Origin of the sequence: Actinosynnema sp. NPDC049800 (assembly GCF_040656635.1) — a bacterium.
In the GTDB taxonomy this organism is placed as follows: domain Bacteria; phylum Actinomycetota; class Actinomycetes; order Mycobacteriales; family Pseudonocardiaceae; genus Actinosynnema.
The window spans coordinates 1-57,671 of sequence record NZ_JBFAMT010000037.1; the positions used below are offsets into that span (position 1 = coordinate 1).

38 protein-coding genes (1 of these 38 running past the window's edge) are annotated in these 57,671 nt (G+C 73.3%); 20 read left to right on the plus strand and 18 right to left on the minus strand.

The window, feature by feature from the left end; all coding sequences use genetic code 11:
- Positions 1 to 339 precede the first annotated feature (339 nt).
- From AB0I91_RS31055 to AB0I91_RS31075, 5 genes are all read right to left on the minus strand, one after another.
- Positions 340 to 2,484 (minus strand): serine/threonine-protein kinase, encoded by a 2,145-nt coding sequence (locus AB0I91_RS31055; RefSeq protein ID WP_499640147.1) that lies wholly within the window; start codon positions 2,482 to 2,484, stop codon positions 340 to 342.
- Positions 2,447 to 3,232: a protein phosphatase 2C domain-containing protein gene (locus AB0I91_RS31060; protein ID WP_499640149.1), complete on the minus strand. Its 786-nt coding sequence runs from the start codon at positions 3,230 to 3,232 to the stop codon at positions 2,447 to 2,449. The genes AB0I91_RS31055 and AB0I91_RS31060 overlap by 38 nt, the downstream gene beginning before the upstream one ends.
- Positions 3,233 to 3,240: 8 nt before the next feature.
- Complete coding sequence (locus AB0I91_RS31065) at positions 3,241 to 4,074, minus strand: vWA domain-containing protein (RefSeq protein ID WP_498780127.1); 834 nt, start codon at positions 4,072 to 4,074, stop codon at positions 3,241 to 3,243.
- An 88-nt stretch (positions 4,075 to 4,162) separates the two neighbouring features.
- The gene (locus AB0I91_RS31070) at positions 4,163 to 4,600 is read right to left on the minus strand and encodes a PPOX class F420-dependent oxidoreductase (protein WP_498780126.1); all 438 of its coding nucleotides are present in this window, start codon (positions 4,598 to 4,600) and stop codon (positions 4,163 to 4,165) included.
- Entirely contained in the window at positions 4,588 to 5,385 is a 798-nt protein-coding gene (locus tag AB0I91_RS31075) for a hypothetical protein (RefSeq protein ID WP_499640151.1), read from the minus strand. Before AB0I91_RS31075 ends, AB0I91_RS31070 begins: the two co-directional genes overlap by 13 nt.
- Positions 5,386 to 5,505: 120 nt before the next feature.
- On the opposite strand from AB0I91_RS31075, the gene AB0I91_RS31080 reads away from it, so the two are divergent.
- Together AB0I91_RS31080 and AB0I91_RS31085 are read left to right on the plus strand one after the other, a co-directional pair.
- Positions 5,506 to 6,069 (plus strand): PadR family transcriptional regulator, encoded by a 564-nt coding sequence (locus AB0I91_RS31080; protein WP_499640153.1) that lies wholly within the window; start codon positions 5,506 to 5,508, stop codon positions 6,067 to 6,069.
- Entirely contained in the window at positions 6,066 to 6,686 is a 621-nt protein-coding gene (locus tag AB0I91_RS31085) for a GyrI-like domain-containing protein (RefSeq protein WP_499640155.1), read from the plus strand. Before AB0I91_RS31080 ends, AB0I91_RS31085 begins: the two co-directional genes overlap by 4 nt.
- Here the strand turns inward: AB0I91_RS31085 and AB0I91_RS31090 are convergent.
- A complete protein-coding gene (locus AB0I91_RS31090) occupies positions 6,683 to 7,582 on the minus strand; it encodes an oxidoreductase (RefSeq protein WP_499640157.1) in 900 nt (299 codons plus the stop codon). The genes AB0I91_RS31085 and AB0I91_RS31090 overlap by 4 nt on opposite strands.
- Positions 7,583 to 7,646: 64 nt before the next feature.
- On the opposite strand from AB0I91_RS31090, the gene AB0I91_RS31095 reads away from it, so the two are divergent.
- Both AB0I91_RS31095 and AB0I91_RS31100 read left to right on the plus strand, forming a co-directional pair.
- Entirely contained in the window at positions 7,647 to 8,252 is a 606-nt protein-coding gene (locus AB0I91_RS31095; RefSeq protein WP_499640159.1) for a TetR/AcrR family transcriptional regulator, read from the plus strand.
- Positions 8,253 to 8,517: 265 nt separating this feature from the next.
- On the plus strand, positions 8,518 to 9,021 hold the full coding sequence (locus AB0I91_RS31100; RefSeq protein WP_498780117.1) for an inclusion body family protein: 504 nt from the start codon (positions 8,518 to 8,520) through the stop codon (positions 9,019 to 9,021).
- Between the two features lie 6 nt (positions 9,022 to 9,027).
- Here AB0I91_RS31100 and AB0I91_RS31105 read toward each other — a convergent pair whose 3' ends face one another.
- Complete coding sequence (locus AB0I91_RS31105) at positions 9,028 to 10,128, minus strand: hypothetical protein (RefSeq protein ID WP_499640161.1); 1,101 nt, start codon at positions 10,126 to 10,128, stop codon at positions 9,028 to 9,030.
- Between the two features lie 35 nt (positions 10,129 to 10,163).
- Positions 10,164 to 11,264 carry a serine/threonine-protein kinase gene (locus AB0I91_RS31110; protein WP_499640163.1) on the minus strand — a complete coding sequence of 367 codons (1,101 nt, stop codon included), beginning with the start codon at positions 11,262 to 11,264 and terminating at the stop codon, positions 10,164 to 10,166.
- A gap of 266 nt (positions 11,265 to 11,530) precedes the next feature.
- On the opposite strand from AB0I91_RS31110, the gene AB0I91_RS31115 reads away from it, so the two are divergent.
- The 4 genes from AB0I91_RS31115 to AB0I91_RS31130 are packed head-to-tail and all read left to right on the plus strand — an operon-like array spanning position 11,531 to position 16,711.
- Positions 11,531 to 12,517: a gluconate 2-dehydrogenase subunit 3 family protein gene (locus tag AB0I91_RS31115; RefSeq protein WP_499615395.1), complete on the plus strand. Its 987-nt coding sequence runs from the start codon at positions 11,531 to 11,533 to the stop codon at positions 12,515 to 12,517.
- A gap of 4 nt (positions 12,518 to 12,521) precedes the next feature.
- Positions 12,522 to 14,315, plus strand: a complete 1,794-nt coding sequence (locus AB0I91_RS31120) for a GMC family oxidoreductase (RefSeq protein WP_499640165.1) — start codon at positions 12,522 to 12,524, stop codon at positions 14,313 to 14,315.
- A 5-nt stretch (positions 14,316 to 14,320) separates the two neighbouring features.
- A complete protein-coding gene (locus AB0I91_RS31125) occupies positions 14,321 to 15,457 on the plus strand; it encodes a cupin domain-containing protein (protein ID WP_498780107.1) in 1,137 nt (378 codons plus the stop codon).
- Between the two features lie 24 nt (positions 15,458 to 15,481).
- Positions 15,482 to 16,711, plus strand: coding sequence for a cupin domain-containing protein (locus AB0I91_RS31130; RefSeq protein ID WP_499640167.1), 1,230 nt, complete (start codon positions 15,482 to 15,484; stop codon positions 16,709 to 16,711).
- On the opposite strand, the gene AB0I91_RS31135 is transcribed toward AB0I91_RS31130, so the two are convergent.
- A complete protein-coding gene (locus AB0I91_RS31135; RefSeq protein ID WP_499640169.1) occupies positions 16,702 to 21,939 on the minus strand; it encodes an NACHT domain-containing protein in 5,238 nt (1,745 codons plus the stop codon). The genes AB0I91_RS31130 and AB0I91_RS31135 overlap by 10 nt on opposite strands.
- Positions 21,940 to 22,095: 156 nt before the next feature.
- Here AB0I91_RS31135 and AB0I91_RS31140 point away from each other — a divergent pair, with 156 nt between their 5' ends.
- The 5 genes from AB0I91_RS31140 (at position 22,096) to AB0I91_RS31160 (ending at position 32,021) form a co-directional block, all read left to right on the plus strand.
- A complete protein-coding gene (locus AB0I91_RS31140) occupies positions 22,096 to 22,464 on the plus strand; it encodes a hypothetical protein (RefSeq protein WP_499640171.1) in 369 nt (122 codons plus the stop codon).
- A 165-nt stretch (positions 22,465 to 22,629) separates the two neighbouring features.
- Entirely contained in the window at positions 22,630 to 24,600 is a 1,971-nt protein-coding gene (locus AB0I91_RS31145; protein ID WP_499640173.1) for a CHAT domain-containing protein, read from the plus strand.
- Complete coding sequence (locus tag AB0I91_RS31150) at positions 24,597 to 29,741, plus strand: peptidoglycan-binding protein (RefSeq protein WP_499640175.1); 5,145 nt, start codon at positions 24,597 to 24,599, stop codon at positions 29,739 to 29,741. Before AB0I91_RS31145 ends, AB0I91_RS31150 begins: the two co-directional genes overlap by 4 nt.
- Positions 29,738 to 31,063 carry a hypothetical protein gene (locus AB0I91_RS31155; RefSeq protein ID WP_499640177.1) on the plus strand — a complete coding sequence of 442 codons (1,326 nt, stop codon included), beginning with the start codon at positions 29,738 to 29,740 and terminating at the stop codon, positions 31,061 to 31,063. Before AB0I91_RS31150 ends, AB0I91_RS31155 begins: the two co-directional genes overlap by 4 nt.
- Entirely contained in the window at positions 31,047 to 32,021 is a 975-nt protein-coding gene (locus AB0I91_RS31160; protein WP_499640179.1) for a S1 family peptidase, read from the plus strand. Before AB0I91_RS31155 ends, AB0I91_RS31160 begins: the two co-directional genes overlap by 17 nt.
- 172 nt (positions 32,022 to 32,193) lie before the next feature.
- Here the strand turns inward: AB0I91_RS31160 and AB0I91_RS31165 are convergent, their stop codons facing one another.
- The 5 genes from AB0I91_RS31165 to AB0I91_RS31185 form a co-directional block, all read right to left on the minus strand.
- The gene (locus AB0I91_RS31165) at positions 32,194 to 32,910 is read right to left on the minus strand and encodes a gamma carbonic anhydrase family protein (RefSeq protein ID WP_499640181.1); all 717 of its coding nucleotides are present in this window, start codon (positions 32,908 to 32,910) and stop codon (positions 32,194 to 32,196) included.
- A 47-nt stretch (positions 32,911 to 32,957) separates the two neighbouring features.
- Complete coding sequence (locus tag AB0I91_RS31170; RefSeq protein WP_499615417.1) at positions 32,958 to 34,163, minus strand: hypothetical protein; 1,206 nt, start codon at positions 34,161 to 34,163, stop codon at positions 32,958 to 32,960.
- An 82-nt stretch (positions 34,164 to 34,245) separates the two neighbouring features.
- Positions 34,246 to 35,007 carry an SGNH/GDSL hydrolase family protein gene (locus tag AB0I91_RS31175; protein WP_498780092.1) on the minus strand — a complete coding sequence of 254 codons (762 nt, stop codon included), beginning with the start codon at positions 35,005 to 35,007 and terminating at the stop codon, positions 34,246 to 34,248.
- A gap of 59 nt (positions 35,008 to 35,066) precedes the next feature.
- Entirely contained in the window at positions 35,067 to 36,227 is a 1,161-nt protein-coding gene (locus AB0I91_RS31180) for a glycoside hydrolase family 3 N-terminal domain-containing protein (protein WP_499640201.1), read from the minus strand.
- Positions 36,228 to 36,598: 371 nt separating this feature from the next.
- Positions 36,599 to 37,720, minus strand: a complete 1,122-nt coding sequence (locus tag AB0I91_RS31185) for a hypothetical protein (RefSeq protein WP_499640183.1) — start codon at positions 37,718 to 37,720, stop codon at positions 36,599 to 36,601.
- Positions 37,721 to 37,969: 249 nt separating this feature from the next.
- Between AB0I91_RS31185 and AB0I91_RS31190 the strand changes: the two genes are divergently transcribed.
- The 6 genes from AB0I91_RS31190 to AB0I91_RS31215 all read left to right on the plus strand — a co-directional run bounded on the left by AB0I91_RS31190 (position 37,970) and on the right by AB0I91_RS31215 (position 43,952).
- Positions 37,970 to 38,545 carry a TetR/AcrR family transcriptional regulator gene (locus AB0I91_RS31190; RefSeq protein WP_498780088.1) on the plus strand — a complete coding sequence of 192 codons (576 nt, stop codon included), beginning with the start codon at positions 37,970 to 37,972 and terminating at the stop codon, positions 38,543 to 38,545.
- Between the two features lie 116 nt (positions 38,546 to 38,661).
- On the plus strand, positions 38,662 to 39,681 hold the full coding sequence (locus AB0I91_RS31195; protein WP_499640185.1) for a S66 peptidase family protein: 1,020 nt from the start codon (positions 38,662 to 38,664) through the stop codon (positions 39,679 to 39,681).
- A gap of 111 nt (positions 39,682 to 39,792) precedes the next feature.
- Entirely contained in the window at positions 39,793 to 40,254 is a 462-nt protein-coding gene (locus AB0I91_RS31200; protein WP_499615427.1) for an LIC_13387 family protein, read from the plus strand.
- A gap of 84 nt (positions 40,255 to 40,338) precedes the next feature.
- Positions 40,339 to 41,490 carry an NAD(P)/FAD-dependent oxidoreductase gene (locus AB0I91_RS31205; protein WP_499640187.1) on the plus strand — a complete coding sequence of 384 codons (1,152 nt, stop codon included), beginning with the start codon at positions 40,339 to 40,341 and terminating at the stop codon, positions 41,488 to 41,490.
- A gap of 32 nt (positions 41,491 to 41,522) precedes the next feature.
- Positions 41,523 to 42,443, plus strand: a complete 921-nt coding sequence (locus tag AB0I91_RS31210) for a hypothetical protein (protein WP_499640189.1) — start codon at positions 41,523 to 41,525, stop codon at positions 42,441 to 42,443.
- 105 nt (positions 42,444 to 42,548) lie between these two features.
- A complete protein-coding gene (locus tag AB0I91_RS31215; RefSeq protein ID WP_499640191.1) occupies positions 42,549 to 43,952 on the plus strand; it encodes an amino acid permease in 1,404 nt (467 codons plus the stop codon).
- Here AB0I91_RS31215 and AB0I91_RS31220 read toward each other — a convergent pair.
- The 4 genes from AB0I91_RS31220 to AB0I91_RS31235 form a co-directional block, all read right to left on the minus strand.
- Entirely contained in the window at positions 43,934 to 44,482 is a 549-nt protein-coding gene (locus AB0I91_RS31220) for a carboxymuconolactone decarboxylase family protein (RefSeq protein ID WP_499640193.1), read from the minus strand. The two genes, AB0I91_RS31215 and AB0I91_RS31220, sit on opposite strands and share 19 nt — an antisense overlap.
- Positions 44,483 to 44,607: 125 nt before the next feature.
- Complete coding sequence (locus tag AB0I91_RS31225) at positions 44,608 to 45,009, minus strand: hypothetical protein (RefSeq protein ID WP_498780078.1); 402 nt, start codon at positions 45,007 to 45,009, stop codon at positions 44,608 to 44,610.
- A 78-nt stretch (positions 45,010 to 45,087) separates the two neighbouring features.
- Positions 45,088 to 45,996 (minus strand): hypothetical protein, encoded by a 909-nt coding sequence (locus tag AB0I91_RS31230; protein ID WP_498780076.1) that lies wholly within the window; start codon positions 45,994 to 45,996, stop codon positions 45,088 to 45,090.
- A 43-nt stretch (positions 45,997 to 46,039) separates the two neighbouring features.
- Positions 46,040 to 46,273 carry a hypothetical protein gene (locus AB0I91_RS31235; protein WP_499640195.1) on the minus strand — a complete coding sequence of 78 codons (234 nt, stop codon included), beginning with the start codon at positions 46,271 to 46,273 and terminating at the stop codon, positions 46,040 to 46,042.
- 203 nt (positions 46,274 to 46,476) lie between these two features.
- On the opposite strand from AB0I91_RS31235, the gene AB0I91_RS31240 reads away from it, so the two are divergent.
- Positions 46,477 to 57,671, plus strand: partial view of an SDR family NAD(P)-dependent oxidoreductase gene (locus tag AB0I91_RS31240; protein ID WP_499640197.1) — the 5' portion only. Its footprint extends 11,068 nt past the window's final position; 11,195 of the gene's 22,263 nt are visible here — the first part of the coding sequence; it begins with the start codon at positions 46,477 to 46,479; its stop codon lies beyond the right edge, outside the window.

Here is a 57,671-nt window from a genome sequence, read left to right on the forward strand (position 1 = left end):
CGCCACCACATCACCCGACGCCGCCGCGGTCGCGGTCGTCGACCGCGCCACCGCCGTCAACGTCCCGGCCAGCGCCAACGTCGCTATCGCCAACACGAGCACCGCCGCGCGGACTCTCAAGCGGCCTGAACTGATGATCACCAGGGCTCTCCTTTGAGACGAGGTGTGGAGACGAGAACACCGAACGACGATCGGTGCGGTCTTCCTAAAGTTTCGAGCAGACCGCCGAAACGTGTCAATGAATCTCGGCGTCTCGGTTCAGTTCGCGGTCTCACTTGGCGCTCGCCGGACGCGCGCGGCGGTCACGGGTCGCCGAGCCGTGACGCGGTGGCGGAGGCGTCAGTTCCGGCCGGTGAGGAGGAAGCGGAGGTACCGGCGGTAGGTGATGGGCCGGAACGCGTCGGCGCGCGTGACGCCCTCGGCGGCGGCCCGCTCGGCACGTTCGAGGCGCACGGCGGCTTCGGCCACCGACCGGTCGTGGTCCACGCGGGTGTGCGCGGTCGTCGTGTTGGCGGTCCTCATCTCGTCGGCGAGGGCGACCTGTCCGGCGCGCAGCTCGGCCCGCAGCTCGGCGACCCTCGTCTCGGCCTCGGCCAGCACCTGCCGGTGCTCGGTGTCGAGCCGGGCCCGTTCCGCGGCGAACCGGATCCGCAGCGCCCGCTGCTCCACCGGGGTCAGCGTGGTGGGTCGATCGGCCTCGGCCTCGGCGGTCCGCCGTTCCCGCCACTGGTCGATGAGCACCGCGGACACCTCGCCGACCCGCGCGGCGCTCACGGCGCGACCGTCGACCAGGACGAAGATCGCCACCCGGTCGAGGCCGTCCGACTCGTAGCGGACGCCGACGAAATCGGCCGCGGTGCGGATGCCGACCGCTTCGAGGTTGGCGATCTGCTGGGGCCCGACGCCCTCGACGCCGGCGGTCGCGAGGCGGAACTTCGCCAGCTCCGCGCGCAGGTGCGCCTTCTGCCGCCGGACCAGCAACCGCTGCTCCTCCAGGTGCATCCGGGCCGCCGATCCCTGCCGGTCGCGGTCGATCCGGTCCAGGTGCTCCTTCACGGTCCGCTGGTGCGCGCGGAGGCGTTCGTCGTGCCACTGCTGCAGGTCCCGGCGCCGCCGGTCCTGCTCCGCCTTGGCCCGCTCACTCGCCTCGGCGACCTGCCGGGCCTCCCGATCGACCCGCGTGGCGTGGGCGGCGGCGGCCAGGCGGGCGTCGGCGAGCCGGTTGCGCTCGGCCCGCGCGGCACGGGCGCGGGTGGACTCGGGCTGACGCCGGTAACCCGCCGCGGTGGCCGCCGCCCACGCCAGCACCGCGGACACGTCCGCGACCGCGAGCGCCTCGTCCACCAGGATCGCCGCCGCCCCGCCGAACGGCAGCAGCACCGCGAGCACCCACGTCAGTGCGGCCAGCGAGGACGGGCGACGGCCGAACCGCACCGCGGGTGGCGGCGCGGGCAGGTGCGGTTCGAGGCGTTCCGCCAGCCACGAGGGCAGGCCGGGGCCGACTGGCTCCACGGCTGCGAAATTCCCGCGGCCCGATGGCTCCACGTCGCCGAGCCGTTCGAGCGGCGGGGGAGCGGCGCGGTGGTGGAGCAGGATCTCCTGGAAGCGTTCGGCGAGCCCGCGCAAGCGCGCGTCGGGGTGACCGGTCAGCGTGGCGAGCCGGAACGAGCCCGCCGGGTCGACGAAGTCGGACTCGGCGAGCAGCAGGTGCTCGGCGTCCTCGTCGCGCAGCTGCCGCCACAGCGAGGGGTCGGTCGCCAGGGCCACCAGCGACAGGTAGACCACCCAGGACGAGAACCGGTCGACCTCCGGGCCGAACTCGGCCGCGGTGCGGTCGGGCGACTGGTAGTTGCGGTGCCCGGTCTCGGCGGCGGGCAGCCCGGCGAGCGCGGGCACGTACACGCCGTCGTAGTCGACCAGCTTGATCGAGCCGTCGGCGGTGATCAGGAGGTTGCCGTGCTGGAGGTCGCCGTGCCCGACGCCCGCCGCGGCGAGCCGGTCGACCAGGTCGGCGAACCGCTCGGCGACGCGCGAGACGGCCGCGGAGTCCTCGACGTGCCGGTCGATCCAGCGCAGGAGGTTGACCGCCTCCACCCACTCCATCCGCAGCACGGGGCGCCAGACGCCCTCCACGAGGATGCCCGGGTCGAGGTAGTCGAAGCCGACCGCCCAGTCGTCGTCCAGGCGCGCCAGGTGCTCGCCGACGGCGCGGTAGCGGGCCGCCTGCTCCGGCGCCTCGCGGGTGAAGCACTTGATCGCGTACCGGGTGCCGTCGGTGGCCGTGACCGAGAAGACGCCGGCGAAGTTGCCGGAGATCGCGCGCGGGCGGCCCAACGCGTCGACCCGCACGTCGGCCCCGGCGAGGTCCGTGCCGCGGAAGCACAACGCGGTGTCCTGCAACGCCTCGACGTAGGTCGCGCCCGACGGCCACGCGCGGGCGGGCCCGTCACCCGAGGTCGACGTGGACGACGGTGACGTCGTCATTGCGCATCAACCCCTCCGCCCGTGCGGTCGCCAACCAGGCCGTGAGCCCGTCGAGATCACTGGATCGCGTGAACTTCGCCAGCAGCTGCCACGGTCGGTCACCTCGGTCCGCCGCCCGCAGGAACCAGGCCGCGAGCGCGTCCGTGCAGAGGAAGAACCCGTCGCCGCGTTCCGCCGTGCCCGACGCCGTCCGCACGTGCCGGGCCAGCAGCTCGTGGTCGCGCTGGAACGCGTTGACCAGGCCCGGCGCGTTGTCGAACGCCTCCGCCGACTCGATCGGGAACGCGCGCAGCAGCCGGTCGTCGCGGGTGTGGAACAGGCAGCTGTCACCCAACGCGGCGACATCCCACCGGGTCGACCCGGACGGCTCGGTGTCGAACCGCGCGGCGAGCACCGCGGCGTGCGGGCCGCGGTCCAGCTTGGGCTGCTCGTACCAGGCGATCGGGCGGTCGTCGGCCTCGCGCGCGGCCACGTAGTCCGCGAGCCACTCGCCCCACGCCTCCCCGGCGCGCACCAGCGCCGCGGCGAACCGGTCCACGTCCCGCAGCGCGCAGTCGTCGTCCCGCGCGGCGTCGGTGGTGGTCCGCGTCAGCAGGTCGGCCCACTCGCCCGCGAGCAGGCTCTCCGACGCGCCGTCGGCCACGGCCGCCAGCACGGGTCCGTCCGGCGCCGCCTCGACGTGAGCGGCGTCCTCGCATTCCCGCACTGTGTTGCCCTGCTTGGGCACGCGGAGGGAAGAGGTGACCATGCCGCTGCTCAGCGCAGGTCCGTCGCACGGGTCCCGATGTCCAGGAACTGCACGAGCGAGGTGATGTCGGCGTTGTAGACGAACCCGCGCGCCAGGTCGCCGGCCGGCACGCCCTGCTGGAGCGCGTAGAAGCGCATGTGGGGCGGCAGCAGGCTGGACATGCCGAACAGGGTGCGCGCGTAGGCGTCCGGCAGCGCGCCGTCGGTGTCGGGGAACGTCACCGGCACCGCGTCGGCGGCGGAGACGTGCAGGTTGAACAGCAGTGCCGCGCCGTCCGCGGTGACGTGCGTCTGCACGCCCCACGCGGCGCCGGCCGGGTCGCCGTCGGTGGACTCGCCGTCGGTCAGGTTGAGCACGATCGGCGGGAAGCCGTCCGGGTGCCGGGACACCCAGTCCGACACCAGCGACTCGGCCGAGGCCAGCGCGCGGCACATCGGCGTGGCGCCGTGGGCGACCGGGTCGACCCAGACCGGGAAGCGGGTCGTCGTCTCGACCAGGCCGCCCGCGCCGTCCGGCACCTTCTTGGTCCGCTTCTCCACCCGCGCGGGCTTCTCCGCGACCTGGCTGAGCGGCACGAGGTCGCGCCCGGCGAGCGGGCCGGTGAACGCGGAGCCGACCGCGTGCCCGTAGCCGATGACGGCGACGTGGAAGTAGTCGCGGACGCCTTCCTCCTTGGCGCACTTCACGCTCAGCTCGGCGAGCAGCCGGTTGAGCGCGTCGGCGACCACGTCGGCCTTGCGCTGCCTCCCGCCGCCGATCGGGTCGTTCATCGACGCCGACTGGTCGACCAGGAACACGAAGCAGGACGGGTTGGCGCGGCTGATCTCGGCTGTGTAGGTCACGAAGGGTGTCCAGCTCTCCCACGGCACGGTGTGCGGATCACCCGAAAGGCTAGCGCTATCGAAGGCGGGCGCGTCCGGGTGTCACCACTCAGCCCTCCGGCAGGATGCCGCGCCGGAACGGTTCGACGCCGACGGTGTGCCGCACGCGGGTGGGCTCGACCAGCACCATCACCCGCCGTTCGCCGGGGATCCGCCACTCGAACCGCTCGGTCCCGAGGTACTTGCGCGCCAACAGGTCCATGCCGCGCTCGGCCTCGTCGCCCACGACGAACCGGACCGCGCGACCCCGGATCTCCATCCGGTCGTACGGGTTCTCGGTGCTCACGCAGGACAGGGACAGCCGCGGGTCGCGGCGCAGGTTCTCCTCCTTCACGCGGCCGAGCGCGGTGTTGAACACGACGTGGTCGCCGACGAGGTCGACCCACATGGGCGTCACCTGCGGCGAGCCGTCCGGGTTCAGCGTGGCCACGTGCCAGAAGGTCGGCGCCAGCAGCCGTGCCTTGACCTGCTCGTTCAGCTCGTGCACGCGGGCTCCTGGTTCGGGCCCGGATCGGTCACCGCCGGGCAGTCGGTCCGGGTGCGGGTGGGGCTCATCGTCCACGTGGTCGTCGCGGGCCGGTACCCCATGCCGCCGCCGTCCTCGGTCGCGAAGAACACGTCGTCGCCGCCGTTGACCGGGACCATGCGGAACTCGCCGCCCTCGGCGACGCCGACCTCGACGCGGTAGGCGAACGGGCCGGTCGTGCCGGTCAGGTCGAGCACGACGTCGAACCCGGCGTCGGCGCCCGGCTCGACCTGGTGCCGTTCCTCGAAGGTCACCGGCCCGGAGCCGCTGTCGACGCGGAAGCGCGCCTCGGCCGGTTCCGGGAACGGGGGCGTGGCGCCGGGGCGGGGCAGGCACACGAGCCGGACCACGGGCGCGTGCTCACCGGGGTAGGGCGTCGGGTCCGGCACGACCCGCATGTAGGTGCTCTCGATCGTGGTGCGGCGGTCCGCCGAGAAGGTGACGGTGTGCGCGGCGTCGCCGACGGGGAGCGCGCCCTCCCGCAACGCCCAGGCGTGCAAGGCGCGGCAGTCCGAGACGTCCTCGGGCGGCGTCCGCCGGGCCACGTCCTGCGACGCCATCAGGAACCACCCCTGCTCGGCCTCGCGATCGCTGATCCGGACGCCGACCCGCACGTCCGCCCCGGTCGTCGGCGTGCCGGACGAGGACGACGGCGCGTCCGGGCCGGACCGCCGCAGGAGCATCAGGCTCGCGACGAGACCGGCGGCGACGCACACGGCGAGCACGGCGGTCGTTCGGGTCTTCACCGGGGCATCCCTCCCGTGCCACGAGGTCGTCCGTCCAGTTTGTCTCCGGGGCCGGCGGTGGTGCTCGGTGAACGCGACCGTCGGGTTCCGCAGACCTTATTCTAGTACTAGAATAGGTGGGTGCCCTCGGAGCTGACCCCCGCCGAACTGACCCTGCTGGGTCTGCTGGTCGAACGACCCCGGCACGGCTACGAGCTGGAAGAGGTGATCACCGCCCGCGGCATGAGGGAGTGGACCGAGATCGGGTTCAGCTCCATCTACTACCTGCTGGGCAAGCTGCGCGACCGCGGCCTGGTGGCGGAGGTCGACCCGCAGGGGTCCGGCCGGGGCAAGGCCCGCAAGGTCTTCGGCCCGACCGAGGAGGGGCGCCGGGCGTGCGCGCGGGCGGCCGAAGCGGCGGTGGCCGAGCTGCGGCCGGTGTTCCCGCGCGTCCTCGTCGGGCTGGCGAACCAGCCCGTCATCCCGCCCGAACGGCTCCGCGCGGCCCTGGCCCGCCGTGCCGCCTCGGTGGCGGAGAAGATCGCCGAGCTCCGCGCGGCCGTCGCCGCCCAGCCGCACGCGCCCCGCTTCGCCCGCGCGATCTTCGACTACTCGCTGGCCCAGTTGACGGCCGAACAGCACTGGCTGGCCGCCTACCAGGCCGAACTGACCGATTCACCCGACCAGGAGGACGGCGGACGATGAGCCCGGACCGCTACGACGTCAAGCGGGAGCTCAAGCAGCTCTACGCGCCCAAGAACACCGACTGGGCGCTCGTCGACGTGCCCGAGCAGCAGTTCATCGCCGTCGACGGTCGCGGCGACCCCAACACCAGCGCCGAGTACGCCGACGCCGTCCAAGCGCTCTACTCCGTCGCCTACACGATCAAGTTCGCGAGCAAGCGCGAGGGCCGCGACCTCGTCGTCGCGCCGCTGGAAGGGCTGTGGTGGGCGGACGACCCGGCGGTCTTCACCGCGCGCGCCAAGGACTCCTGGCACTGGCGGATGCTCATCAGCCAACCGGACTGGATCACCGAGGAGGCGATCGAGGACGCCAAGCGGGTCGGGTCGGCGAAGAAGGAGCTCCCCGCCGTCGACGGTCTGCGCCGGGAGGTCCTGCACGAGGGGACCAGCGCCCAGGTCCTGCACATCGGGTCCTACGACGACGAAGGGCCGGTGTTGGCCAGGCTCCACGACGAGTGGCTCCAGGCCAACGGGCTGCGGATGACCGGGCTGCACCACGAGGTCTACGTTGGCGACCCCCGCAAGACCGCGCCCGAGAAGCTCAGGACGGTGCTGCGCCAACCCGTTCGACCCGGCTAGGCGGGGTGCTCGGAGGGTCGGGGGAAGACGGCTCCGGTCAGCTTCTCGGAGACCTCCCACAGGCGGCGTGCCGTCCCGGCGTCCCGCGCCCTCGCCGAGCGGCCGACCAGCTTCGGTGCGCCGCGTCCCTCCAGGAAACCGCTCGGGCCCGCGTAGCTGTCGCCCGGGATGGCGGCCACGGCCGCGTAGAGCGTCGGCAGGGCGCCGTCGTCCTCGCTCTGGGCGAGCAGGCCGGTCGCGCCCCTCTGCGCCAGTTCGCGCACGCGTCGCCGACCGTCGGGCTTCAGCAGGTTCGTGGTCGCCAGGCCGGGGTGCGCGGCGGTCGCGATCACCGGTGAGCCGGCCGCGGTGAGCCGCCGTTGCAGCTCCGAGGTGAACAGCAGGTTCGCGAGCTTGGACTGCGCGTAGGCGGACATCGCCCGGTACGGCTTGCGTTCCCGGTTCAGGTCGTCGAAGTCGATCGAGCCCACCTTGTGGGCGTTGGACGAGACGGTGACGACGCGGCCCCGGATCCGCGGCAGCAGCAGGTTCGTGAGCGCGAAGTGGCCGAGGTGGTTGGTCCCGAACTGCAGCTCGAAACCGTCGGCCGTGCGGGTGAGCGGCGGGATCATCACGCCCGCGTTGTTGATCAGCAGGTCGACGGGGTCGGTGAGGTCGTCGGCGAACGCGCGGACCGAGGAGAGGTCGGCGAGGTCGAGCCGCCGGACCTCCACCCGCCCGGCCATGGTGGCGGCGGCCTCCCGGCCCTTCTCGGGGTCGCGCACGGCCAGCACGACCCGTGCCCCTTTGGCGGCGAGCACGCGGGCGGCGACGCGACCGATCCCGCTGTTCGCTCCGGTGACGACGGCGGTGCGGCCGGGCAGGGGAGGGACGTCCGAGGCGCTGAATGTTGTCATGAGCTACAAAGTAGGCACTGACAACTATGTTGTCAACGGAAACACCGTTCGCTAGGGTGGCCCGGTGCCCGAAGCGACCCCGGAGCGGCCCTACCACCACGGGAACCTGCGCACCGCGCTGCTCGACGCGGCCGAGCGCGGCTTGCGCGAGCACGGCGCGGACCAGCTGTCGCTGCGCGACCTGGCCAGGGAGATCGGCGTCAGCCACGCCGCACCGCGTCGCCACTTCCCGGACCGCCAGGCGCTGCTCGACGCCTTGGCCGTGTCCGGGTTCGCCCGCTTGGACGCCGTGTTGCGCACCGCGTTGGCGGAGGCGGGCGAGGAGTTCCCGGCCCGCGTGCGGGCGACGATGACGGCCTACACCCGGTTCGCCACCGAGAACGCCGCGCTCCTCGAACTGATGTACAGCAGCAAGCACCGGCCGGGTGCGGAGCGGATCGTCGAGGCGGCCGAGGCGCCGTTCCGGCTGATGGACGACCTGATCCGACAAGGGCAGGCACAGGGCGCGCTCGAAGCGGGCGACCCCGAGCGGATCGGGATCGTGCTGTTCGCGACCCTCCAGGGCATCGCCACGATCATCAACGGCAACATCGTCAAGCCCGAGCTGCTCGACGGCCTCGTGGAGACCGCCGTCGACCAATTCCTGCGGGGCGCCCGCCCGCTCGGGTAACGCCCGCCCGTCGCGCGTGCGGTCGAGTCGTCCAATGCTCCTTTTTCCGGCTTCACGTGCGGGTGGCTCTACTTTCCGTAGCATTTCCCTGGCGCAACGGGGTGACGCGCGCAGTCCACGGCGTCGAGAATTCGAATATTCCGGTTGGTCGGGCGCGGGCGGCGCGAGTCGAATGGCATCACTGGTACGGACGATTGACGCCCGAGGCGCGGGTGCGGAACTGTTGGCAACGGATCTACCGGTGGGCGACAGGAGGAACTGGGGTATGTCGGATTTCATCAACGTGCTCATCGTCATCGACGCCGAAACCATTATCGAGAATTACGGCAAGAACTCCGACCCGGACCGGCCGACGGCGATTCCCGACAGCAGCGACCTGATCTACATGACCGCGCGGCAGGACCACATCATCGGCTCTCCGGGCAGCGAGTTGACCGTCAAGGCGTCGCCGGACGACATCATCAGGTGGCGTGAGACGACGTTGTCCCTGAACTCCAAGTACACGAGCGTCCTCTACAAGTTCGACGCCTCGTCGGGGGCGAACCTGATCGACACGCCCGAGCCGAAATCGGTGGTCGTCAACGAGCCGTTGCCGAACAGCCACGACCCGTTGGACCCGACCACCCAGAAAATCAACAGCTTCTACTGGCAGTGCACCGTCCTGGAAACGGGGTCGGTCACCTACCACTTCAGCTTCATGATCCTCGACCACACGGGTGCGAAGCTGGGTTACTACTACTGGGACCCGTTCATCAGCATTCAGGACTGACGCACGTCACGAAATGGCGGGGAAGGCCTCGCGGAGTTCCCGCAACAGCACGTCGTACCGGCCGGGTCCGTAGGTGGCCACACTCGACCAGACCGCGTCGAAAGCGGCCACCATCGGGTCCGACTCCTGTTCGGCGAAGATCGCGGGCAGGGCCATCGCCTGTTGGCTGAAGTTGTCGTGGCGGCCGTCCAGCGTGGTCACCACCGTCTGGGGGACCCGCGGGTCGGCCATCATGCGGTCCCACGGCTGGAAGGTGTCCACGAACGGCGGTGGCAAGGGCTCGCCGCGGTCCATCGCGGCCAGGGCGGGTGCGATCCAGTCGACCTCGGCGAGCCCCGCTTCGGCGAACGCACGCCCGATCGCCCAGCGGGCCACCTGCCGCTGGACCGCCGGCTCCGCCCCGGCGAGCGCGTCCACCAGGGACCGATCGACCGACGCGAGGCTCAGCGCCGTGCCACGCAGTCGTCTCAACCGCTCGCCGGGCAGCCGCCCGCCCCACTCGCGTTCCTCCGCCTCCAGACGTGCCCGTGCGGAGGCCCGTTCGCGTTCTTCCCGCGCCCTGCGCTCGCTTTCGGCCTTCTCCTCGGGGGTCGGGGGAGGCGGCTGTTCACGGGCGTGCTGGTGCCGGTAGGCGGCTTGGGCGCTGGTCTGCTTGACGATCCGGTCCGGCTCGGGCGGGGCGGGCCAGAACTGGAGCACGTAGCGCTCGGTCGACGGCTCGTCGTCCTCCCGGTAGATCATGAGGTGGCCCTCGTCCATCCCGGTCGCGCAGTACCGGACCCGGTAGTCGGTCTCGACCAGCCCTTCCAACGGCCACCACTGCTCGCCGCCCAAGGCGACCAGGTTCGCGGGCCCGGCGGGGCGGAACGACACCTCGACCACGTCCTCCCAGTCGTCGTCCAGCGGCGGTGGCCGGTCGTGCAGCTCCACGGTGAAGTCGACGTCACCGGTGTGCAGGCCGGTGACCACGGCCAGCGCACCGGGGATGGCGGCGCCGCACAACCCGTTGACCTGGCCGCCGAAGCCCGCCGGGCTGTCCGTCACGTCGCCGCTCTCGACGAAGACCTGGCTGTAGTGCACCCAAGCGCCGCTCACCAGCGTCCGCACCGGTGAACTCCTTTCCTCGAAGTGGTCGGTCCGGTTCAGGCGAGGTCGGGGAAGGACTCGCGCAGCTCGGCGAACAGGGCGCCGTGGCGACCGTGGCCGAACGTCAGGACGCCCGCCCACAGCGCCTCCAGCGCGGCCCGCAACGGATCTTCCCCGTGCGCGGCGAAGAGCGCGGGCAGGGCCATCGCCTGTTGCAGGACGTCGCGCTTGCCGTCCAACGAGGTCGTCACCTCCGGCGTGATCCGCCCGTCGGCGAGCAGGGAGTCCACGAGCTCGGCGGGCGCCCCGTCGGCGAACGGTGGCGGCAAGGGCTCGCCCCGGTCCATCGCGGCCAGGGCGGGCGCGATCCAGTCGACCTCGGCCAGCCGGGCCTCGGTGAACGCACGCCGGGCCGCCCAGCGGGCCACGTCCCGCTGGACCGCCGGACCGGCCTCGGCGATCGCCTCGCCCAACGGGCGGTCCAGCCCCACCACCAGCAGCGGGATCCCGCGCAGCCGGCGCAGCCCTTCCGGGGGCAGCCGCCCGCCCCACCGCCGTTCCTCCGCCTCCAGTCGTGCCCGCGCGGCGGCGCGGTCCTGTTCCTCGCGCGCCCGGCGCAACGCCTCGGCCTTCTCCTCGGCGGTCGGTGGCGGTGGCTGCCGGGCGGCGTAGCGGTGCCAGTAGGCGGCGTGCTCGCTGGTCCGCCGGACGACCCGGTCCGGCTCGGGCGGCGCCGGCCAGAACTGGAGCAGGTAGCGCTCGCGCGACGGGCTCGGCGGATCCGCGGCGCGCGCGTCGTCCATCCCCACCGCGCAGTAGCGGACGCGGTAGTCGCCCGGCGTCAACCCGTCCAACGGCCAGGAGTTCTCGTACGCCCAGCTGTAGAGCGCCGTGGCCTCAGAGGGGCGGAAGGACACCTCGACCACGTCCTCCCACTCCTCGCCCACCGGCGGCGCCTGGTCGTGCGACTCCACGGTGAAGTCCACCTCGCCGACGTTCGTGCCGGTCATCAGGAACAACGTGCCGGGGACCGCGCCACCGCACAACCCGTTGGCCTGGCCGCCGAAGCACTCGTCCATCCCGAACGAACCCTCGCCGCCCGCCACGTAGAGCTGCCCGTAGTCCGCCCAGGCCGTGCCGCTCATCAGCGTCCGCACCGCGACTCCCTCCCCGAAGATCCGATCGACCGACATCATGGCGGAGCCCACCGACAAAACCGGGCGACCCGGACGAGTCGTGAAAGTGATTCGTTACGGCGGAGCCGGGGTTTTCACCCGGAGCGCTGAATCCGAGGGCTCCCGGCTAACCGCGGCCCGGCCCGGCGCGACGTCCCCAGTGCGCGCCGCGTTCTGCTCCGCGCCGTCCGATCGCGACCGGGCCAGGGGCCCGTGTGCTCATCAGGTGGGTGAAGACCATGCCCGTCGTGCGGGTTGCCCGAGACGACCAGTACGTGCTCAACCACACCACGCGCTTCCTCGCCCGCGACGCGGGCGACGTGGCCGAGCCGTTCCACCTCCCGGTGGTCGACACGCACTGGGACGGTTCGTCGGCGGAGACGTCCTACCGCTTCAACGACGTCACCTTCGCGCACCGCGACGACCAGGCGCGCGAGGTCGGCGTGGTGGGCACGTTCGGCGACCTGCACACGCCCGTGCCGCTGCGCCCGGTCCGGTTCCTGGACGAGCCGACGGGCCTGTGGGCGGTCACCGTGCGCGTGGGCAAGGGACAGGTGCACCGCTACCGGTTCGCCGTGGACGGTCGGTCCGTGCTCGACCCCGTGAACCCGCAGCGGCAGCGCACTGACGACGGCCGGGAGTGGTCGCGGTTCTTCACCCACGGCTGCGCCGTGCCGATCAGCTTCGACCGCTGGGAACTGCGCCTGCTGGAACGCCTGGTCACGCAGGTGCTGCCGTTCCAGCTCGCCGAGAACCGGCGGTTCCTGGGCGACTTCTACCACCGGCTCAGCCGCTCCGAGCGCGACCGGCAGTTCCCGCTGGCGTTCCTGCTGGACGAGTCGGTCGGCGTGGTCAACTTCATCGACAAGCTGCTGGCCCGCGAGGAGCGGCACAACCTCGACGACTACAAGACGTGCCTGCGGCTGGTCGACGGCGTGCTGCGCGCCCGCTTCCCCGGCCGCGAGCCCGCCGAGCTGGGCAGGCAGGCGTTCATGGACCTCTACGACGAGCTGGCCGCGAACGCCGTCCCCGGCTGGGACACCGGGCGGTACGGCGAGCCGCGCCACTTCCTGGTCCTGCTCCGCCGCCACGCGATGACCGGCGCCTTCGCGCACCCCAAGCACGGCGGCAACAACGGCGCGGCGGCGTGGGCCTACCTCGCCGAGCGCTTCGAGTTCGACTGGCGCTCGGCGCTCGAAGCGCCGCTGGGCCGCAACACCGACTACCGGGGATGAGACCATGGCCGACGAGACGTTCGACGCGGTGATCATCGGCAGCGGCGCGGGAGGCGCGCCGATCGCCCACACGCTGGTGCGGGCCGGCAAGCGCGTGCTGGTGCTGGAGAAGGGGCCGCTGTTCCACGCCCAGCACACCAGCCCCGACGGCCTGTCGGACTTCAAGCGGGACGAGGAGTTCGCCACCGGCGCGGAGAAGGTGCTCCGCGTCCAGGGCGTGGCGAACACCGGCGCGTCGTTCTACTCCAGCCACGTCGAGCCGGACCTGAACGACGAGCCGCACGTCTACCGCGACGTCGACGGCCGGGACAAGGTCACCATCGAGGGGTACACGGCGCAGGTCGTGGGCGGCGGCACGCAGCTGTACGGCGGTGTGTCGCTGCGCTTCGCGCCCGACGACTTCCGGCTGCGCACGGTGAACCAGGGGCGTTCGGACCTGCGCGACGACGGGAACGGCGACGTCGCCAGGGAGGCGCGCGACTGGCCGTTCGGCTACGACGAGCTGGAGCCGTGGTACTGCCGCGCCGAGGACCTGGTCGGCATCAACGGCACGCGCGACGGTCAGCTCAAGCCCGTGAGCGTGGACCACTACCAGAAACCGCTGGAGCCCAACAGCATCAGCTCGCACGTCGCCATCGGGATGGACGCGCTCGGCTACCGCCGCTACCGCACGCCGTTGGCGGTCATCACGGAGGACCACGTGCCGAGCGGGCGCACGGTGCCGCTGGACCGCGAGTCGATCAAGACCGCGTTCGTGAACCGCTACGGCGACCCGCTGGGCCTGAAGTCCAACACGTGGGTCTCGCTGCTGCACCCGATCTCGACCGAGCCGGGGTTCTCGTTGCGCGCGAACTGCGCCGTGACGCACCTGTCCGCGACGGGCTCGCGGGTGACCGCCGTGCACTACCGCGACCCGCTCGGCCGCGAGCGCACGGTGAGCGGCGCGGTCGTGGTGGTGGCGTGCAGCGCGATCGAGTCGGTGCGGCTGTTGCAGCTGTCCGCCGCGCTGGACGCCGGTTTCGCCGCCCGGATCAACGGCAACGACCTGCTCGGCCGCTACTTCCTGACGCACTGCTTCGGCGGCGCGTCGGCCCGCGTGCCCGGCCGCCACGACAAGTCCCGCACGCTCGACTCGGACTGGGCCACCGACGCGTGCGCCGCGCCGGAGTTCGTGCGCGCCAACAACCTGTGGGCGGGCGGCGCGATCTACAACAACACGTCGGACTCGGCGCTGCCGATCAGCATGGCGCGCACGTGGGCCGCCAACGACATGGACACGATGTGGAAGGGCTACCTGTACGACCTGGACATGCGCGGTGACGCGTTCGACGGCTACCTGACCGAGAACTTCGGCCGGCAGCTGTCGGTGGCGTTCATGGCCAACCAGCTGCCGCTGCCCACCAACCGGATCACGCTGCACCCGACCGTGCGCGACAAGTGGAACCGGCCCGTCGCCCACATCGACAAGGGCTGGCACGCCCACGACCGGGCGGTGATGGACGTGCTGGCCGAGCAGTGCCGCCGCATCCTCGCCGCCGGCGGCGACGGCGTGCAGGTGATCGGGCACGGCCACGTCGGCAACGACGTGCGGCGCATCGCCAACCACGTGCTGGGTGGCGCGCGGTTCGGCACGGACCCGGCCGACTCGGTGCTCGACCCGGACTGCCGCGCGTGGCGGTTCGACAACCTCTACGTCACCGACGGGTCGTTCATGCCGACCTCCGGCGGCGCGAACCCCACCCTGACGATCCAGGCCAACGCCTTCCGCGTCGGCGACCTGCTCACCACGAGGGTGTGACGGCCATGGACCCCGCGTTCGACGACATCTTCACCCAGCCGGAGAACGAGATCTTCCGGGTCGTGTTCTTCCCCGACCGGATCTACCACTCGCGCTACCTGCACGCCTCGCGCAGTCCCCGGTACCGCTACGACGTGGACGAGGTCCGCAACGGCCCGGACATCACCGCCATGAAGGGCAGCGTCTACCTCGACGGCACGCGGCTGTGCAGCGTGCTGCGCCTGGAGTACCGCGCCGGACGGCTCACCGAACTGGTGCGGGAACGCGGACGCCGCCTCGGCGCCTCGGTGAACGCGTGGGTGCGCCTGCTGCCGGACGACGCCGCGCTCACGGCGGACGCGACGGTGACGTTGCGCTACGACAAGGCGGTGGACGCGTACGCGGTGGAGATGTGGGACACGCTGGAGCCGCCCGAGCACACCCACCACGACTACCGGGTGCTGCCGCTGATGGGCGCGAACGCCCCGATCACGCGTCCGCCGTCGCTGTCGTCGGCGTTGGTCGACATCAAGGCGCTGCGCCGGCTGGAGGTGGCGTTCAGCGAGGTGGCGATGACCACGCCCACCGGCCACCCCGTGCCGGACGTCCAGTGGGACAACAACTTCCTGCGCTCGCACCAGGAGCCGCGCGACCCGTCGCCCTCCTCGGACCGGAACACCGTGCGCGACCTGAACTACCTGCTCGACTACCAGCGCGCGTGGTTCATCCCCGACTCGGCGCAGGTGCCACCGGTGCGCTACCGCAACGCGATGATGGACGCGGACAACCCGGAGGCGGGCGACGGCAACGTGCTGGACATGCGCTGGCTCGTGCAACGCGAGCTGGGCGGCGACCTGGTGTTCTTCCACGAGGTGACGATCCCGCCGGGAGTGGTGGAGGGCACGCACCGCCACATCGGCTCCGAGGAGCTGTACTACGTCGTGTCCGGCCGCGGTCGGGCCTACCTGGGGGTGGACGACGACCCGGCCGCGGCGGGCCAGCCGGTCGTCGAGCGGCACGTGTACGGCATCGGCCGCAAGCAGTGCCGCGAGGTGGCCGTGGGTCCGGGCAGCACGCTGTTCACCAAGAGCGGCGGCATCCACGGCATCCGCGCGGACGGCGACGAGCCGTTGAAGTTCGTGGCGTTCCTCTACCAGCCCTGAACCCCTGAATGGGAGGTGACCCCCGTGCGGATTCCCCAAGGTGACGCCGTGCGCCGCGTCGAGCCCGGTGCGACGCCGGACTACTCGTCGGACAACCCGCTGGAACGGCTGCTCACGGTGGTGCAGGAGACCCGGCTCGCCGCCGAGCTGGAGTGCTACGCCACGCCGTCGTTGCAGTACGTGCTGCCGCACGAGTGGCTGGAGCTGTACGGGCCGAGCAGCCCGAACACCGACGTCCTCGACCCTGCGGCGCAGGACTTCAAGACCGACTTCCAGAAGCAGAACGTCGCCGACTTCCGGTTGGGCGACACCAGGGCGGTGCGCGGGTGGGCGTTGGCCGGCGACTGGACCGGGCCGTTCCTGCACCTGTCCTACCGGGCCGGGCCGGACAGCGCGCTGGCTCGGGCGCACGGCGGTTCGCTCGGCGACCGGGTGCTGGTGGAGGTGGAGGTCGAGGGCGGTGGCCGGGCCGAGGTGGAAGCCCCTTACGACCCGGACAGCGGGCGTTACGCCGTGGAGCTGTGGGGCTACCGCGGTGACGACCTGGAGTCGCGGGTCGGCACGCGCGGCAGGCAGTCGCTCAAGCTGGGGATCCTGCAAGCACGCCCGGACCTCGCGCGTGGCGCGCCGGACGCGTTCGGCCGTGCCGGGTTGGACGGCCGGGACGTCCGCGAGGTCGCGCCCGACCACCTGCTGCACCCCGTCCGCCCGCTGCGGGTCGTGCTGCGGTGGCGCAGCGCGGACCGTTCGGCCGAGGTCGGGCCCGTGACGCTCGCGTTCCAGATGGTGGTGCGCGGGTGGGACGCGTTCCTGGAGGTGGGCCGGAGCCCGAACCCGCACGGCGGCATCGGGTTCCTGGAGTACCGCAACCTGCTGTCGAACTACTTCCGGTTCACCGGCTCGGGCGAGCTGGGGCGGAAGCTGGAGCCGTACAACCTGGACGGCTTCGGCCGCAAGGGCGCGGGCGAGGAGCCGTTCCTGGCCGTCGAGTACATGGACCTGCACGTGCTGGACGCCGGGTGCGGCATCGGCCTGCACCGGCACCGGGACAACTCCGAAGCGTTCCTGATGCTGGAGGGCGAGGGCTGGATGGTGATCGGCGACTGGGCCGAGCCCGACACCCGCGACCGGTGCTTCGAGGTGCGCCTGCTGCGGGCGGGCCACCTGGCGCTGCTGAAGGGCGGCAACCTGCACGGCCTGGCCAACCCGTCGGACCACCAGATCTCGCTGTTCATGTTCGGCGGCTACGACTGACCACCGGCCACCGGGTTCGTGACGCCGAGCTCCACCAACAACGCCCGCGCCTCGGGACGGCACAGCTCGCTCCACCGCGCCAACGCCCGTGCCGCTTTCACCCGGAGGTGGCGCGGGACGGCCGGGTCGTGCGCGATCTCGCGGGCGACTACGGCGGCGGACTCGCGGTGGTCACGGCGCAGCTCGGCGGAGGCCGCGGCGGCCCGCAGCCGGGCACCGGGACGGAGCGCGCGGTCCCGCGCCATGTCGCGCAACGCGATCGCGCCCTCGGCCGGGTCGAACACGCCGATGGCCTCGAACACCTGGATGCGGACCAACGGGTTCTCGGCGGAGCGGAGCTGCCTCAGCAGTGGCACGACCTGTGCCCGCAGGTCCGGCCGTGCCTTGCCGAGCACACGGGCGGCGTCGACGCGAGGGAGAGTCGGCAGCGCATCGTCCGTGGCGATCTCCCACAGGCACACGGCGCCGAGTTCGCGGCCCCGTTCACCGAACCTCAGGAGGTCGTCGGCCGCCTGCCACCGCAGGGTGGGCCGACAGGCGGGATCGGTGGCGATGCCGTGCAGGACGCGAACAGCGGCGGCGCGGTCGTCCACGGAGTGGTGCCGGATCAGCATCGCGGCCTGCCACCGGATCGCGGGCGACATCCGCTCGTCGTCCCGCACGGCTCGCAACCGCCGCAGACCACCTGACCGCCTCAACGCGTAGAGCGCGTGCAGGCGGTCGGAGTCCGACAGCCTGCCGTCCTCCGCGAAGTCGTGGAGCACCGGGACCAGCCGTTCGGGGGTGTCGCCGGTCAGGACATTGATCCGGCGGGCGGCGCCGGCCCGCTCGCGCGCGGCTTCGGCAGTGTCGCGGGCCGCGGTGTCGTCCTCGGCCAGCAGGTGCTGGCGTCCTGCCCCCTTCAAGCGCATGAGTGCTTGACGAACGTTGAAGCGAACGTTCCGGGGCCACGTCGTCTGTTCGAGCACCCGGACCGCTTCGGGAACCATGCGGGGTGAGAGCCCGGCGAGCGCCGCGGCGGCTCTGATCCGGTCCGCCGGCATCGTCTCCACCGCGGTGATCACGTCGCGGAGCACCGCCGCCGCCTCGGTGGCGAGCGCGGGCCCGGTCCACTCGCTGAGGTCACCGGCCCGCTGGGCCGGCGACGCGGTGTGGTCGGCCAGGAGGTCGCGTTCGGCGCGGAGTTGGTCCCTGCCCGACAGCGCGGGGATCAACTGACGTCGTTGCTTCGGGCGGGCCGACGGATCGTCGACGACCGCCTGTGCGAACCTGGCCACTTCACGATCGTGCGGTACGCGGTGCACGAGCCATTCGAGGGCGTCAGCACGTTCCTCGACGGTGAACTCCGGGCTCGTGGCCAACCTCCGCAACGAGGAGAAGGCCACCTGGGCCCGCGCCGGTGCCAGCACCATCAGCTGCCACGCGGCCTCGGCGCGGTCGCGCACCGGTTGCGCCTCGTCGTCGAGCACCCAGGCGTGGAAGGCGACCGCGGCGTCGAGCGTGGTCGGGTCGTGTTCGGCGAGCAGCCGCACCGCATCCGTGCGCCACTGGAACTCCAGGCAGGCGTCGGCGGCTTGCTCGCGGATCTCCGCGAGCGCCTCGTCGCGCGAGCCGGGGTGCAGGTCGGCCAGCAGGTCGGCGGCGGACAGCCGCCGGTGGCGGTCGGAGTCCACATCGGCCAGGCGGGCCCGGAGGGCGGGCGCGAGGTCGGCGCCGAGCTCGGCCAGGGCTCTCACGCGGGATGTCCACGTCGTCGCCGCTGTGTCGGCGTTCTCCCTCATCACCACGGCGACCGCGGTGTCGATCGCGGCCGGCTCGGCACGGGCCAGGGCCACCGCTGCCTCACCGCGGTCCGACAGGGGCAGCAGGTCGTCGGCGACGACTCGGCGCAAGCCGTCCACGACGACCGGGTCGGACCGGTGGTCCAACACCTCCATGGCGTTCGCCACCTGGCACAGGGTGGCGGCGTTCGTATCGGGTTCGTGCGCCAGAGCGCGCAGATCGGCTGCCACCTCGGCGCGCAGGCCGGCGCCGAACTTGCGGGCGTCCCTGGTCATCAGGTGCAACCACGAGTTCGGCACGATCCGCCCCTCGATCATGCGCACGATCCCGTCGACGACCTGGCGGCGGAAGGGACGTCCCAGCATGATCAGGGCGGAGGCCGCGCTGTGCCGTGCCCGGCCGTCCCACACCGGGTCACGCAGCACGGCGATCATCGCGGCGGCGTACGCGTCGCGGTCGGTGACGTCTACGTGGTTGAAGGTCGGGTAGTCGCGGTACGAGGCCCAGAGCGCCGCCTGCTCCGGCGCGACCAGCGACAGCACGGCAGCGGATGTCCGCTCGTGGAACCCGGTGCCCAGGCGTCGCAGCGTGCGCCACGCCATCAGTTGTGCGTCGGGGTCTTCCTGGCTGGTGGCGATCTCCGACAGGTGGCGGGCCACCTCGTCGTGGAACTCCGGACCCAGGCCGATCAAGTGCGAGCCGGCCTGGATGCGGATCCGGGCGTCGGTGGCGCGGTCCGTCAGCGTCGCGCGCAGGGAGGCCACCGCCGGCGCCCGATGGGGCTCGCCCAACGCCGCCAGCTTGGCGCCCGCCGACAACCTGTCGTAGAAGGAGGCCGTGGGGTGGGTGGTGACGGCGCGCAGCGTGGCCGCGGCCTCCTCTCGGTGCTCCGGGCCCAGGTCGGCGAGCTCCTGCGCGGCCCACAACCTGCCGTTGGCGTCGGTGGTCCAGTCGGCGAGGATCGCTTGCAGGAGGTCCAGCGCCTCACCCTGCGCCCCCATGTCGGCGAGCGAACGGGCGATGGTCGACCGCGTGTAGACCTCGACGCCGACGGTCCTGGACAACGCCAGCAGGTGGTCGACGGCCGCCACGCGGTGGTGTGGACCCAGTTCGGCGAGCGCCTCGGCGGCGGGGACCCGCCCGCCGCGTCGATCGGAGATCAGCCTGGTCAAGGCGGCGACGGCTTCGTCGGAGCGCTGCGGGCCCAGGGACGCCAGGCCCACCGCCGCGTCGCGCAAACCGGCGCTGAAGTCGCTGCGGGTGCGCAGGACCTCGCGGAACACGTCGGCGGCGCGCTCGTGGTGCTCGACGTCGATCTCGACCAACCCCGTCGCGGCGTGGACGCGGGCTTGATCGGGGGCGTCGGGGTCGTCCAGCAGGTCGGTCAGGGCGGCGACGGCGTGCTCGCGCGACTCGCCGTCGAAGCCGGCCAGGACCACGGCGGCGTTGCGCAGTTGCTCGGCCGTGGCCGAAGGGGAGGCGAGGATGGCGCGCAGGCCCTGGTCGGAGGCGCGGTGGCCGTCCGGGCCGCACTCGGTCAGCGCCTCGGCCGCGGCGAGCCGGTGCTCCACCGGGATCGCGGAGTCGTCCACGACGCGGCGGAGCAGGCGGGCGGCGTCGGCGGACTCGGCGCCGCGGAGCCTGGTCGCGAGCGCCGCCGCCGCCTCGACCCGTGACGGCCAGGGCGCGTCGTCCGAGTCCATCAGGTCGCGCAGCCACGAGGCGGTGCCGGGGTGGTGGGCGGCACGGCTGGTCTGCGACAGGATCTTCAGCGCCGGGTGCTGGGTGGTCATCGCCCACGCCCGCACGGTGCCCAGGAAGCCGTCGACCGCGGCCGGGCCCGCGGGCAGGTGCCGGGCGAGCAGGCGGGCGGCCAGGAGGTGCTGGTCGGAGCCGCCCGCGTGCAGGTGCTCGAGGAGGCGTTCGGCTTCCGCCGGGTGCAGGCGGGTGTGGTGCAGCAGCACGGCCCTGGCGTGGCGTCCCCGGTCCTCGGCGCGGGCGGCGTGCAGGAGGCTCGCGAAGTCGGCGTGCGCGGGGTCGAAGCGGTCCGGGAGCAGCCTGGCCCTGGCGGTGGCGGCGAGGTGCTCGGCGAAGCTGTGGTGCAGGAACCGGAGGTCCTCGCCGCGGCGGCTGAGCGGACCCACGGCGGCGAGGTAGGTGATCAGGTCGTCCTGCCACGCGCCCGCGAGGTCGGGCAGGTGGCGTGCGGCCCAGTCGTGCGCGGCGACGACGAGGGAGGTGTCGGCCTCCAGCCGCACGCGGCCGAGGTGCTCCAGCAGCGCGTCGCGCACCGGGTCGAACGGGCCGGGCTCGGCCGTGTGCGCGGTGCGCAGGTGCTTCAGGTACGCCTCGTACAGCTCGTACTGGTTGTCCGGCAACGGGCGGTTGCCCGGCTGCTCGAAGATGATCGCGGCGATCGTCGCCAGCAGCGGCACGCGCGCCAGCTCGTCCAGGTGGGCGGCGCGGATCTGGCGCACGAACCGGTAGGCGCGGTCCCGGTCGCCGAACCAGTTGCGGGCGAACTGCCGCAGCGCGCGTTCGTCGAACGGTTGCAGCTCGTAGCGGGCGGCGCCGATGCGCTGCAGCGGCGCCAGGGCCGCGCCCTCGATCGGCCGGGTGGTGACCACGACCCGGTAGGGCGAGGAGGGCTCGGCGGTCCACGCGGCCAGCACGGTGACCAGGCGGTCCCGTTCTGTGGTGTCGGCGACCTCGTCCAAGCCGTCCACCAGCAGCAGCCAGCGGCAGCCCGCGATCCGCCCCTCCAGGGCGCGCGGGTCCAGGGGAGAGGCGAGCAGGGCGCCGTACTCCACGCCGGCGCTCTCCGCGACCGCCTCCGGGAACGGTCGGCCGAGCCGGCCGGCCAGCTCCCGGGCCGTCAACCGCAGGGGCATCACCCGTTCCGCCATCGGCGCGGGTTCGCCGTCGTGGGAGAGCCACTGCTCGGCGACGTCGGCGGCCAGCCGCAGCGACAGCGTGGACTTGCCTTGCCCGGGACCACCGGTGATCACCACGTGGTCGTCGCGGTCCAACGCCTCCCAGACGGTCCGGGTCGGCGCGCGCACGGCCAGGCGGGTGATCGGAGGGCTCGGCGGCTCGACGACCTGCCCGCGGCCGTCCACGATCGGCGCCGGTCGCGGTGGCTCCGGCGCGAGCTCGTCCACGCCGCTGCCCAGGTCCTGGCGCACGTGCACCGTCACCAGCGACGACCGGCGCGGGCCGGGTAATCGGTACGGCATCTCCCGGGCGGTGTCGACCTGCGCCCGCAGCAGGAACCGGACCGGTGCGGGCAGTCCCGACGACGCCGGCTCGGCCGACGACCCCGGCCCGACCTCCGCGCCGGTCACGGTGATGTGCACGCCGCCGTGGATCGTGCCGGCCAGCACGGCGGGTCCCCGCACGTCGCCGCCGATCCGGTTGACATCGGTGGACCGAGCGCGCTCCTCCAACCCCGACCCCTTCCCGCCCGCGGTGAACGCATGGTCCCACGGGTTCCGAGGTCCGCGGATACCGTCCGCCGGGGTAGCCTTGCCGCCGCCGTCTGCGCTGGTCGCACCCGCTCCGCCCAACGGCACGACCAGCCGGACCGCACCTCGGGGTGAACCATGGAGTTCGACCGCAACGCCGCCTTCCCGACCTCGCCGCAGGAACCCGTTCGCGCGCCCGCCCCTCCCGCGCCCGCTCGTCCGGCGCCTTCTGGCACGTCGTTCGGCCGCAGCCTGCTCGCGTCCCTGGTCTGGGTGGTCGCCGTGCTGGTCGCGGTGGTCGTGCTCGAGGGACTGCCCGCGTCCGGGTACGGGCTCGGGATGGTGGTCGGCCGACTGGTGGTGCCCTGCCTGGTCTCGGCCTGGCTGGTCCGCCGGTTCTTCGGGCACAAGTGGTTGGCGTTCGGCTGGTTGGTGCTGGCCTCGCTGCCGACGTTCTTCGTCAGCTTCGTCGTGTTCGGCGCGATCCTCCTGGCCAGGCAGGCCTGAGCCGTCCAGCGAGGTCGTGCGCGCTCGGCTACCCGGTGCGCTCGACGGCGGTACGCATTAGCGCTATCGGGTGACAGCTCGTAACCCCACCTGGTCCGGGGCCGACTCCAGGTATAGGCGGCCGGTGGGGAGGACGCCGTGTCCGGAACGAGTGGGTGAGCCCCTGTGGACGCGTTGATCGAGATCACGCAGCCCGGCCAGGGAGCCGATTACCGGGTGGACCTCTACCTCGGTGACGACGGAGTGTGGCCGGCGGAGCCGACGGCGTCGGACACCGTGCCGGCGGACCTGGCCGCCGCGTCGCTGCCCGTGCCGTCGACCGGCGCCACGGCGTCGGACGCGATCGTCGGCTTCCTCCACGCGAACCCGGAGTCGCAGGCGTTCGCCGACCTCGGCCTGCACCTCGGTCGGCTGCTCCTGCCGCCGAACGTGCGCGAGCACTGGTCCCGGCCAGGGGTGAAGCGCACCTTCCTGTGCCTGCCGCCGGAACTGCGCCGCCTGCCGTGGGAATCGGCCAGGTCCGCGCACGCCCTGTTCGTCCAGCCCGACCAGCCGTTCATCCGGCTGCACCGGCGCGTGCCGGGCGACGACCCGATCGCCGAGTCGCTGCCGATCCGGGTGCTGGTCGTGCGCGGCGATGACGACGACGACATCGGTTCCCGAGCCGAGATCCGGGAGATCAAGAGGGTCGTGGGCGGCGCGCCGGGCCGGATCGAGGCGGAGTTCCTGTCCCGGCCGACCGAATCGGACCTCAAGTCGGCCTACCGGCGGGTCGTGCCGCACGTGCTGCACTTCATCGGGCACGGCACGCGCAAGGCGAGCACGGGTCAGCCGGCGTTGCGGATCGTCCCGCCCGGCCGTGAGGCGTGGTTGCTCACCCCGACCTACATCGGCGACCTGCTGAGCCGTCCCGCGCCGCGGCTGGCGATCCTGAACGCCTGCCGCTCCGGCGAGACGGCGGACGCGGTGGCGCTGACCGACGTGTTCCTCGACAGCGGGGCCGCCGCCGTCGTCGGCATGCAGGGCGACATCCGGGGCACGGCGGCGGCGCTGTTCGGCGGCTCGCTCTACCGCGCCCTGCTGGCCAACGAACCGGTCGACCGGGCCGTGGCGACGGCGCGCGAGGCCGTGTACGCGGACACCGGCGTGTCCGACGGCGCCCGGGACTGGATCCTGCCGAGCCTCACGCTGCGCGTGCGCCCCGACGACGTGCTCCCGGACCTGTCCGCGACCGGCGCGCGTGCGGTGCGGATCGAGCAGCAGTTCGAGAAGGAGGTCGGCGCGTTCGTCAACCGGGTCCACGAGCGCCACAAGCTGCTCAAGGGCGTCGACCCGGGCGTCGGCGAGCCGCTCGAACCGCTGCTGCTCGTCGTCGGCGAGTCCCAGGTGGGCAAGACGCGGCTGCTGAACTGGCTGCGGCGGCGGTGCGCGGTGCGCGGGCGGCGGGTCAAGTACGTCAGCTTCGACCGGCCGAACCCGGTCGAGGTGCTCGGCGACCGGCCCGCCAGGTTCGACTTCCTGGAGGTGCTGTACGCGATCCGGGACGTGGCGGAGGACCTGCCCAACCTGCCCGAGGGGGTGGCGTCGGCGTTCGACCGGTTCAACCACGACGTGGTCCACCTCGCCGAGGGCAGGCTGCCGCCGGACCCGCCCGTGCCGACGCCGGAACCGGCGCGGTGGCCCCGGCTGACCGGCGGCACGTCGCACCACGTCGCGGCGACGTTCGAGTCGTTCCGGGCGTGCCTGGGCCGCGCGGCGCAACCGGAGCCGTTGTTGCTGGTCTTCGACCACGTCGGGAACGTGCTGGACTCGGCGTTCCGGCAGCAGCTGTACGACCACCTGATCCGGCACGTCGCCGACGGCGAGCTGCCGAACCTGAGCCTCGTGGTGGTGATGACGAACGAGCAGTTCGCCACGCACTGGCCGGAGCTGGGCGGCGGCACGCGGGTCGACCTGGACCGCATCGAGGCCGAGGAGTTCTCCGCGCTGGCCGAGGACGTGGTGCTGGCGGTCGGCCGGTCGATCGGCGACCCGCACGTCCAGCTGATCGAGGCCATCGGCAAGGGCGTCGCCACCGGCAAGTGGAGCCCCGCCGTGCTCGGCGACCTGGAGAACATCGTGAGGCGGATGCGATGAAGCCGATCGACGCCGAGCTGTTGCGACGCCTGGCTCGGGGTGACTCCCTGGAGGACGTCCTGGCGTCGCTGCGACCGGCGGACCAGTGGGACGTGCTGCGGCGGTGCGCCGCGGTCCGCTCGTTCGACCGGGAGCTGTACGACAAGGTGCTCGTCGCCGACGTCGACGGCGCGCCGCCGTTCGACGCGGTCGTCACCGCGCCGGAGGTCGAGCCGATCCAGGGCACCCGGGAGGCCTACCGGCTGCGGCCCGGCGCGAAGGCACGCTACTGGAACGGCTGGTGGCCCGACGGCGCCGACCCGCGTGCCGTGCCCGAGGAGCTGCGGTCGCTGGTCGGCCGCCTGGCGCGGCACTACCGGGCCGCGCACAAGCCCGTCGACCTGCTCGAACAGCTGGTGCTCCTCGACCACCGCGCCGCCGCCGAGCTGTTCGTCCGGCTGTACGCCAAGGCCGACCACCGGCACGACCTGGCGCTGTGCCAGGAGCTGATCGACGTGCTCGGCGCCGAGGACCGGGTGCGGCTGATCGGCCCCGAGCTGATCGCGCTGCGCCACGACCGGGCCGCGTACCTGCGCACCCGCGGGTTGTGGTCGACCGAGTACCTCCAGTCGGCCACGTTCCTCGAGACGGCCGGCGCCAAGGCGACCTACCAGCGGCTCGTCCGGGGCGACGGTCCCCGGATGGTGGTGCTGCACGGCCCGTCCGGGCGCGGCAAGACGATGGAGCTGCGCTGGCTGGTGTCCCGGGTGCTGGTGCCGCGGCGCGTGCCGTGCGTGCTGGGCGACTTCGACGTGCTGGACCCGGTCAACGTCGCGCGGTACCCGTGGCTGCTGCTGGTGGAGGCGGCGGCGCGGCTCGACCAGCAGCTGCCGGCGGCGCCGTTCACCGAGTTCCTGGAGCGGTACGCGTGGACCGGGGTCCTCTCGCGGCGCCAGGTCGCGGACCCCGGTCGGGCGGCCGCGGCGAGCAGGCGGCTGTGCGACGAGCGCGACCGGCTCGGGGTGGACGTGCTCAAGGACTTCGTGCGCACGTTCAACGAGGCGATGGCGGACAGGCCCGCCGTGATGGTGCTCGACGCGTTGGACCGGGTGTCCGCGAACCGGTCGCGCGAGGAGCTGGCAGGCCTGCTCCGGCAGCTGTTGCGGCTGTACCGCGACTGCCCGGCGATGCGGATCGTGCTGGCTGGCCGCTACCCGCTCGCGGTGCCGGTGCTGCCGCCCGCGGTCGATCGGCACCTGGCGCCGTTCGCCGCCGACGACGCGACGCGCTACCTGGCCGACCTGCGCCGCATCACGCGCGCCGACCTGCGGCACGCGATCGTGGCGAAGGCCGGGGGAGAGCCGGTGGTGCTGGCGCGCCTGGCCGACCTGGTGCAGCAGCGGCCCGACATCACCCCGGCCGAGATCCGGGAGTACCGGGCGGACCTGACCGCGCTCGTGCTCCAGGTGCTGCGGCCGATCGCCGACCCGGGCCTGCGGTGGCTGCTGCGGTACGGGATGGTGGCGCGGACGTTGAGCCTCGACTTCGCGCGCGAGGTGCTCGGGCCGCACCTGCGCGCCGCCGCGTCCGGCGACCTGGACCTCGACGACCCGGGCGAGGACGTGGTGCCGGGCGGTGAGCCGGCGTCGTTGTTCCCCGTCACCGCCGACGTGGACGTCGAGCGGTTGTGGCCTCGGCTGACGAGGTTCGCGGGCACCACGCCCTGGGTCGTGCCGGTGCCGGGCGAGCCGGACTCGCTGCGGTTCGCCGACGCCGTGGCCGAGCCGATGCGCCGCCTGATCCGGTCGCACGCCGTCCACGACCGGCTGCACGCCGACGCCGTGGCGTTCTTCGAGCGCAGGGCGGAGGCCGACCCCGAGCGGTGGGACCGGTGGACCCGGGAGGCGGTCTACCACCGGTTCCGGCTGGAGGGCCCCGCCGCGGTGGACTACTGGCGCGCGGCCTTGGACCAGGTGGAGCTGGGTGAGGCGCACCGGCGGGCCGCGTTGGCCGAGGAGGTGCTGGGGCCCGACTACGTCGACGCCGACGCCGACCCGCGCCCGTGGGACGAGCACCGGCCGATCGTGACCCGGGAGACCGTGGTCGAGGCCCGGTACGAGCTGGCCGCGGCGCTCACGCAGCTGGCCAGGCAGGGCGGTGCCGAAGCGGCGGACCAGCTGTGGAGCCGGGCCGAGGAGAACTTCTCGGCCGTCGTGCGCGACCGGGACGACTTCGGCGCGGACGTCGTGCCCGACTGGCGGCTCGGGTACGTGCGCGCCGCGCTCGCGCTGAAGTCCGGCGACGTGGCCACCGCCGAGGAGGAGCTGACGCGGGCGTTGCCGCGGTCGTGGGGCACGAAGGACGACGTGCGGCTGCGCATCCTGCTCGGCGACGTGCGGATGATCCTCGGCGACCGGCAGGCGCCCGAGGAGTACCGGCGTGCGGCGGAGGCGGCGGTCCGCGTCGGCGCCCGCCGGTGGGAACCGCCGATCCGACTGCGGATCGTGAGGGCGTACCGGCACTTCGGGCGCCTGGCGGAGGCGATCCGCGAATTGAACCTGGCCCGGCGCGGCGGGCCGTTGAACGCCGAGCAGCAGCGCCGCTGCGGCCTGCTCGCGGTCGAGCTCGGCCTCGGCGCGAACCGGCTGGAGTGGGCGGCCTTCCACGCGCGCCGGGTCGCCGCGCGCGACGGCGACCGGGAAGGGCAGGCCGCCGGCGCGAGGGTGGCCCTGGCCGCACGCAGGCCGCTGCTCGCGCTCGACCTCGCGCACCGCGCCGAACACCTGGCCCGCGGCTCCGCGCTCGCCCGTGAGCTGACCGGGCTCGCCGAGGGCATGGTGGCGCACTACGGGAAGGCCTTGCACGCGCTGGAAACCGCGCGGTCGCGGTGGCGTCGCGAGGGTGACCGCGCGGCCGTCGCCCGCTGCCACACGCACTCCGCGGTGCTGCTCATGCGGGAGGTCGGCAACCTCACCCTGGCCGAGCACCACCTGGCCGAGGCCGTCGAGCAGGCCGCCCGGGGCAGCGACGCCTGGTGCGGTGCGGAGCTGGCCCGGGTCGAGCTGCTGGGGCTGGCCGCACGGCCGCACGAGGCGCTGGACGCGGTCGCCGCCGTGATCGGCGAGCTCCACCGGCGTGCCCGCCCGCCGTGCCTGGTGGCTCGTGCCGCCGTGGAAGGCCTGGCGATCGACCTGCCCGACGGGTTCCGGTGGTTGCTGGACGAGCTGGTGGCGCGGCTGCGCGAGATCACGCCCGCGTCCGCGCGCCTGGTCGTGATGGAGGAACTGCGCCGCGTGCCCGATCCGCACGACGACCGGGCGCGGGACGCCTGGCGCGAGGTCGCGTCGCTGGTGCGGCTGGAGACGGACCGGTTGCGCGCGACGGACCGCGCCCTGCTGGACCTGACGTCGGCGGAGGTGGACCGGCTGACCGGCGATCGGGCGGCGGCGGAGCGGAAGCTGGCCGGGGCGCGGCCCACCGGTGGCTCGTGGTTCGCGCTCCGGGAGTGGTCGCGGGCCGCGGACCGGGTGGGCGTGCCCGCGCGAGGTGACGTGGAGGCGTTCCTCCGGGAGTTCGGCGGCCACCCGATGCTGTGCGCGGCCTTCCTCGTCGAGCGCGCGGAAGCCCTGATCGCGCTGGACGAGCCGGACCGGGCGGAGGCGTCGTTGCGCCGGGCCGCGCCGCTGCTGGCCTCCGCCGACGAGCGGGAGACGCAGTGGCACGCGAGGTCGCACTACGCGGGCAGCGTGATCGCGGAGAAGTCCAGCCGGGCGCCGGAACCGGAGCTGGTCCGCGCCGGTGCGGCGTTCGCCGCGCTCGGTGACGCGCGCCGTGCGGCGGTCGCGTCCCGCTTCACCCGAGGGCGGATCAGCACGACGTTGCGCAGCGCGCGCGGGCGCGTGCGGCTGGCCGTCGAGGACCGGGCGCTGGTCGTGCAGACGTCCGTCCCACCCGACGTGGACACCACCATCCGCCACGACAACGCTTTGGTGGACGCGATCCTCGGTGCGGGCCGGGCCGGCTCCGGGCCGCTCGTCGAACGGCTCCGGGAGGACTGGCAGGCCACCTGCGCCGGGCTCGGGTCGCTGCTCCTGCCCGGTCCGGCGCTGCGGGCGCCGGCCGGCCCGTTCGACCTCAGGTGCGACGTCGAGGACCGCAGGCTCGGCGCGGTGCCGTGGGAACTGGCGCTGCGGCCGGACGTGCGGCGGCTGCTCGTGCTCGACCGCGCCGTCGCCACCTTCCACCGGGCCGTGTCGCGGGAGGCCGCCTACCGCGACGAGATCAGGTTCGTCCAGGTCGGCCTCAACCGGGTGGCGGACGCGGACCTGGCGGCCGACGGCGACCTCGGCCCGCACACCAGGAGCGCGTTGCGGCGGTACCAGGAGGCCCGGGGCCTCACCCCGGACGCCGACCTCGGCGCCGAGCTGCTGGACCGGTTGCAGCGCGACCTCGCCGAGCCGGTCAAGCCGCTGGCGGTGCTGGCCCAGCCGAGCCGGTCGTCGCAGATCAACTCCGCGCGCGGGCACCTGAACTCGGGCGTCGACCTGGCCCACCTGTACGGCAGTCACGGGTTCGACGTGGAGTCGGTCGAGAACCCCACGCTGGACCTGCTCGCCGGGGCCGTGACCCGTGCGGTCCACAGTGGACGGACGCCGGCGGTGGTGCACCTGGCGGGCGGGCTGCGCGAGTCCGGCGGCGGCGTCGCGCTCACGTTCCTCGCCGGTGGCTGGGCGACGGAGGCGTTCAACGCCACGCCGACCGCCGAGGAGATCCCGGTGACGGCGCTCAACCGAGTGCTCGCCGCCGTGCCGCGCGACGAGTTCCGGCCGCTCGTGGTGCTCGACGTGAACCGGCCGTGGGGCTCGGACGACGCGATCTCGTACCTGGTGCTGCGCAACGCGTTCGCGACTGACCTGTTCGCCCTCGGCCGGTGCGCGGGCGTGCTGGGCGCCGGTCTGGCCGGCGACGGCGAGCACGACCTGTGCGACGCCGTGATCGGCGCGATCGCGGCGGGCCGGTCGTTGGCGGACGTGGCGGGCGGGCTGCGTTCGCCCGCACGGCACGCCACCGGCCTCGACCGGGTGCTGCCCACGGCCGGCGTCGCCCTGCACACGCACCTGCCGTGGTTGCGGCTCGTGCCACGACCGGGAGGACGGCCATGACCACGACCGACCGCAAGGTCGCCGAGCTCAGGCACAAGCTCGCGGGCATCGACGCGGACTTCGCCCGGTGGCGCGCCGAGACCGCGTCGGGCCGGGTCCTGCGCAAGCACCACACCCAGGTGGTCCGGCTCACCGACCGGCTCGGCGGTGTCGTCGAGCGGATCGGCGCGGAGCTGGACGCGGTCGCGGCCGATGGCGCCGACGTCCTGCGGGAGTGCCGCCGGCTCCAGCTGCGGATGCTGGAGGTGCACCGGCTGTGGGACTTCTACCGCTCGAAGCTGAACCTGCGGTACGTGGAGTGGTACCGGCCGTTCCTGACCGCCGTGGACGAGTTCGCCTGGCGGTGCTACGACCCGGCGGCGGCCGGCCGCGACCGGGAGGCCCCGCTGGTGCACCTCAGCGGCGAGTTCAGCCCGTTCACGCACCTGCGGGAGACGCCGTTCGTGGTCGAGGACGTGCCGGACGCCTTGGACACCGCGGACTTCCTCGGCGTGGTCACGCGGCTGCCGATCCCGATCATCGGCCTGCCGTGGTACCAGCTCGTGCACCTGCCGGACGCGGTGGTGATCGGGCACGAGGTCGGGCACGCGGTGGAACGCGACTTCGGCCTGCTCGGCACGGTCCGCGCCCTGACCAGGCCGGTGTTGCGGACCATGCCCGAAGCCCGGCGCGACGCCTGGGACACGTGGCTGCCGGAGGTCTTCGCCGACCTGTACGGGGTGCTGGCGGCCGGACCGGCGTTCGCGTCCGCGCTGGCCGACCTGCTCGTCGTGGACGACGCCCGGACGGCCGCCGAGATCGACGGACCGGTCCTGGTCCACCCGCCCGCGGCCGTGCGGCTCGCGTTGACCGCGCGGGCGTTGGCGGAGACGGGTTTCCCGGCGGCGGGGACGCCGTGCGGGCGGTTCGAGGACGACGTCGCCCCGATGACGACGGCACTGCTGGACGGGCCGTACCCGGGGCTGGGCGACCGCCCGCTGCGCGAGGTGATCGCGTTCACCGCCGACCAGCAGCGGCACGCCGTCACCGCCGCCGACGGTCTCGTGGACCACCAACGGCCGGAGACCAGCGACGTCCGGTGCCTGATCGCGGCCGCCCGGCTGGCGTTCGACCGCGAACCCGCCCTGTTCGCCCCGCCGCCGCCCGACCGCGTCAACGCCCAGGACCTGATCCTCGACAAGGTCGCGAAGGCCGTCGGGGACGGCTCGCGCGCCGACGTCGGCGAGGGGGGACCGGTGGTGGACGACCGGGCCGCCGGCGCGGAGCTCTACGACCTGATCGACACGATGATCCGAAAGGCCCACGATGACCACCACGACTGAACGACCGCAGGACCCCATGGCCGCCGTGGCGCAGCTCGCCCGGCTGGTCGCGGGCGAGGACGAGCAGCGGTTCGTGCTGGTGTACCACGCGCTCGCCAACCAGGTCGACGGCTTCCTCAACGGCGACCGCGCCGAGGGCTACCGCCTGGCCCGCTCGCTGCTCCGCCGCGGCGTGTCGCCCCTGACCAGGTCGGCCGTCGCCGCGGAACCGCCGTCCGACAGCATCTTCACCGACCCGGTGTACCTGGCCAACATGCGCGCCCTGGTCGACGACCACGCCCACATCATCGGCGGCGTGCCCACGGCCGACTTCCCGGAGTGCGTCGCCATCGGCGGCCCCGACGCGTGGTGCTGCTCGGGCACGCTCGTCTCGCCGAACGTCGTCGTCACCGCCGGGCACTGCGTGGACGGCGGGTGCGCGGCCCGCGTGTTCGTCGGCAAGGACGTGGAGTTCCCCGAGGACGGCGAGGTGATCGAGGTCGAGACCGCGCTCGCGCACCCCGACTACCGCCCGCCCCGGCCGACCGGGGACATCGCGGTCCTGGTGCTCGCGCGCCCCGCCCCGGTCACGCCGCGCCCGATCGCGACGCCGGACCAGGTCGCCGCCGCGAAGTTCGTGCGGCTCGCGGGTTACGGCAACACCGACGTGCACAGCAGCGGCGGCTACGGCCGGCGGCGGATGGTGGACGTGCCGATCGCGAGCGACCACCCCCGGCACGGCGCGGACGCCGCCACGGAGTTCGTGGCCGGCGCGCCGTTCCTCGACCGGGACAGCTGCAACGGCGACAGCGGCGGCCCCGCGTACGTGCAGGCGGGTGACCAGTGGTTCCTGGCAGGCGCGACGTCCCGGGCCACCGCCTCGTCGCTGCGCCCGTGCGGCGACGGCGGCATCTACACCCGGGTGGCCTCCTACGAGAAGTGGCTGTGGACCGTGCCCGGAGCCCGTCGGCCCCAGTAGCTGTTCGAGGTTCGGTGTGTTGTCGGGCTGGTAGAACCGCGGCCAGCCCGCGGTTCCGGACGGTGCTCGACCGGATCCGGGTTCCCGGCCCGACCCGTCGGCCACCGCACCCGTCCGGGAGCGGTGGCCCGCACCGGTGCGTCACCTCGGCACAGCTCGAGGTCGCCGATGCCTAGCCGAGATCCAGAACCTCGTCGTCCGCGTGCGTGCCGAACTCGGCGACGCGCACCTCCGCGATGCGCTCGTACCGGCTGATCCGGTCGGTCCACTCCACGTCGACACCGAACGCCACCTGCGCGAAGCCCACCCGGCCGACGGCCTCGGCCAGGCCCGGATCTCCAGGGGCCAGCAGCCGCACCGGCGCGTCGAGCGCCACGGTGTGCGGCGGCACGAAGTACTCGTCCGACAGGACAGTGCGCGCGTGGACGAGCGCGCCGACGGCGACAACCGAGCCGGCGCCCAACCGTGCGCTCTGGAGGACCGTCGCCGCGGTCGCCACGTAGGCGCACCTGCCGACCTCGCAGCCCAGCAGCGTGGCATGCGGCCCCACGAAGACGTGGTCGCCGAGGAGCACCGGCTGATCGCCGGCGACCGCAGACCCGCGCAGCACCGCGTTCTCGCAGATCACCGCCGCCTCCCCGACCTCGATCCGGGACCCCTCGGCATCGAGCACGGCACCGTACATCACCCGCGCCCTCGGCCCCACGCGGACATCGCCGACCAGCGTGGCCGTCGGGGCGACGTAGGCGGTGGGGTGGACCTGCGGTTCATGCCCGCGATGCCGGATGCGGATCCCTCGCGCTTCAGCGATCATGAGCGGATCCTCGACCGACCGACCGCGGGCAAGCCGGCGGATTTCAGACGTCGCGTTCGTCGAGACCTGTGCCATCCGCCATCGGAGGCACTACTACAGGGCGAACGTTGCCTGACGCGGCACTAATACGCGGAGGCGCGGACGGCGAACACCGAACGGCTGCCGGCGTACTCGGTCAGCGACCAGAGCTGCCCCTTGGCGGGCCAGTAGGAGAGGTCCTCCGGCCCGATCGGCAGCACGTCGTAGTGCATCACGACCGCGCCGCCGGGCTTGAACGTGGCCAGGTCGCCCGCGTTGCCGCTGCCGTCGCTGGTGGAGAGGTAGAACTTGCCGTTGACCGCGGTCGCGCCCTGCATGCTCTGCACCGACACCTCGTAGGCCTCGCTCGCTCGCGCGTAGCCGTCGGACGCCGTGGTGAGCATCCGGGTGGTGTAGTCGATGGGGAAGCGGAACAGGCGGCTGCCCGCGCCGGGGTTGGCGTACTCGCCGACGACCACGCTGTCCGGGGTGCTGGTGCGGTCCAGCGAGGCGAACGAGAACCGGATGGGCGCGTGCCCGTTGGTGGTCGACTGGTTGTAGGCGAAGACCTGCGGCAGCACGTACTTGTAGCCGTAGGCCTGGTAGCTGCCGTCGGCCTGACGTCCGATCGCCGAGCCGTCGCTGGTGCTGGTCTGCCAGAGGTGCCGCAGGTCGAACACCCGGAAGCCGCTGCTCGTGGACGCCACGTACAGGTAGTGGCCGTACCAGAACATGCCGCCGGCGTGCAGGTTGATCGGCCGGAACGACGCCTGGCCCGCGCTCGTGGCGTACGGCTCGACCAGCAGCACGTGGCGGTAGGTCGGCGCGGACGGCGTGGCGTAGTCGACGAAGGAGACCCGGATGCCCCGGTCGATCCCGTCCGTGCCGTTGTCGTACCAGCTGACCAGGACCGCGGTGGAACCCTCGTAGGTCGCCTCGCCGTACGCGTCCGCGGTCGTCGTGATGCCCTGCGGCATCCAGTACGCGACGTCGTCGTCACCGCTGTTCCAGCAGAACGCGGCCACGCGGTTGGCCGCGGCGGGGGAGCACGAGGTGGCGGCGCGGTTGCCGTCGCCGACGACGGTCGGCACGCTGACGTTGGGCAGCGCGGCGTCCAGGTCGTCGATCAGCCCCGAGTAGGCGGTGGCCTTGAGGCGGAAGTTCGTCGCGGGCAGGGTCGTCGCCGCCTGCGCGGGCGCGGCAGGCGCGATGCTCGCGACCAGTGCCGCCGCGAGCCCGGCGACCACCATCCGGTACTTGTTCACCAGACCACCACCATTGTTGGTCGAGTACTGACGAACCGTCATCATGGCGGGAGTCGGGCGCTCGTCGCAACGGGTCGGCCCACGTGGCGGCCGTGATCTCGTGGTGGGATCACGGCCGCACGGCAGGTCAGACGAGCGGCCTGGCCTCGACGGGCACCCAGTCGGTGTGCTTGCCGGGCACGTCGTCACCGGACGAGATGCCCCGGATCCGGCGGTTCACCCAGGGCAGGACGTGCTCGCGGTAGTACCGGGTCTCGGCGAGCAGGCTGCGGCGGGCGGCGGGGCCCGGGTCGACCGCGTGCGCCTCCGTGACGTGCCCGAGGGCCTTGAGCACCAGGGACGCGACCCGTCGGTGCCCGGCGGCGTTGAGGTGCAGCCGGTCCGGCGACCAGTACTCGGCCCGGCGGACCTCGACGTCGTTGAACGCGTCCACGAGCAGCACGCCGCGCCGCGCGGCCAGCTCCTTGATCGCCGCCGTCAGCAGCACGCCCCGGCGGTGGACGGTGCGGCCGAACGGCAGCCGCTGCGACGGGTCGGCCCCGCTGAGCAGCACCAACCGCACCCCGGCCGACGCGCACCGCTCGACCGCCTGCCCGGTCAGCCGGACCAGCCGGGCCAGGTCGACCCCGGGCCGCATCATGTCGTTGCCGCCGCCGTTGAGGGTGATCAGCGTGGGCGCGGGCGTGAGGGCCAGCGCCGCGTCGAGCTGGCCGGTGACGATCGGCTCCAGCAGGCGGCCCCGGACGGCGAGGTTGGCGTAGTGGACCGTCTCGCCGAGCGCGACGGCCAGCCCCTCCGCCACCAGGTCGGCCCAACCCCTTGGCGTGCCGTCGGGGCGCTCGTCGCCGACCCCTTCGGTGAAGCTGTCGCCGATGGCCACGTATCGCACTGCCGGTGCCTCCCCCTGCTGGAACGTCACCGCCAGCATATGAGGCGCCCTGGCGTGACTCAGCACACCTGCTTGGCGGCGAGCACCCGGCGCACGGCCTCGTCCACGCGGGCCTGCGGCAGGGCGCCCGAGGCGACCGCGCCTTCCAGGTGGTCGAGCACCTCGCCCACGCGGCCGCCCGACGACCACAGCGCGATGTCCGCGCCGGCCGCGAGCGCCTGCGTGACCGCGTCGGGCAGGCCGACCCGGTCGGTCACCGCGCGCATCGCGCCCAGGTCGTCTGTCATCGCGGGACCCGTGAAGCCGAACTCGCCGCGCAGCAGCGCGTACGCCTCCGGGCTGAGGGTGGCGGGCACGCCGCCGGTCAGGCCGGGCACGTCGATGTGGCCCAGCATCACCACCACGTCGCCGAACCGCGGCAGGTGCCGGTACGGGACGAGGTCGGTGTCGCGCAGCGCGGCCAGCGGGGGCGAGGTGACCGCGCCGAGGTGCGAGTCGCCCGTCGTGTTGCCGTGGCCGGGGAAGTGCTTGACCACCGGCGTGACGCCCGCGTTGTGCAACCCCTCGGCGAACGCCAGCGCGTACCCCAGCGCGGTGTTCGGGTCCGGGCTGAACGAGCGGTCGCCGATGACCGTGCGGTCGGGTTGGCCGCTGGTGTCCAGCACGGGCGCCAGGTCGGTGGTCACGCCGCGCTCGCGCAGCGCGAGGCCCCGGTCCCGGGCGACCGCGCGGACCTCGTCCGGCGACAGGTCGGCCGCCATCCGCCGGGCGCTGGGCATCGAGCCGTCCAGCGCCTCCAGCCGCTGCACCCGCCCGCCCTCGTCGTCCACGGCGACGGTCAGCGGGAGGGCGGACGCGGCGTGCACGGGCGCGAGCGCGCTGGCGCTGAGCAGGCCGACGTCGTCACCGCCGATGAAGATCCCGCCCACCTGCTCGTTCCGCACGACGGTGAGGGCGTCGGCGGGCCCGCGCGGGTCCACTCCGACGACGAGGGACTGCGCCAGCCGGGCCCGCAGCGGCAGCGCGGCGATCTTCTCGGCGCACGGGTCCACCACCGGGGGCGGCGGCTCGACCGTCGTGGACGACGGCGACGGTGACGGCGGCGCGGTCGAGGACGACGTCGACAGGGCCGCGGGTCGCGTCGGCCGGTCGCTGAGCGCGGAGGTCACCACGGCGAGCGACCCGGCGACCACCGCGCCGACCGCCACGACCACCAGCATCGCCGACGTGCCGAGCCCGCGGCCACCGGTGCGCCTCACCGGCGGTCGCCTCCGTCGTCCGACGGGCGCCGACCCGGTCGGCGCGTTACCGCGTGCACAGTGCTCACTCCCACGTCCTCGCCCGCTCGGCGGTGAGTTGCCCATCGTGCGGCGGGCCATCCGGGCCCGCAACCCCGGCGCGACCGAGGCCGCCGTCACATTCCGCGTCACGAGGCATCACGGCCATCGTATCCGTTGCTCGGATCGTGCCTGAAGGGCCGCGTTTTGTCAGCGCGGGAGATCGACCGCGATTTCGCGGTGATGGTGGAATATGAATCTTCGTCGGGGCCGGTGGATCGCGGTGATGATTATGGCCGTCGGCTTTCCGCCGGTCAGAGGGGCCACCACCGCCGTTTCGATCGCGGCGCGTGATCGGGCACGAGCGCGTTGGCCGCGTCCCTGGTGCCGGGGTGGTCGGGGCCGAGGCGTGCCGTGCGCTCGGCCACCACGCGGCGGCACAGGGCGGCTGCCTCCGCGTCCCGCCCGGTGCGGGCCAGGGCGCGGGCCACGGTCAGCGCCAGGTCGTCCTCGCGGATGGTCGGCGGGTCGACCAGGGCCTCGCGGGTGATCCGGTCGCACGCCTCGCCGAGCCGGGCGTCCGGCGGGCCGTCGGCGAGTTGGGCCTCGGCGAGGGCCCGTGCCGAGGCCCAGTCCTGCTCCCTGGCGGCCCGAGCCCAGCCGGTGGCGTCGCCGTGCTCCATGAGGTCGAGGACGGAGTGGCCCTCGGGTCTGCGGTAGAGGTAGCCGGCGCGGAAGGCCAGCCACCGCGCGCGGTTCATCGTCGCCAATAGCGGCGCCATGTCCGCGGCGCACTGCGCGTCCGTGGGTTCCGGCACGAGGGTGATCGTGTGCTCGTCGTCGACGGGAGTGGCGTCGTCGAGCAACGTGCCGACGAAGTCGCGCGCGCCGCCGTTGAGGACGGCTTTCGCGTGCGCGCGGCCGAGCGCTTTCCCGATTCCGCAAGCGAGGAAGAGGCTGTTCCACTCCTCGCGGATTCGGAGGAGGTTGTCGACGTCGAAGTACTCCGCAGGCGGTGGGCCGTGCCACAAGTGGTGGAATGCGGCGTAGTCGACGCGGGTGTCGCGGGCCCGGTGCACGTTCGACGACAGTTCGGCGGGCACCAGGCGGCGAATGGCTTCGTCGGATCCGATGAGAAGCGGGAAGTGCGCGGGGAACCGGATGAACAGCGGCCGTCCCGCGGGTAATCGTCGCGGGCGTCGGGCGGCGGTGACCACCACGCCGTGCTCGTCCATCGTGACGAAATCCTCGTGCGGGTCGCGGAACAGGTCGTCCAAGGGGACGCAGGAGAACCGCGGTCCCAGCGAGCAGGCCAGGTCCGCCGGTCGGGACGCCTCGTGCCACCGGGCCGCGTCCGGGTGCCGTTCACGCAGCTCACGCCAGTCGACCGGACCGGACAGCAGGACCACGCCGTCCCGGTCGACCAACAGTCGCACCAGCAGTCGGAACAACTCGAACCGGGGTGTCCGGCCGGTGCGCGCGGTTATCTCGGTGAGCGGGACGGTCCTCTCGGGTAACGCCAGGTCACGTCGACGCAGGACGAAACCGGAATCGCTCACCAGCGCATGCTAGCGGGTGTGATTCGGACCACGACCGGGCGCGCGGGAATGGTGGTCGGACAATTTCGCCGCGCTGTAGTGAAACTTTTGCGCGCCGCGAACCGCCCGGATACTACTGTTCGGGCCATGGCGAGAGGACGCGTCACCCGCGAGGACTGGACGATGGCGGCGCTGCGCGCCCTGGCCCGGGGCGGGGTGGCGGCGGTGGCCGTCGACGTGCTCGCCGGGGAGCTCGGCATCACGCGCGGGAGCTTCTACTGGCACTTCAAGGACCGCGAGGCCCTGCTCGTGGCGGCGGTGGAGCTGTGGGAGCAGCGCACCACCGCCGACTTCATCGCCCGGCTCGCGTCGCTCGACGACCCGGAGGACAAGCTCCGCGAAGGGCTGCGGACGGCGCTCGGCGCGGAGGTCGTCCCCGGCCTGGAGCCCGCGCTCGTGGCGCACGCCGACGACCCCGTGATCGCGCCGGTGCTGACCAGGGTGATCGAGCGGCGGATCGCGTTCCTCGCCGAGATCTACGCCGAACTCGGCCTCACGCCCGCGGTGGCACGTCGACAGGCGGTCCTGGCCTACGCGGCGTACCTCGGCTGGGCGGAGCTGCGCCGCGTCGCCGCCGGGGTGGTGCCCGAGGTCGCGGTGGAAGGTCCGCGCGGGCGGGCGGGCCTGAAGCACCTCATCGACCGGCTGGCCGCCGTCCGCTAGTGCTCTGAGCGGGATGGTTCACCGGGTGGGTGCTCACCGCGGCAGCACCGGCCCGGTGCCTTGCAGGCGCGCGAAAATCGCGTGACCGTCCCAAGGGCACTGGTGACACTCACGCCATGACCGGTTCCGCACTGCCCCGACTGCTTCGACCGCGTGCCCTGAGGCCCGGGGATCTCGTGGTCATCGCATCGCTGTCCGGTCCGCTGCCGGCCGCTCACGAGCCCAACGTCGAGCGGACGGTGGCCGTGCTCGAACGGATGGGATTCCGCGTGCGCCGGGCTCCGCTGCTCGAAGCAGGGCGGCGCCATTGGTGGAGCGCGGCCACGCCGGCGGAGATCGCCGGGGAGCTCAACGGGCTTCTGCGTGATCCCGAGGTGCGCGCGATCATCGCGAGTGACGGTGGCCAGACGGCGCTCGGCTACCTCGACCTGATCGACGTCGAGGCGATCAGGGCCGACCCCAAGCCGATCCTGGGCTACAGCGACCTCTCGCTGCTGCACCTGGTGCTCTACGCGCGCACGGGTCTGGTCGGGTTCCACGCCGACATGGCGGTCCCCGGCTTCGGCGGGCACTGGCAGTCCGCGCCCGTGGCGCGCCGAGCGGAACTCGAGGAACTCTACTCCAGGTTGCTGACCGGTACCGCGGCGATCGGTGCGCTGCCCGCGAGCCCGTCGTGGGAGTGCTGGCGTCCTGGTCGTGCCGAAGGTCGGCTGATCGGCGGGGTGATCAATCGCATCGTGCTGGCGCAGGCGACGCGTTTCGCGCTGCCGATCGAGTGGTTCGAGGGCGCGGTGCTGTTCTGGGAGGAGATGGGCGGCCTGGCCTCGCATGTCTGGAGCTACCTGCAGGTGATGCGACACTGCGGCATCCTCGATCGGATCTCCGGCATGGTCATCGGGGTTCCGCGCGAGATCAGCGGACTGGAACCCGGCGCGTCACCGACCCTGTCCGAGATAGTCCTCGACGTCCTCGGCGACCGTGACCTCCCGGTTTTGGGCAACGTCGAGTTCGGGCATGCCGGCCCGAACCTGCCGATGCCGGTCGGCATCCGCGTCGGTCTCGACGCGCGGCAGCGGACGTTGTCGCTGCTCGAACCGGCGGTAGGGCCGCACGCGACGACGGGACTGGTCGGCTGAGCGCTGCGGAGCGGTGAACCGACCACCCCCGGGGCCCGACTCGCGCTGTGGTCTATTGACATACAGGACTGTATGGATAAAACATACAGTCGTGTATGGACAACGGGGAGGGTGGTCGGAGCCATGGCGCACCGGGCGTTGAAGGTGTTCCGGATCGGCGCGTGGGCGTGGGTCGTCACGGGTGTGGGCCACCTGGCCACCGCGGCGCTGCTGGCGTCACGCCCCGAGGACCCCGCCGCGAGTTCCGCCCTCGTGGCGATGCGCGAGTACGGCACGGAGATCGCCGGTGTCCGGCGCAGCCTGCTCGACCTCGACCGGGGCATGTCGCTCGTCATGGCCGCCGCGCTGGTCTTCGGTGGCCTGGTGTGCGTGCTCGTCGCGCGGTCGGCGCCGGACCTGGTCACGCGGTCGCGATCGCTGAGCGGCCTGTGCCTGGCGGCGTCCCTGGTCGTGCTCGGCCTGTCCGTGTGGCTGCTGCCCGCGCCGCCCATCGTCCTGTTCACGATCGCCTGCGCGGCGTTCGGCCGAGTCCTCGCCACGGCCCGGCCGGAAGTTTCCGCGCGGCCCGCATGACCACCCGAACGCGTCGCGACCGCGTGCTATACCTGAAGTGCCACAAGGGGAACAGCTCCGGCTGAGCACGGGAGGCAGGACGTCATGGTCGCGCACGTGGTCGTCGTCGGCGCGGGTGTCTACGGCGCGGCGGTGGCCGCCTCGCTGACGAGGAGAGGCGCCCGGGTCACCGTGGTCGACGCGGGCGCGCCCGGCGGCGGCACGTCCGGCGCGACGTTCTCGTGGACGAACTCCTGCGGCAAGCAACCCCGCTCGTACCACGACTTCAGCGTGACGGGCATGCAAGCCCACCGGCGGTTGGCGGCCGACGTGCCGCACGGCGACTGGTACCACGAGACCGGCAACCTGGAGTGGGCCGCCACCGCCGCCGACCGGGCGGAGCTGAGCCGGAAGGTCGCCGGTGTCCTCGACTACGGCTACGAGGCGCGGTGGCTCGACCGGGCCGAGGCGTTGGACCTCGAACCCGACCTGGACCCGGCCGCGCTGCCCGACGACGGGATCGCGTACTTCCCGCGCGAGGGCTGGGTCGAGCCGACCCGGCTGATCGGGCACCTGCTGTCGACGGCCGCCGGCGCGGAGGTCGTGCGCGACGACGCGGTGACGGACCTGGAGGTGGTGGCGGACTCGGTGCGCTCGGTCGGGCTCGCCTCGGGACGGCGGCTGCGCGCCGACGCGGTGGTGGACTGCGCCGGGCCGCAAGCCGCGCGGATCGCGGAACTGGCCGGGTTGGCGCTGCCGATGCGCAACACCCGCGGTGTGCTCGTCTACACCTCGCCGGTCGCGGTGGCGGTGGCACGGGTCGTCCACGCGCCGCACGTCCACCTGCGCCCGGACGGCGGTGGGCGGCTCTTGCTGCACACCCCCGAGGTCGACGACGCGGCCCGCGCGTCCGACACCGGCGAGATCAGCGTGGAACCCTCGGCGGTGGAGGAGGTGGTAGAGGCGGGCCGTGCGCTCTACCCCGGCGTCCGCGCGGCGTCCGTGGAGAGCGTCCGGGTAGGGGAGCGGCCCATCCCGTTCGACGGCCTGCCGGTGCTGGGCCGGGTGCTCGAACTGCCGAACTTCCACTTCGCGGTCTCGCACAGCGGCGCGACGCTGTGCCTGCACGCGGGCGACCTGGTGGCGGCCGAGGTCCTGGGCGAGGACCGCGACGACGCCCTGGCCCCGTTCCGGTTCGAACGATCCGCTGCCGCCGAACGATCCGCTGCCGCCGAACGGCCCGCCACCCTCCAGTGAGGACCGGCGCGGCGTTGACTAGGCTCCGCAACGTGACCATGACCGATGTGGTGACCCGATTCCTGGACGGCGCCATCCACGCGTTCGACTTCCCCGATGGCGCGGTGGCGGACTCGGTCGCCGTGTTCGAGCTCCCGACCGGGGTCGAGCCGGACGGCCACGACGTGGCGCCGGACCTGGGCCGCGCGGTGTACGCGACCGGTGACGAGGTGGTGTGCGTCGACCGGGCCGGCAAGGCGTTGTGGCGGTGGGGTTTCGGCCCCGGTTCCGCGCGGCGGGCCGCGTCGGCGGCGAACTGCCGGTTCTCGGCCGACGGCACGGAGGTGTGGCTCTACCTGCCCGACGCCATGGCGGGACGCGGGCCGGACCGGTGGGTCGTCCTCTCCGCCGCGACGGGTGACCTGACCGCTGCGGCGGAGCTTGCCTGCGCCGGGCACGGCGGGAGCCAGTTCGCCCACCCGGACGGCGTGCACGTGCTGCTCGACGTCGGCGAGGGGCAGGACGGTTCGCAGGTGTACCGCGGTCGTCTCGTGCCGGACGGCCTCGACGTGGCCGCCTACCCCTGGTCCGACCGCAGCCTGGTGGACCTGGCTCCCGACGGCGGCCACTTCATGACCGTCCACCACGAGCAGGAGGACGTCGCCTTCCACACCCACCCCGACGGCGAGGTCGTCGTCCGGGTGCCGGTGGAGTCGTTCGGCCACGACCCCGAGGAGGTGTACGTGGAGTGGGCCGGCGGCTACCTCGACGCGGACACCGCGATCGTCGTCCTCGGCGGTGAGACCGAGGACGAGGAGGAGTGGCACCTGCACCACCTCGTGGACGTGCGCACCGGAGAGGTGCGCGGCACGCTCGACACCCCGTCCCGCGACGCTTACGACGTCGAGCCGCGCGGCGACGGGTCGTGGCTCAGCACGGACGACGACGGCCGGCCACGACGTCACACCCGCTGAGGGTCTTCGGTCAGCCGTAGCGGTGATGCCGCGGTCGATGGCGCGGCCTCCGGTTCGGTGGCACTGTCGCGCTGCCCGCGGACCGTGCGACCGGCGGAGGACGTCTTGGCGGACCACGCGAACGGCGGGCTGCTCCGGCAGCTGACCAGCCGCCAGATCGGCATGATCTCGCTCGGCGGCACCATCGGCACGGGGTTGTTCCTCGGTTCCAGCCTCGCCATCTCGATGGCCGGCCCGGCGGTCGTGCTGGTCTACCTGGTGGGGGCGCTCGCCGCCGTCGCGGTGGCTTACGCGGTGGCCGAGATGGTCGTGGTGCACCCGCAGGCGGGCGGGTTCGGCGCGGTCGGCGCGCGGTACGCCGGGCCGTTGGTCGGGTACGTCCAGCGGTGGTGCTACTGGGCGACCCAGGTGATCACGGTCGGCGGCGAGGTGGTCGCGGCCGGGCTCTACGTCCGGTACTGGTGGCCGCAGGTGCCCTTGTGGGCGTCGGTCTGCCTGTTCTCGGTGGCGATCCTGGGCGTCAACTTCGCGGCCGTGCGGCTGTTCGGCGAGGTCGAGTACTGGTTCGCGATGGTCAAGGTGACGGCGCTGGTCGTCTTCCTCGTGCTCGGCGTGCTCTACGTGGTGTTCGGGCTGCCGGGGCAGGACGCGGCCGGGCTGTCGGCGTGGACGGACCACGGCGGGTTCATGCCCAACGGGCTGACGGGCGTGCTGCTGGCGGTCAGCGTGGCGACGTTCAGCTACGGCGGGGTGGAGTCGGTGGCGATGACGGCCGCCGAGTCGCGCAGCCCGGTCCGTGACATCCCGCGCGCGGCCCGGCGGGTGGTGCTGCGGCTGGGGTTGTTCTACGTGCTGGCCACCGGGATCATCGTGGCGATCGTGCCGTGGACGGAGGCGGCGGCGGTCGACGGGGTGGCGGAGAGCCCGTTCGTGGCGCTGTTCGCCTCGATCGGCGTCCCGGCCGCCGCCGGCCTGATGAACCTCGTCATCCTCACGGCCGCGCTGTCCGCCGCGAACACCACGCTCTACCTGGCGTCGAGGACGATGCACTCGCTCGCACTGGACCGCTACGCGCCGAAGGCACTCGCCGCCGTGACCGATCGGGGCAGCCCGGTGAACGCGGTGCTCGCGTCGACCGCCGGCCTGGCCGCCGCGGCGGTGGCCGCCGCGCTGTCGCCGGACGCGGCGTTCCCGGTGCTGCTCGGCATCGCGCTGTTCAGCGGCATGGTGGCGTGGATGCTGATCTTCGTGAGCCACCTGGCGTTCCGGCGCGCCCGCCGCGGCCTGCCGCCCGCGTCGGTCCGGTTGCCCGGCGCGCCGGTGACCTCGGTGCTGAGCCTGCTGTACGTGGTGCTGGTGGTGGTGGCGACGGCGTTCACCGAGGCGTTCGGCCCGGCGTGGCGGGTCGGCGTGCCGTTCGTGACCCTGGTGCTGCTGTCGTACCCGCTGGTGCGGTGGCGCCGGTCGGCCCGCGACCGACCGGCCGAGGACTACACCGAGTCGATGTAGCCGTGGGCCACGATCCGCCGGGCCGCTTCGCCGTACCCCTCCGGGTCGTCCAGCGCGAGCGTGCCGAGGCCGTCGACGTACCGGTTGAACATGCAGAACGCCGCCGCGATCAGCACGGTGTCGTGGATCTCCACGTCGGTGGCGCCGTGCGCCCGGGCCGCGTCGACCAGGTCGATGGTGACCTTGAGGCCCGACTGCTGCGTCGCGCCCGCGATCCGCAGCAGCGCCCGCAGCTTCTCCGACACCGGCGCGGTGTCGAGGTCGTCCCGCACCTGCTCCACCAGGGCCATGCCCTCGTCGAGTTGCGCGGCGGCGAACGCCGAGTGCGAGTCACCGCAGAACCGGCACGAGTTCAACCTCGACACGTAGGCCGCGATCAGCTCGCGCTCGCCGGCGGGCAGCGAGTTCGGCGAGCGCAGCAGGACTTCGGCCAACTCGTTGAGCGGCTTGGCCGTCTCCGGCCGGAACTTCATCAGGCCCCGGATGCCGGGGAACAGGGTCTCGTCCATGCCGAGATCGATGTGCGCCATGGTGTTCACGCTAGCCGTTCACCGACCGCTCGGGGGGCGGTCGGTGAACGGCGGCACTGCGTGATCCCGCAGTGGACGGCCCGAGCCCGCCGCGATGGGTGCGACGGGACCCGGGCGCGGTGGCACTACTTGGCGTGGCCGCGCAGCGCGAGCAGCACGGCGCCCGTCGTCAGGCCGTAGCCGACCGTGTGGCCGAACAGGCTGACCCACTGGGGACCTTCGACGACGAACACCATCTCGCTCATCATCGGGTCGGCGGTCACGCTCAACCACAGCGGCATGATGATCAGGGCGCCGAGGATCCAGAGCACCGCGCCGTAGAGCATGCTCGCGATGTAGACGGGCGGCATCATGCCCAGGTTGCGGGTCAGGACGCCGAAGCCGGCGCCGGCGATCGCGGAGATCACCATGTGGACGATGAAGCCGACGAAGGCGTTCTCGACGCCGATCAGCATGCCGACCATCGGCAGGGAGCCCAGACCGGCCATCAACAGCCCGAACACGAGGCCGCCGGCGAGTCCGGCCATCGCCCCGTTCCGGATGGGGGACTCAGACCTCGTGGTCGTCGAGGCAGCGATTGTCGCGGACACGATCAGCTCCTTTTGTCAGTTGTAGGGCATGGTCGGGAACCAGCCGATCCCGAAGATCGACGGGACGCGGACGTCCCAGTACACGAGCAGGAACACACCGAGCGAGATGAGCAGCGCCGCGCTGACCACGGTCGAGCGGCGGCTGTTGGAGCCGAACCACCGCAGGAACCGGCCCTTGGTGCCGAGGGCGAGCGCCGCGAACACGATGGTGACGAGCAGGACGTTGCCGACGGACTGGAGCACGAACGTGCCCGCGCCGAAGAGCGGGTTGCCGGAGTCGACGGCGGAGCGGAACAGCTTGATGAACATCGGGTAGGGCCGGCCGATGAGGAACGCGCCGACCAGCGCGCCGAGCACCACCACCCGGGCCACCGGCCGGTCGCGGAACACGTCGGGCAGCACGCCGAGGGCGGCGAGCCCGAGGTAGGCCATCGCCAGGCCGACGAGACCGAACACCACGGCCGACTGCACCAGCCGCACGGGCATGTCGCCGATCATCGCGCCCGACAGCTGCGGCAGGCCCGGCCCGATGAGCACGCCGACCGCGCCGTAGACCGCCGACACGCCGACCATGCCCGCGGTGAAGAAGCCCAACGGCCGCAGCAGTGACCGCAGCGTGCCCTGGGAGGCCCCGCCGGCTTCGCTCATCGGTCCGATCGACGCCGCCATGGCGATGTTGCACGCGGTGAACGTGCCCGCGAGCCCTGAGACGAACGCGAACACCAGGCCGGCGGCGGTGCCCGCGATCGAGGCGCTCGCGGCGTCCTCGCCGAGCAGCGCGTTGGCGACGTTCGCGCCGATCACGTGGTCGACGAACTCGTAGGACCACAGCACGGACAGCAGCACGCCGGCGATGACGCTGCCGACGATCAGCCGTCCCGGTCTGGTGATCCGGTCGGTCCCGATGACGGGCCGGTGGGCCATGGGCGTTCACCTCGCTGCGGTGGCGGAGCTCTCTTCGGTCGACTCAATGTCCTTGGCCGCGCGCCGGTCCGACAACTTCCATGCTGCTGTCCTGCGCCACCGTCGCGGCGGGCGACCGCGGCGCGACGGGGCCGTCCGGCGCGCGGGAAACACCCGGCGGAACCACCGGGTCATCGCGAATGCCAGTACCGCGGATACCAGGATGAGTGTTGGCGCGCGCCTTGTCGGCGAGCGCGGCGGCATTGAAGCCGAATCGCGTCGCCGGTGCCAGTGGCACGATCGGAAACCCGATGCGTGGTCGACGGAAGCGCTATGCGCCGGTAGCCGGGCCGTGCGGAACCGAGGTACGTTCGGGCCGTCCTTTCTCCACCGCCGGGGAACAACTGAGCGACGCTGCGGTGGTCGCGGGCCGAATTGCTTTCGTCCGGGAACCGTCTCGAATTCTCGCGAGCGGAACAGGGTGACCCGATGGGTGGGGAAATGTCTCGTGGGGACGACCGGATCGCGATCGTCGGAATGTCCTGCCGGTTGCCCGGCGCGCCGGACACCGCGGCGTTCTGGCGGCTGCTGCGCGACGGCCTGGACGCGATCACCCCGCCGCCGCCCGGCCGGGCGGGCGACCTGCCCGCGGGCTTCCTGGACCGGGTCGACGCCTTCGACGCGGCGTTCTTCGGCGTCTCGCCCCGCGAGGCCGCCGCGATGGACCCGCAGCAGCGGCTGGCCCTGGAGCTGGCGTGGGAAGCCCTGGAGGACGCGCGGATCGTGCCCGGCACGCTCACCGACGGACGTGCGGGCGTGTTCATCGGCGCGACCTGGGACGACTACACCACGCTGAGCTACCCGGCCCACGTCACCCCGCACACGATGACCGGCACGAACCGGGGCGTCATCGCCAACCGCGTGTCGCACTTCCTCGGCGTGCGCGGGCCGAGCCTGACCGTGGACGCGGCGCAGTCGTCCGCGCTGGTCGCGGTGCACCTGGCGGTCGAGAGCCTGCGGCGCGGCGAGACGGCGCTCGCCCTGGCGGGCGGGGTGAACCTCAACCTCGCCGCCGGTCGCGAGACGAGCGGGATCGAGTTCGGCGGGCTGTCACCGGACGGTCGCAGCCACACCTTCGACGCCCGCGCCAACGGGTTCGCCCGCGGCGAGGGCGGCGGCGTGGTCGTGCTCAAGCCGCTGGCCAGGGCGCTCGCGGACGGCGACCCGGTGCACGCGGTGATCCTCGGCAGCGCGGTGAACAACGACGGACCGACCCGCAGCCTGACCACGCCGAGCGCCGACGCCCAGGCCCAGGTCATCGCCGACGCCCTGGCCGGCGCGGACGTCCGCCCCGACGACGTGCAGTACGTCGAGCTGCACGGCACCGGCACCCCGGTCGGCGACCCGGTCGAAGCCGCGGGCCTCGGCGCCGCGCACGCCGGGCGCACCACCGAGCTGCTCGTCGGCTCGGCGAAGACCAACGTCGGCCACCTGGAGGGGGCGGCGGGCATCGTCGGCCTGCTCAAGACCGTGCTGAGCATCCGCCACCGCGCCCTGCCCGCAAGCCTGAACCACGTCACGCCCAACCCCGACATCCCGTTCGACGCGCTGAAGCTGCGGGTCCAGACCGAGCTGACCCCGTGGCCGCGCGCCGACCGGCCGTTGATCGCGGGCGTGTCGGCCTTCGGCATGGGCGGCACGAACGCGCACGTGGTCCTCGCCCAACCCCCGGACCGGGAGCGGGCCGAGTCCGGACCGGCGTCGGGCGTGGTGCCGTGGGTGCTGTCGGGCCGCACCGAGCAGGCGCTGCGGGCGCAGGCCGGGCGACTGCGCGACCACCTCGCCGCCCACCCCGACCTGACGTCCGCCGAGGTCGGCCACGCGTTGGCGACCACCCGCACGCATTTCGCCCACCGCGCCGTGCTCCTCGGCCGAGCACCGCTCAATGCGCTCGCCGAGGGCCGCCCGGCGCCGGACCTGGTCACCGGCCGGGCCGCCGACCTGGGCCGGACCGCGTTCGTCTTCCCCGGTCAGGGCGCGCAGTGGGTCGGCATGGGCCGCGAGCTGTACGCGACCGAGCCGGTGTTCCGCGAGCGCATCGACGCCTGCGCCGCCGCGCTCGCGCCCCACACCGACTGGTCGCTGGTGGACGTCCTGCACGGCGACGCGCTGGACCGGGTCGACGTGGTGCAGCCGGCGCTCTTCGCGGTGATGGTGTCGCTGGCCGCGCTGTGGCGGTCCCACGGCGTGGAACCGGACGCGGTGGTCGGCCATTCCCAAGGCGAAATCGCCGCCGCGCACGTGGCCGGCGCATTGTCGTTGGCCGACGCGGCGCGCGTCGTGGCATTGCGCAGCCGCGCGCTGGTCTCATTGGCCGGACAGGGCGGAATGATTTCCGTCACACTTCCGGTCGATGAGGCCGAGCAATTCGTGGCGCGGTGGAATGGTCAGTTGACAGTTGCGGTGGTAAATGCGCCCGGCTCGGTCGTGGTGTCCGGCACGCCCGCCGCGCTGGCCGAGTTGTCGGCGGCGTGCGAGGCGGCCGGCATTCGGGCGCGCGCCATTCCGGTGGATTACGCCGCCCATTCGGCGCAGGTGTCCGCCATTCGGCGACGGCTGCTGGACGACCTCGCCGACGTGCGACCGCGGCGCGGCGACGTGCCGTTCTACTCGGCGGTCACCGGCGGGCCGCTCGACACCGCCGGCCTCGACGCCGACTACTGGTACCGCAACCTGCGCGAGCCGGTCCGCTTCGACCTGGCCACCGCCGCGCTGGCCGCCGACGGCCACGACGTGCTCGTCGAGGTGAGCCCGCACCCGGTGCTGGCGCCGACCCTGGACGTCCCGGTGGCCACCGGCACCCTCCGCCGCGACGAGGGCGGCCGGGCGGAGTTCCTGGCCGCGTTGGGCCGGGTGTTCGTGGCGGGCGGGCACGTCGACTTCACGCCCGCGTTCCCGGCGGGGGTGGAGCCTGCCGACCTGCCGACCTACGCGTTCCAACGCCGGCGGCACTGGCTCGGCGACGTCACGCCCGAAGCGCCGGCCGGACCGACCGCCGATCCGGCCGACCAGGTCACCGCCGCCATCGCCGCGGTCCTCGGGCACGCCGACGCGGCCGAGATCGACCCGACGCTGACGTTCAAGGACCTGGGTTTCGACTCCGTGATGGGTGTCGCGCTGCGCGACCGCATCAACAGCGCGCTCGGCCTGCGGCTGCCGTCCGGCCTGATCTACGACTACCCGACGCCCGCGGAACTGGTGGCGCACGTGGGTGACGGCGTCGCGGACGTGCCGGACGTCGTGGCGGCGGTGGACGACGACCCGATCGTCATCGTGGGGATGGGGTGCCGGTTCCCCGGCGGCGTGGCGTCGCCGGACGACCTGTGGCGCCTGGTCACCGCCGAGGTGGACGCGATCGGCGACTTCCCGGCCGACCGCGGCTGGGACCTCGCCCGGCTGCACGACCCGGAGCTGCGCAGCGGCGGCACGAGCGCCGTGGCCAAGGGCGGGTTCCTGGCCGACGCGGGCGGGTTCGACGCCGCGTTCTTCGGGATCTCGCCGCGCGAGGCCGTGGCGATGGACCCGCAGCAGCGCCTGGTGCTGGAGACGGCGTGGGAGACGTTCGAGCACGCGGGCATCGACCCGACCTCGTTGCACGGCAGCCGCACCGGCGTGTTCACCGGCATCTGGTCCTCCGGGTACGCGGTCGGCGCGCCGGTGCCCGAGGACGTCGAGGGCTACCTGGTCACCGGCACGGCGACGAGCGTGACGTCCGGCCGCGTCGCCTACCACCTGGGTCTGCGCGGACCGGCGCTGTCGATCGACACCGCGTGCTCGTCGTCCCTGGTGGCGATCCACCTGGCGGCGCAGGCGCTGCGGGCCGGCGAGTGCGACCTGGCGTTGGCCGGTGGCGTGACGGTGATGGCGACGCCGGTCATCTTCACCGAGTTCTCGCGGCAGCGCGGGCTCGCGCCGGACGGCCGCAGCAAGCCGTTCTCCGCTTCCGCCGACGGCACGAGCTGGGGCGAGGGCGCGGGTCTGGTGCTGTTGGAGCGGTTGTCGGACGCGCGTCGGCGTGGTCATCGGGTGTTGGCGGTGGTGGCCGGTTCGGCGGTGAACCAGGACGGTGCGTCGAACGGGTTGACCGCGCCGAACGGGCCGTCTCAGGAACGCGTGATCCGGCAGGCACTGGCGAACGCCGGGCTGGCACCGTCCGATGTGGACGCGGTGGAGGCGCACGGGACTGGTACGACGTTGGGTGATCCGATCGAGGCGCAGGCGCTTCTGGCGACTTATGGTCAGGATCGTTCGGTGCCGTTGTGGTTGGGTTCGGTGAAGTCGAACATCGGCCACACGCAAGCCGCGGCGGGTGTCGCGGGTGTGATCAAGATGGTGATGGCCTTGCGGCACGGTGTGCTGCCGCGGACGTTGCACGTGGACGAGCCGACGCCGCACGTGGACTGGACGGCAGGCGACATCCGGCTCCTCACCGAGTCCGCCACCTGGCCCGACACCGAACGTCCCCGGCGCGCGGCCGTCTCGGCGTTCGGGATCAGCGGCACGAACGCCCACCTCGTGCTCCAGCAGGCGCCGGACGCCGTCGTGCCGCGGGTCGGCGAAGTCCGGACGGTGCCGTGGCTGGTGAGCGCGAAGACCGAGGCGGCACTGCACGCCCAGGTCGAACGGCTGCGCGAGCACGCGCTCACGCACCCGGACGTGCCGGTCGCCGCGATCGCCGGTGAGCTGGCCACCCGTGCCCGGTTCCGCCACCGCGCCGTGCTGGTCGGCGCGGATCGGGCCGAACTGCTCGCTGCCCCGCCACCGCCCGCCCCGCCGGCCACCACCGGCGACCTGGTGTTCGTGTTCCCGGGTCAGGGCGCGCAGTGGGTCGGCATGGGCCGTGACCTGTATGCGTCGGAGCCGGTGTTCCGGGATGCGGTCGACGCGTGCGAGAGGGCGCTCGCGCCGCACGTCGACTGGTCGTTGGTCGAGGTGTTGAACGGCGGGGCGCTGGACCGGGTGGATGTGGTGCAGCCCGCGTTGTTCGCGGTGATGGTGTCGTTGGCCGCGCTGTGGCGGTCGTTCGGTGTCGAGCCGGCCGCGGTGGTGGGGCACTCGCAGGGTGAGATCGCGGCGGCGCAGGTCGCCGGGGCGCTGTCGTTGGAGGACGCGGCGCGGGTGGTTGCGTTGCGCAGCAAGGCTTTGGTCGCGATCTCCGGTCTCGGCGGCATGGTGTCGGTGTCGTTGCCGCCGGATTCCGGGTTGTTGTCACACTGGGGTGATCGGCTGACGGTCGCCGTGGTGAACTCGGCGTCCACGGTGGTCGTGTCGGGTGAACCGGGCGCGTTGGACGAGCTGCTGGAGCTGTGTGAACGGGAGGGCGTGCACGCCCGGCGGATCCCGGTGGACTACGCGGCGCACTCGGCACAGGTGGAGGCGGTTCGGGAGCGGTTGCTCGCCGACCTCGCGGACATCGGCCCGCGGCCGGCGCGGATCCCGTTCTACTCCACGGTGACCGAGGGGCTGGTCGGGACCGTCGATGCCGGGTACTGGTACCGGAACCTGCGGGAGCCGGTGCGGTTCGACCGTGCCGTCCAGGCGTTGACGGACGCCGGGCACGACGTGTTCGTGGAGGTCAGCCCGCACCCGGTGCTGGTGCCCACCCTGGACGTCACGGTCGCCACCGGCACGCTGCGCCGAGACCGGGGCGGGCCCGGGGAGTTCCTCGCGGCGGCCGGCCGGCTGTTCGTCGCGGGCGTGGACGTCGACTGGACTCCCGCGCTGCCGCCGGCCGGTCGCGCGGACGTGCCGACCTACGCCTTCCAGCACGAGCCGTACTGGCTCACGTCCACCGCGCCCACCGCGGACCCGTGGCGGTACGAGGTCACGTGGACGCCCGTCACGCCCACCTCGGCTCCGGCCGGGCGGTGGCTGGTGCTGCGGCCCGACGGCGGGCACCCGTGGGTCGACGCGGCGGTGGAGGCGTTGCGGGACAGCGGCGTCGAGGTGGTCGAGACGGCGCAGCGGGTCGACGGCGTGCTGTCGTTCCTGGCGCTGGACGAGTCGCCGCACCCGGACCACCCGGCCGTGCCGGTCGGCCTGGCGCGGACGTTGGCCGCCGTGCGGGACCTCGACGCCCCGCTGTGGTGCGTGACGAGCGGCGCGTTCGACGATCGCCCGCGACAGGCGCTGGTGTGGGGACTGGGCACGTCGGCCGCGCTGGAGTTCCCCGACCGGTGGGGCGGGCTCGTCGACGTCCCGGCGACCCCGGACGCGTCGGGCGTGCGCCGCCTGCTCGCCGCGATCGTCGGCCGGGAAGACCAGGTGTCGATCCGCGCCGAGGGCGTCTTCGCGCGCAGGCTGCGCCGGGCCCGGCCCACCCCGGCGGTCCGGGCGTGGCGGCCCGAGGGCACCACCCTGATCACCGGCGGCACGGGCGCGCTCGGCGCTCAGGTGGCCCGCTGGCTCGCCGGCCAGGGCGCCGAGCACGTGGTGCTGGTCAGCCGCGGCGGGCCGGACGCCCCCGGCGCGACCGGGCTGCGCGACGAGCTGGCCGCCGCCGGCACGCGGGTCACGGTGGCCGCGTGCGACGTGGCGGACCGGGCGGCGCTGGCGGCGTTGCTGGACGAGGTCGGCGACGTGCGGTCGGTGTTCCACGCGGCAGGCGTGATCAGGTCCGGTCGGCTGGCCGACGACGACGTGGCCGGTTTCGCCGACGTGATCACCGCCAAGGTCGCCGGCGCGACGCACCTGGCCGACCTGCTGCCCGACCTCGACGCGTTCGTGCTGTTCTCGTCGACGGCCGGCGTCTGGGGCGACGGGCACGGCGCGGCCTACGCGGCGGGCAACGCGTTCCTCGACGCCCTCGCCGCCCGGCACCGCGCCGAGGGCCGGGCGACCACGTCGGTGGCCTGGGGCATCTGGGCCGAGGGCGGCATGGCCTCGCTGGAGTCCGTGCAGCGGCAGCGGCGGCTGCTCGGCCTGGGCGAGATGCCGTCCGGGCGTGCGCTGGCGGCGTTGCGCGACGTGCTCGACCAGGACGTGCCGCACGCCGTGGTCACCCCGGTCGACTGGGCGGAGTTCGCCCCCGCCTACACCCGCGCGCGGCCGAGCAGGCTGCTCGCCGACCTGCCCGAGGCCCAGGGCCGGGAGGAACCGGTCGAGCCGGGCGTGACGTCCGACGTCGACGTGCTCGACGTGGTCACCACCCACACGGCGGCCGTGCTGGGCCACGCCTCGCCGGAGGCCGTCGACACCCGGCGGGCGTTCCGGGAACTCGGCTTCGACTCGCTGACCGCCGTCGAACTGCGCAACCGCCTCACCACCGCCCTGGGCAGGCGGCTGCCGTCCACCGTGGTCTTCGACCACCCCACGCCCGAACGGCTCGCCGCACACCTGCGCGGTGAGCGCGCGGCTCGTGCCACCACGGCCGCGGCGGCGACCGACGAACCGATCGCGATCGTCGGCATGGGCTGCCGGTTCCCCGGTGGCGTCGAGTCGCCGGACGACCTGTGGCGGTTGGTGTCCGAGGGCGTCGACGCCATCGGCGGGTTCCCCGAGGACCGCGGCTGGGACCTGGACGGCCTGTTCGACCCCGCGTCGGCCCGGCCGCGCACGTCGTCCACCCGGCACGGCGGGTTCCTGACCGACGCGGGCGGGTTCGACGCGGGGTTCTTCGGGATCTCGCCGCGTGAGGCGTTGGCGATGGATCCGCAGCAGCGGGTGTTGTTGGAGACGGCGTGGGAGGCGTTCGAGCACGCTGGGATCGACCCGACGTCGTTGCAGGGCAGTCGGACGGGCGTGTTCACCGGCATCTGGTCCACCGGGTACGCCGCCGGGTCGATCCCGGACGACCTGGAGGGCTACCAGGTCACCGGGACGGCGACCAGCATCGGCTCCGGCCGGCTCTCCTACCTGCTCGGCCTGGTCGGCCCGGCGCTGTCGCTGGACACCGGGTGCTCGTCGTCGCTGGTCGCGCTGCACCTGGCCGCGCAGGCGCTGCGGTCGGGCGAGTGCGATCTCGCGCTGGCCGGCGGGGTCACGGTCAACGCCACGCCGTCGTTGTTCACCGAGATGTCCCGGCAGGGCGCGAGCGCGCCGGACGGCCGCAGCAAGTCCTTCGCCGCCGCCGCCGACGGCGCCGGGTGGGCCGAGGGCGCGGGCCTGCTGCTGGTGGAACGACTGTCCGACGCCCGGCGCAACGGCCACCACGTGCTGGCCGTCGTGCGGGGGACCGCCGTCAACCAGGACGGCGCGTCGAACGGGTTGACCGCGCCGAACGGGCCGTCCCAGGAGCAGGTGATCCGGCAGGCCTTGGCGAACGCCGGGCTGTCACCGTCCGATGTGGACGCGGTGGAGGCGCACGGCACGGGCACCACGCTGGGTGATCCGATCGAGGCGCAGGCGCTCCTGGCGACCTACGGCCGGGATCGGTCCGAACCCTTGTGGCTGGGGTCGGTGAAGTCGAACATCGGTCACACGCAGGCGGCGGCGGGCGCGGCCGGCGTGATCAAGATGGTGATGGCTCTGCGGCACGGCGTGCTGCCGAAGACGCTGCACGTGGACGAGCCGACGCCGCACGTGGACTGGGAGGCCGGGAACGTCCGGCTGCTGACCGAGTCCGTCGCCTGGCCCGACGCCGAACGCCCTCGGCGGGCGGCGGTGTCCGCGTTCGGCATCAGCGGCACGAACGCGCACACGATCATCGAGCAGGCTCCGGAGGACGCGCGGCCGGTGGAGGCCGAGCAGCTGTGGCTGCTGTCGGCCAAGACGCCGGAGGCGCTGCGCGACCAGGCTCGGCGGCTGCGGGACTTCGTCGCCGAACACCCCGGGGACCACGACGAGATCGGACGCGTCCTGGCTGGTCGGGCGCGGTTCGATCACCGTGCGGTGGTGTTGGACCCGGCTGGTCTGGGTGCGTTGGCGGAGGGTCGGGAGCATCCGGGGTTGGTGACGGGCTCGGCGTCGGTGTTGGGCAAGTCGGTGTTCGTGTTCCCCGGCCAAGGTGCGCAGTGGGTCGGGATGGGGCGTGACCTCTACGCGTCCGAGCCGGTGTTCCGGGAGGCGGTGGACGCGTGTGAGCGGGCGTTGGCGCCGCACGTCGAGTGGTCGTTGGTCGAGGTGTTGAGCGGCGGGTCGTTGGATCGCGTGGACGTGGTGCAGCCGGCGTTGTTCGCGGTGATGGTGTCGTTGGCGGCGTTGTGGCGGTCTCGCGGCGTCGAGCCGGACGCCGTGGTGGGGCATTCGCAGGGTGAGATCGCGGCGGCGTACGTGGCCGGGGCGCTGTCGTTGGAGGACGCGGCGCGGGTGGTTGCGTTGCGCAGCAAGGCTTTGGTCGCGATCAGCGGTCGAGGCGGGATGGTGTCGGTGTCGTTGCCGCCGGACTCGGAGCTGTTGTCGGGGTGGGGTGCCAGGCTGAGCGTCGCGGTGGTGAACTCGGCGTCCGCGGTGGTGGTGTCGGGCGAGCCCGGCGCGTTGGACGAGCTGCTGGAGCTGTGCGAGCGGGAGGGCGTGCACGCCCGGCGGATCCCGGTGGACTACGCGGCGCACTCGGCCCAGGTCGAGGCGGTCCGGGAACGACTGCTCGCCGACCTGGCCGACATCGACCCCGCACCGGCCCGGATCCCGTTCTACTCCACGGTGGCGGACGGCTTGGTGGAGACCGTCGATGCCGCCTACTGGTACCGGAACCTGCGTGAACCGGTGCGGTTCGACCGGGCGGTCGATGCGCTGACGCAGGCCGGGCATGACGTGTTCATCGAGGTGAGCCCGCATCCGGTGCTGGTGCCCACGTTGGACGTCAGGGTCGCCACCGGCACGCTCCGGCGCGACCGCAGCGACTTCCGCGGCGCCCTGGCCACCCTGGTCGTGCACGGCTACCCGCTGCCCAAGCCGACCGCGGGGCGGATCGCGCTGCCGACCTACCCGTTCCAGCGCACGCGCTACTGGCTCCTGCCGGGCACCGGCGGGCCCACGCTGGGCCACCCCTTGCTGGACGCGTCCGTGGACCTGCCGGACGACCAGGGCGCGGTGCTCACCGGCCGCCTCTCGACCCGGACGCACCCGTGGCTGGCCGACCACGCCGTCAACGGGGCGGTGCTGCTGCCCGGCACGGCGTTCGCGGAACTGGCCGGCGAAGCGGGACGGGCGCTGGGCTGCCCGGTCGTCGCGGACCTCGTGCTGCACGTGCCGCTCACCGTGACCGAACGCCCGGCGCACGTCCAGGTGTCCGTGGGCGCGCCCGACCACGCGGATCGCCGACCGGTCACCGTGCACTCCCGCGTCGACGGCGAGTGGGTCCGCCACGCCTCCGGCACGCTCGACCGCGCGCAGGCCGCGTCCACTTCGGCGTGGGAGCCCACTGGAGAACAGGTCGACCCGGACGGCTTCTACGACTACCTCGCCGACCTCGGTTACGCGTACGGCCCGGCGTTCCGAGGCGTGCGGGCGTTGTGGCGCGGTGACGACGAGCTGTTCGCCGAGGTCCAGGTGCCGGACGGCGCCAGGTTCGGCCTGCACCCGGCATTGCTCGACGCCGCGCTGCAACCGGTGATCCTGCTGCACCCGGACGACCGCCTCCGCCTGCCCTTCTCGTTCACCGGCATCGCCGTGCACACGACGGGCGTCTCGGCCGCCCGCGTCCACCTGTCCCGCACCGGCTCCGACACCTACGCGGTCAGGGTGACCGACCTCGCGGGCGCACCGGTGGCCACGATCGACGCGCTGACCGTGCGACCCGCAGCCGCATCGGCGACCACGCTGCTGCGCACCGAATGGGTGCCGGTGGTGGAGTCCGCCCCCGTGCCCGTCCGCCTCGCGCCGCTGCTCACCGGTTCGGCCGACCCCGAGTCCGTGCACGACCTCACCCGACGGGCGCTCGGCCTGGTGCAGGAGTTCCTGGCGACCGACGACCGGACGCGCCTGGTGGTGCCGACCCGGGCGGACGACCCGGCGGGGGCGGCGGTCCGGGGGTTGGTCCGCAGCGCCGCGGCCGAGCACCCCGGCCGGTTCGTGGCGGTGGAGCTGGACGGCGACGCGACGGTGGCGCGGGCGGCGGAGGCGGCGGCCGTGGCGGGCGACGAGGTGGAGCTGGCGATCCGCGGTGACGCGGTCCTGGCGCCCCGCCAGGTGTCGTCCACGTCGCGGCCGGCGTCGGTCGACGGTCCGTGGCGGCTGGTCGAGTCGGGTACCGGCAGCCTGGACGACCTCACGTTCGCCGAGGTGGCCGAGGTGCCGTTGGAGCCGGGCCAGGTGCGGCTCGGGGTGCGTGCGGCGGGGGTGAACTTCCGGGACGTGCTCGTCGCGTTGGGGATGTACCCGGACCCGGCGCTGTTGGGCGGCGAGGCGGCCGGGACGGTCCTCGAAGTCGGGCCGGGCGTCACGCGGTGGCGGGTGGGCGACCGGGTGCTCGGTCTCGCGTCCGGCACGTTCGGGCCGCGGGCGGTCGCCGACGGGCGGGTGCTCGCGCCGGTCCCGGACGGCTGGTCCTTCGCGCAGGCCGCAGCGGTGCCGGTGGCGTTCCTGACCGCGTGGCACGGGCTGGTGGACCTCGGCCGCGTCCGGCCGGGCGATCGGGTGTTGATCCACTCCGGCGCGGGTGGTGTCGGCACGGCCGCGATCCAGCTGGCGCGGCACCTGGGCGCGGAGGTGTTCGCGACGGCGAGTCCGGGCAAGTGGGACGTGTTGCGTGGCTTGGG

Coding starts and splice junctions, on each gene's coding strand:
- AB0I91_RS31230 (WP_498780076.1), bottom strand. CDS start 45,996: ATGGCCCACCGGCCCGTCATCGGGACCGACCGGATCACCAGACCGGGA.
- AB0I91_RS31085 (WP_499640155.1), top strand. CDS start 6,066: ATGAGCCCGGACCGCTACGACGTCAAGCGGGAGCTCAAGCAGCTCTAC.
- AB0I91_RS31225 (WP_498780078.1), bottom strand. CDS start 45,009: ATGGCCGGACTCGCCGGCGGCCTCGTGTTCGGGCTGTTGATGGCCGGT.
- AB0I91_RS31120 (WP_499640165.1), top strand. CDS start 12,522: ATGGCCGACGAGACGTTCGACGCGGTGATCATCGGCAGCGGCGCGGGA.
- AB0I91_RS31100 (WP_498780117.1), top strand. CDS start 8,518: ATGTCGGATTTCATCAACGTGCTCATCGTCATCGACGCCGAAACCATT.
- AB0I91_RS31090 (WP_499640157.1), bottom strand. CDS start 7,582: ATGACAACATTCAGCGCCTCGGACGTCCCTCCCCTGCCCGGCCGCACC.
- AB0I91_RS31125 (WP_498780107.1), top strand. CDS start 14,321: ATGGACCCCGCGTTCGACGACATCTTCACCCAGCCGGAGAACGAGATC.
- AB0I91_RS31205 (WP_499640187.1), top strand. CDS start 40,339: ATGGTCGCGCACGTGGTCGTCGTCGGCGCGGGTGTCTACGGCGCGGCG.
- AB0I91_RS31220 (WP_499640193.1), bottom strand. CDS start 44,482: ATGGCGCACATCGATCTCGGCATGGACGAGACCCTGTTCCCCGGCATC.
- AB0I91_RS31190 (WP_498780088.1), top strand. CDS start 37,970: ATGGCGAGAGGACGCGTCACCCGCGAGGACTGGACGATGGCGGCGCTG.
- AB0I91_RS31195 (WP_499640185.1), top strand. CDS start 38,662: ATGACCGGTTCCGCACTGCCCCGACTGCTTCGACCGCGTGCCCTGAGG.
- AB0I91_RS31060 (WP_499640149.1), bottom strand. CDS start 3,232: ATGGTCACCTCTTCCCTCCGCGTGCCCAAGCAGGGCAACACAGTGCGG.
- AB0I91_RS31055 (WP_499640147.1), bottom strand. CDS start 2,484: ATGACGACGTCACCGTCGTCCACGTCGACCTCGGGTGACGGGCCCGCC.
- AB0I91_RS31180 (WP_499640201.1), bottom strand. CDS start 36,227: ATGCTGGTGGTCGTGGCGGTCGGCGCGGTGGTCGCCGGGTCGCTCGCC.
- AB0I91_RS31170 (WP_499615417.1), bottom strand. CDS start 34,163: ATGATGACGGTTCGTCAGTACTCGACCAACAATGGTGGTGGTCTGGTG.
- AB0I91_RS31150 (WP_499640175.1), top strand. CDS start 24,597: ATGAAGCCGATCGACGCCGAGCTGTTGCGACGCCTGGCTCGGGGTGAC.
- AB0I91_RS31155 (WP_499640177.1), top strand. CDS start 29,738: ATGACCACGACCGACCGCAAGGTCGCCGAGCTCAGGCACAAGCTCGCG.
- AB0I91_RS31165 (WP_499640181.1), bottom strand. CDS start 32,910: ATGGCACAGGTCTCGACGAACGCGACGTCTGAAATCCGCCGGCTTGCC.
- AB0I91_RS31140 (WP_499640171.1), top strand. CDS start 22,096: ATGGAGTTCGACCGCAACGCCGCCTTCCCGACCTCGCCGCAGGAACCC.
- AB0I91_RS31160 (WP_499640179.1), top strand. CDS start 31,047: ATGACCACCACGACTGAACGACCGCAGGACCCCATGGCCGCCGTGGCG.